Source organism: Streptomyces sp. NPDC001544 (genome assembly GCF_042894285.1).
Lineage (GTDB): Bacteria > Actinomycetota > Actinomycetes > Streptomycetales > Streptomycetaceae > Streptomyces.
This window is the reverse complement of record NZ_JBIAVN010000007.1, coordinates 169,762-226,546: the sequence shown is the minus strand read 5'-3', so window position 1 is coordinate 226,546 and position 56,785 is coordinate 169,762. Positions and strand designations below refer to the sequence as shown.

49 protein-coding genes and 6 pseudogenes (2 of these 55 running past the window's edge) are annotated in these 56,785 nt (G+C 70.3%); 16 read left to right on the top strand and 39 right to left on the bottom strand.

Annotated features, from left to right (window positions below):
• A pseudogene (locus ACFY0F_RS20400) lies at positions 1–120 on the top strand (sensor histidine kinase) (its annotated part extends 636 nt beyond the left edge of the window); the annotation flags it as partial.
• A 412-nt stretch (positions 121–532) separates the two neighbouring features.
• On the opposite strand, the pseudogene ACFY0F_RS20395 reads toward ACFY0F_RS20400, so the two are convergent.
• Both ACFY0F_RS20395 and ACFY0F_RS20390 read right to left on the bottom strand, forming a co-directional pair.
• Positions 533–631: pseudogene (locus ACFY0F_RS20395) on the bottom strand (3-oxoadipate enol-lactone hydrolase); the annotation flags it as partial.
• Positions 632–720: 89 nt separating this feature from the next.
• On the bottom strand, positions 721–852 hold the full coding sequence (locus tag ACFY0F_RS20390) for a hypothetical protein (protein ID WP_388796264.1): 132 nt from the start codon (positions 850–852) through the stop codon (positions 721–723).
• Between the two features lie 22 nt (positions 853–874).
• Between ACFY0F_RS20390 and ACFY0F_RS20385 the strand changes: the two are divergent.
• Positions 875–1,416 (top strand): annotated as a pseudogene (locus ACFY0F_RS20385) (NAD(P)/FAD-dependent oxidoreductase); the annotation flags it as partial.
• Positions 1,417–1,557: 141 nt separating this feature from the next.
• Here ACFY0F_RS20385 and ACFY0F_RS20380 read toward each other — a convergent pair.
• The 4 genes from ACFY0F_RS20380 to ACFY0F_RS20365 form a co-directional block, all read right to left on the bottom strand.
• Positions 1,558–2,052, bottom strand: a complete 495-nt coding sequence (locus ACFY0F_RS20380) for a TetR/AcrR family transcriptional regulator (protein WP_388795819.1) — start codon at positions 2,050–2,052, stop codon at positions 1,558–1,560.
• Between the two features lie 46 nt (positions 2,053–2,098).
• Positions 2,099–3,028: an NAD(P)H-binding protein gene (locus ACFY0F_RS20375; protein WP_388795816.1), complete on the bottom strand. Its 930-nt coding sequence runs from the start codon at positions 3,026–3,028 to the stop codon at positions 2,099–2,101.
• Positions 3,029–3,358: 330 nt separating this feature from the next.
• Entirely contained in the window at positions 3,359–4,189 is an 831-nt protein-coding gene (locus tag ACFY0F_RS20370; protein WP_388795813.1) for an alpha/beta fold hydrolase, read from the bottom strand.
• A gap of 425 nt (positions 4,190–4,614) precedes the next feature.
• Positions 4,615–5,550, bottom strand: coding sequence for a hypothetical protein (locus tag ACFY0F_RS20365; protein ID WP_388795811.1), 936 nt, complete (start codon positions 5,548–5,550; stop codon positions 4,615–4,617).
• A 179-nt stretch (positions 5,551–5,729) separates the two neighbouring features.
• Between ACFY0F_RS20365 and ACFY0F_RS20360 the strand changes: the two are divergent.
• A pseudogene (locus tag ACFY0F_RS20360) lies at positions 5,730–5,919 on the top strand (CoA-transferase); the annotation flags it as partial.
• A gap of 363 nt (positions 5,920–6,282) precedes the next feature.
• On the opposite strand, the gene ACFY0F_RS20355 reads toward ACFY0F_RS20360, so the two are convergent.
• Complete coding sequence (locus tag ACFY0F_RS20355; protein ID WP_388796248.1) at positions 6,283–6,591, bottom strand: hypothetical protein; 309 nt, start codon at positions 6,589–6,591, stop codon at positions 6,283–6,285.
• A 627-nt stretch (positions 6,592–7,218) separates the two neighbouring features.
• Here ACFY0F_RS20355 and ACFY0F_RS20350 point away from each other — a divergent pair.
• Both ACFY0F_RS20350 and ACFY0F_RS20345 read left to right on the top strand, forming a co-directional pair.
• Entirely contained in the window at positions 7,219–8,418 is a 1,200-nt protein-coding gene (locus tag ACFY0F_RS20350) for a hypothetical protein (protein ID WP_388795808.1), read from the top strand.
• Positions 8,419–8,429: 11 nt separating this feature from the next.
• Positions 8,430–9,020, top strand: a complete 591-nt coding sequence (locus ACFY0F_RS20345; protein WP_388795805.1) for a hemerythrin domain-containing protein — start codon at positions 8,430–8,432, stop codon at positions 9,018–9,020.
• A 53-nt stretch (positions 9,021–9,073) separates the two neighbouring features.
• Here the strand turns inward: ACFY0F_RS20345 and ACFY0F_RS20340 are convergent, their stop codons facing one another.
• Positions 9,074–9,229 carry a DUF6131 family protein gene (locus tag ACFY0F_RS20340; RefSeq protein WP_388795802.1) on the bottom strand — a complete coding sequence of 52 codons (156 nt, stop codon included), beginning with the start codon at positions 9,227–9,229 and terminating at the stop codon, positions 9,074–9,076.
• A gap of 104 nt (positions 9,230–9,333) precedes the next feature.
• Positions 9,334–9,687, bottom strand: a pseudogene (locus ACFY0F_RS20335) (hypothetical protein); the annotation flags it as partial.
• A gap of 195 nt (positions 9,688–9,882) precedes the next feature.
• On the opposite strand from ACFY0F_RS20335, the gene ACFY0F_RS20330 reads away from it, so the two are divergent.
• Positions 9,883–10,068, top strand: a complete 186-nt coding sequence (locus tag ACFY0F_RS20330) for a hypothetical protein (protein ID WP_388795799.1) — start codon at positions 9,883–9,885, stop codon at positions 10,066–10,068.
• Here ACFY0F_RS20330 and ACFY0F_RS20325 read toward each other — a convergent pair.
• A complete protein-coding gene (locus ACFY0F_RS20325) occupies positions 10,059–11,267 on the bottom strand; it encodes a PP2C family protein-serine/threonine phosphatase (RefSeq protein ID WP_388795796.1) in 1,209 nt (402 codons plus the stop codon). The two genes, ACFY0F_RS20330 and ACFY0F_RS20325, sit on opposite strands and share 10 nt — an antisense overlap.
• 343 nt (positions 11,268–11,610) lie before the next feature.
• On the opposite strand from ACFY0F_RS20325, the gene ACFY0F_RS20320 reads away from it, so the two are divergent.
• The 3 genes from ACFY0F_RS20320 to ACFY0F_RS20310 all read left to right on the top strand — a co-directional run bounded on the left by ACFY0F_RS20320 (position 11,611) and on the right by ACFY0F_RS20310 (position 13,700).
• The gene (locus ACFY0F_RS20320) at positions 11,611–11,895 is read left to right on the top strand and encodes a GlsB/YeaQ/YmgE family stress response membrane protein (RefSeq protein ID WP_388795793.1); all 285 of its coding nucleotides are present in this window, start codon (positions 11,611–11,613) and stop codon (positions 11,893–11,895) included.
• A 312-nt stretch (positions 11,896–12,207) separates the two neighbouring features.
• The gene (locus tag ACFY0F_RS20315) at positions 12,208–12,516 is read left to right on the top strand and encodes a hypothetical protein (RefSeq protein WP_388795790.1); all 309 of its coding nucleotides are present in this window, start codon (positions 12,208–12,210) and stop codon (positions 12,514–12,516) included.
• A complete protein-coding gene (locus ACFY0F_RS20310; RefSeq protein ID WP_388795787.1) occupies positions 12,513–13,700 on the top strand; it encodes a phosphatidylserine/phosphatidylglycerophosphate/cardiolipin synthase family protein in 1,188 nt (395 codons plus the stop codon). Before ACFY0F_RS20315 ends, ACFY0F_RS20310 begins: the two co-directional genes overlap by 4 nt.
• 575 nt (positions 13,701–14,275) lie before the next feature.
• Here the strand turns inward: ACFY0F_RS20310 and ACFY0F_RS20305 are convergent.
• Positions 14,276–15,184, bottom strand: coding sequence for a LysR family transcriptional regulator (locus ACFY0F_RS20305; RefSeq protein ID WP_388795784.1), 909 nt, complete (start codon positions 15,182–15,184; stop codon positions 14,276–14,278).
• A gap of 137 nt (positions 15,185–15,321) precedes the next feature.
• Here ACFY0F_RS20305 and ACFY0F_RS20300 point away from each other — a divergent pair, with 137 nt between their 5' ends.
• Positions 15,322–16,167 carry an inositol monophosphatase family protein gene (locus tag ACFY0F_RS20300; RefSeq protein WP_388795781.1) on the top strand — a complete coding sequence of 282 codons (846 nt, stop codon included), beginning with the start codon at positions 15,322–15,324 and terminating at the stop codon, positions 16,165–16,167.
• Between the two features lie 41 nt (positions 16,168–16,208).
• A complete protein-coding gene (locus ACFY0F_RS20295; RefSeq protein ID WP_388795778.1) occupies positions 16,209–16,805 on the top strand; it encodes an NADPH-dependent F420 reductase in 597 nt (198 codons plus the stop codon).
• Between the two features lie 786 nt (positions 16,806–17,591).
• On the opposite strand, the pseudogene ACFY0F_RS20290 reads toward ACFY0F_RS20295, so the two are convergent.
• Together ACFY0F_RS20290 and ACFY0F_RS20285 are read right to left on the bottom strand one after the other, a co-directional pair.
• Positions 17,592–17,669 (bottom strand): annotated as a pseudogene (locus tag ACFY0F_RS20290) (IS5/IS1182 family transposase); the annotation flags it as partial.
• A 58-nt stretch (positions 17,670–17,727) separates the two neighbouring features.
• The gene (locus ACFY0F_RS20285) at positions 17,728–19,164 is read right to left on the bottom strand and encodes an RICIN domain-containing protein (RefSeq protein ID WP_388795775.1); all 1,437 of its coding nucleotides are present in this window, start codon (positions 19,162–19,164) and stop codon (positions 17,728–17,730) included.
• 457 nt (positions 19,165–19,621) lie between these two features.
• Here ACFY0F_RS20285 and ACFY0F_RS20280 point away from each other — a divergent pair, with 457 nt between their 5' ends.
• Positions 19,622–21,970: an alpha-L-fucosidase gene (locus tag ACFY0F_RS20280; protein ID WP_388795772.1), complete on the top strand. Its 2,349-nt coding sequence runs from the start codon at positions 19,622–19,624 to the stop codon at positions 21,968–21,970.
• A gap of 95 nt (positions 21,971–22,065) precedes the next feature.
• The gene (locus tag ACFY0F_RS20275; RefSeq protein ID WP_388795769.1) at positions 22,066–23,529 is read left to right on the top strand and encodes an RICIN domain-containing protein; all 1,464 of its coding nucleotides are present in this window, start codon (positions 22,066–22,068) and stop codon (positions 23,527–23,529) included.
• Here the strand turns inward: ACFY0F_RS20275 and ACFY0F_RS20270 are convergent.
• The 13 genes from ACFY0F_RS20270 to ACFY0F_RS20210 form a co-directional block, all read right to left on the bottom strand.
• Positions 23,448–23,720, bottom strand: coding sequence for a hypothetical protein (locus ACFY0F_RS20270; RefSeq protein WP_388795767.1), 273 nt, complete (start codon positions 23,718–23,720; stop codon positions 23,448–23,450). The two genes, ACFY0F_RS20275 and ACFY0F_RS20270, sit on opposite strands and share 82 nt — an antisense overlap.
• 6 nt (positions 23,721–23,726) lie before the next feature.
• Positions 23,727–24,434, bottom strand: a complete 708-nt coding sequence (locus ACFY0F_RS20265; protein ID WP_388795764.1) for a FadR/GntR family transcriptional regulator — start codon at positions 24,432–24,434, stop codon at positions 23,727–23,729.
• Entirely contained in the window at positions 24,425–25,438 is a 1,014-nt protein-coding gene (locus tag ACFY0F_RS20260) for an aldo/keto reductase (protein WP_388795761.1), read from the bottom strand. Before ACFY0F_RS20260 ends, ACFY0F_RS20265 begins: the two co-directional genes overlap by 10 nt.
• 62 nt (positions 25,439–25,500) lie before the next feature.
• Positions 25,501–26,595, bottom strand: coding sequence for a PfkB family carbohydrate kinase (locus ACFY0F_RS20255; RefSeq protein ID WP_388795758.1), 1,095 nt, complete (start codon positions 26,593–26,595; stop codon positions 25,501–25,503).
• Positions 26,592–27,224, bottom strand: a complete 633-nt coding sequence (locus ACFY0F_RS20250; protein WP_388795755.1) for a bifunctional 4-hydroxy-2-oxoglutarate aldolase/2-dehydro-3-deoxy-phosphogluconate aldolase — start codon at positions 27,222–27,224, stop codon at positions 26,592–26,594. The genes ACFY0F_RS20255 and ACFY0F_RS20250 overlap by 4 nt, the downstream gene beginning before the upstream one ends.
• Positions 27,221–27,982, bottom strand: coding sequence for an SDR family oxidoreductase (locus ACFY0F_RS20245; protein ID WP_388795752.1), 762 nt, complete (start codon positions 27,980–27,982; stop codon positions 27,221–27,223). The genes ACFY0F_RS20250 and ACFY0F_RS20245 overlap by 4 nt, the downstream gene beginning before the upstream one ends.
• Positions 27,979–29,022, bottom strand: coding sequence for a zinc-binding dehydrogenase (locus ACFY0F_RS20240; RefSeq protein WP_388795749.1), 1,044 nt, complete (start codon positions 29,020–29,022; stop codon positions 27,979–27,981). Before ACFY0F_RS20240 ends, ACFY0F_RS20245 begins: the two co-directional genes overlap by 4 nt.
• Positions 29,019–29,456 (bottom strand): RbsD/FucU domain-containing protein, encoded by a 438-nt coding sequence (locus ACFY0F_RS20235; protein ID WP_388795746.1) that lies wholly within the window; start codon positions 29,454–29,456, stop codon positions 29,019–29,021. The genes ACFY0F_RS20240 and ACFY0F_RS20235 overlap by 4 nt, the downstream gene beginning before the upstream one ends.
• 12 nt (positions 29,457–29,468) lie before the next feature.
• A complete protein-coding gene (locus tag ACFY0F_RS20230; RefSeq protein ID WP_388795743.1) occupies positions 29,469–30,350 on the bottom strand; it encodes an amidohydrolase family protein in 882 nt (293 codons plus the stop codon).
• Complete coding sequence (locus ACFY0F_RS20225) at positions 30,343–31,668, bottom strand: L-fuconate dehydratase (RefSeq protein ID WP_388795740.1); 1,326 nt, start codon at positions 31,666–31,668, stop codon at positions 30,343–30,345. The genes ACFY0F_RS20230 and ACFY0F_RS20225 overlap by 8 nt, the downstream gene beginning before the upstream one ends.
• A 92-nt stretch (positions 31,669–31,760) precedes the next feature.
• Entirely contained in the window at positions 31,761–32,801 is a 1,041-nt protein-coding gene (locus ACFY0F_RS20220) for an ABC transporter permease (RefSeq protein WP_388795737.1), read from the bottom strand.
• Entirely contained in the window at positions 32,794–34,359 is a 1,566-nt protein-coding gene (locus tag ACFY0F_RS20215; protein WP_388795734.1) for a sugar ABC transporter ATP-binding protein, read from the bottom strand. The genes ACFY0F_RS20220 and ACFY0F_RS20215 overlap by 8 nt, the downstream gene beginning before the upstream one ends.
• A 47-nt stretch (positions 34,360–34,406) precedes the next feature.
• Entirely contained in the window at positions 34,407–35,471 is a 1,065-nt protein-coding gene (locus tag ACFY0F_RS20210) for a sugar ABC transporter substrate-binding protein (protein ID WP_388795731.1), read from the bottom strand.
• Positions 35,472–36,113: 642 nt separating this feature from the next.
• On the opposite strand from ACFY0F_RS20210, the gene ACFY0F_RS20205 reads away from it, so the two are divergent.
• Both ACFY0F_RS20205 and ACFY0F_RS20200 read left to right on the top strand, forming a co-directional pair.
• Entirely contained in the window at positions 36,114–38,057 is a 1,944-nt protein-coding gene (locus ACFY0F_RS20205; RefSeq protein WP_388795728.1) for an RICIN domain-containing protein, read from the top strand.
• 134 nt (positions 38,058–38,191) lie between these two features.
• Complete coding sequence (locus ACFY0F_RS20200) at positions 38,192–38,386, top strand: hypothetical protein (RefSeq protein WP_388795725.1); 195 nt, start codon at positions 38,192–38,194, stop codon at positions 38,384–38,386.
• 15 nt (positions 38,387–38,401) lie between these two features.
• On the opposite strand, the gene ACFY0F_RS20195 is transcribed toward ACFY0F_RS20200, so the two are convergent.
• The 10 genes from ACFY0F_RS20195 to ACFY0F_RS20150 form a co-directional block, all read right to left on the bottom strand.
• Entirely contained in the window at positions 38,402–38,926 is a 525-nt protein-coding gene (locus ACFY0F_RS20195) for a peptidylprolyl isomerase (protein ID WP_388795722.1), read from the bottom strand.
• Positions 38,927–39,312: 386 nt separating this feature from the next.
• The gene (locus tag ACFY0F_RS20190; RefSeq protein WP_388795719.1) at positions 39,313–39,801 is read right to left on the bottom strand and encodes a GNAT family N-acetyltransferase; all 489 of its coding nucleotides are present in this window, start codon (positions 39,799–39,801) and stop codon (positions 39,313–39,315) included.
• A gap of 195 nt (positions 39,802–39,996) precedes the next feature.
• A complete protein-coding gene (locus ACFY0F_RS20185) occupies positions 39,997–40,476 on the bottom strand; it encodes a hypothetical protein (RefSeq protein WP_388795716.1) in 480 nt (159 codons plus the stop codon).
• A gap of 108 nt (positions 40,477–40,584) precedes the next feature.
• Positions 40,585–42,012 (bottom strand): non-reducing end alpha-L-arabinofuranosidase family hydrolase, encoded by a 1,428-nt coding sequence (locus tag ACFY0F_RS20180; protein WP_388795714.1) that lies wholly within the window; start codon positions 42,010–42,012, stop codon positions 40,585–40,587.
• Between the two features lie 23 nt (positions 42,013–42,035).
• Positions 42,036–43,679: a glycoside hydrolase 43 family protein gene (locus ACFY0F_RS20175; RefSeq protein WP_388795711.1), complete on the bottom strand. Its 1,644-nt coding sequence runs from the start codon at positions 43,677–43,679 to the stop codon at positions 42,036–42,038.
• 372 nt (positions 43,680–44,051) lie between these two features.
• Positions 44,052–46,268, bottom strand: coding sequence for an SWIM zinc finger family protein (locus tag ACFY0F_RS20170; protein ID WP_388795709.1), 2,217 nt, complete (start codon positions 46,266–46,268; stop codon positions 44,052–44,054).
• On the bottom strand, positions 46,265–49,153 hold the full coding sequence (locus ACFY0F_RS20165) for an SNF2-related protein (RefSeq protein WP_388795706.1): 2,889 nt from the start codon (positions 49,151–49,153) through the stop codon (positions 46,265–46,267). Before ACFY0F_RS20165 ends, ACFY0F_RS20170 begins: the two co-directional genes overlap by 4 nt.
• Positions 49,154–49,250: 97 nt before the next feature.
• Positions 49,251–49,832: a sugar kinase gene (locus tag ACFY0F_RS20160; RefSeq protein ID WP_388795703.1), complete on the bottom strand. Its 582-nt coding sequence runs from the start codon at positions 49,830–49,832 to the stop codon at positions 49,251–49,253.
• Positions 49,829–50,974: an ROK family glucokinase gene (locus ACFY0F_RS20155; protein ID WP_388795700.1), complete on the bottom strand. Its 1,146-nt coding sequence runs from the start codon at positions 50,972–50,974 to the stop codon at positions 49,829–49,831. The genes ACFY0F_RS20160 and ACFY0F_RS20155 overlap by 4 nt, the downstream gene beginning before the upstream one ends.
• A gap of 213 nt (positions 50,975–51,187) precedes the next feature.
• Complete coding sequence (locus tag ACFY0F_RS20150; protein ID WP_388796245.1) at positions 51,188–51,925, bottom strand: GntR family transcriptional regulator; 738 nt, start codon at positions 51,923–51,925, stop codon at positions 51,188–51,190.
• A 129-nt stretch (positions 51,926–52,054) separates the two neighbouring features.
• Between ACFY0F_RS20150 and ACFY0F_RS20145 the strand changes: the two genes are divergently transcribed.
• The gene (locus ACFY0F_RS20145; RefSeq protein WP_388795697.1) at positions 52,055–53,077 is read left to right on the top strand and encodes a Gfo/Idh/MocA family oxidoreductase; all 1,023 of its coding nucleotides are present in this window, start codon (positions 52,055–52,057) and stop codon (positions 53,075–53,077) included.
• Between the two features lie 42 nt (positions 53,078–53,119).
• On the opposite strand, the gene ACFY0F_RS20140 is transcribed toward ACFY0F_RS20145, so the two are convergent.
• The 3 genes from ACFY0F_RS20140 to ACFY0F_RS20130 form a co-directional block, all read right to left on the bottom strand.
• Positions 53,120–55,219, bottom strand: a complete 2,100-nt coding sequence (locus tag ACFY0F_RS20140; RefSeq protein WP_388795694.1) for an alpha-galactosidase — start codon at positions 55,217–55,219, stop codon at positions 53,120–53,122.
• 85 nt (positions 55,220–55,304) lie between these two features.
• The gene (locus ACFY0F_RS20135) at positions 55,305–55,934 is read right to left on the bottom strand and encodes a dihydrofolate reductase family protein (protein WP_388795691.1); all 630 of its coding nucleotides are present in this window, start codon (positions 55,932–55,934) and stop codon (positions 55,305–55,307) included.
• A 122-nt stretch (positions 55,935–56,056) separates the two neighbouring features.
• On the bottom strand, positions 56,057–56,785 hold the 3' portion of the coding sequence (locus ACFY0F_RS20130; protein ID WP_388795688.1) for an AIM24 family protein. 87 nt of this gene lie beyond the right edge of the window; 729 of the gene's 816 nt are visible here — the last part of the coding sequence; the start codon falls outside the window, past its right edge — the gene reads right to left on this strand; its stop codon occupies positions 56,057–56,059.

Here is a 56,785-nt window from a genome sequence, read left to right as displayed (position 1 = left end):
CCGGGGGGCGAGGTGACCCACGACCCCGGACACACTCCCGGGGCACGGTTCGTGGTCGTGAAGCGCATAAAGCCGGAGGTAGCCAGGCTCGTCGCCTGCCGCGCGCTGCGACTGGAGTGAAGCCATCCCAGTTCAGCTGCCGGTGGCCAGCCAGCCGATCCGGCCTCCCGCACTCACTGACCCGGTCGCACCGGGAGGGGCCGCACCCCTCCTACGGACGGATGAGCGGGTGCGATCGCAAATCAGACACCCGAGAGAGTCACAGGCATGCGGATCGTACGAGCCACCGACCGCATCGCGCGCATCCAGCGCGTTCGATCTCGACACAGGAGCCGCACCGGAGTGCTCCGGTGCGGCTTCGCCGTCTCACGGATCCGCGCAGAGAACCCGCCACGACGGGCCTCGCCGTATCACTCTCGTGTCACACCGCAATCACCAACTGGGCAGACCGTCCCGGACCAAAACGCCCTGACCTGTAATTTCCTGCCCGCGCTGGACTGCCGTAGACACCCCTGGACGCTTTCTACAACCTGTGCCATGTGGTACCCAGTGAGGGACCGAGGATCAGGACGGGAGCCTCTTCCGGCCCGTCAAAGCGGTATTGCAGGGTGTTCGACGGTGTCTCACTCACGCCTCAGACCCTCTCACGTCTCACGACTGCCCCTATGACGAGGGTTGCGACTGCGCAGGTCTGACCAGGTGGTAGACCTCCCGGGCCGCCTAGCGCTTGAGGCTTCGGACTATCTCGCGCCGGGTTTTGCCCCTGGGGCGTTCGTAGTAGTCCTGGGTGCGCGGGTCGAGGCGCAGGCGGGTCTGCACGATCCGGTGCAGGGCCGCGTTCTCGCTCCGCATCTCTGGCCCGCGACCTCGAGTCCGCGACCGCGACATCGCCGTGGTCGTCGGCGGCGACACCGCCATGGAGGAAGCCACCTTCCTCACCCGCTTCGCCCGCTCCGTGACCGTCGTCCACCGCCGCTCCACCCTGCGCGCCTCTCAGGTCATGCAGAGCCGGGCATTCTCGGACGACAAGATCTCCTTCTCGTACGACACGGAGATCGCAGAGATCAAGGAAGTGAAGGGCATGCTGGCCGGCGTCGTGCTGCGTGAAGTCTTCACCGGCAAAACCCGCGCCCTGGACGTAACCGGCCTGTTCATCGCCATCGGCCACGACCCGCGCACGGAGCTGTTCAAGGGCCAGTTGGAGTTGCACGACGACGGCTACATCAAGGTCGCCTCGCCCTCCACGCACACCAACATCCCCGGCGTCTTCACCGCCGGCGATGTCGTCGACCACACCTACCGCCAGGCCATCACGGCCGCTGCAGTGGCTGCCAGGCCGCACTCGACGCAGAACGGTATCTCGCCGCGCTTGCCGACAACAGGACCGAGAAGGCGTTGACCGTCGCACCGCCCTGACGGACTCGGGCTCCCGGGGCGGCCTCCCGCTTTAGGAGTTCGATCCGAGCGCAGTCCGGCTGGTGCCGACGACTGCCATCCTGCGCGTCGGTCAGTTGGCGGGTCAGACCGCCTCGGGCGGCACCACCGACATCCTCACAGTCAGCCATGGATGTCGGACACGTGGTCTTGCGGGGTGGGTGACAGCGCGGCGCGGGCGGCGGAGAGCACCTGCCCGGACAGCGGGGAGTTCTTGGTGGCGCGGGCCAGGAGGAGGGCGCCGAGCATGGTGCACAGCCGGGCGATGCCGTCCTCGTCGTCGGTGGCGAGCCACTGGGTGAAGTCCTGTACCCCTTCGGCGTAGGCGCGGTGCGCTCCGTGGTCGCCGCTGTCCCGGGCCATGTCGGTGGCGAGCGCGGCGACGGGGCAGCCCGAGGCGGGGTTGTCCCGGTGCCGGACGGACAGGTACCCGTCGATCAGGGCCTGCTGGGCCTCGACACGGCGACCCTCGTGCTCTTCGAGTGTGGTGGCGTGGAACTCGGCCAGTTCGCCGAACGCGTGGGTGACCGCCTCGTCGATCAGGGCCTCCTTGGAGGCGCACGCGGGTTGCCACGTGACCCCACGGTCGGGGTGAAGGTCGTGCCACAGGCGTGGCACTACGGGCCCCCAGGGTCCTTCGCTTTTCTCAGGGCGGTTGTCGGCGTTAGCGAGTGAACAGCTCGGGGTTCTTGCGGACGAAGTCGGCTACTCCTCCGGCGGACCGCCCGGTGACCTCTGCCATGCCTTCTGCCTGGCGGTCATAGCGGCCGTCCAGGTGCAGGCGAGCCATGGTGGAGATGTGCTGACGTACATGGGCCGGCAGTTCCAGCGCTGCGAGATCGTTGTCCAGCCATTCCTGCAACGGGACGGCCGTGTAGCCGACCGTGTGGTGCAAAGCATCGGAGATCTCCGCGGCCAGGCCGGCGACGTCCTCTGATCGGGGGCCGGTCAGCTCGTAGGTCCGGCCGATGTGACCGGCTGGATCGGCCAAGATCTCCTCGACGACCGCGGCAACGTCATCGGCCGCGATCGGGGAGGTTCGCGCCTCGCCGAAGGGCCACCTGATCACGCCGTCCGCGGCGATCGAGGAAAACACGGCCTGGAAGAGCGGGTTCTCCATGAAGACGGTGGGCCTGACCTGGACCACGGGCAGGCCTGACCAGTCGAGAACCTGCTCGACCAGCCACTGCTGTCGATGCTGGTGCGACTCGGAGCCGCTGGTGGCGTCCATCTCGGAGACGGTCAGCTGCGACATGTTCACAAACGCCTCCAGCCTTCCGTAGGCGCGCGCGACCGCCGCCGTGGTCACGGCAGCCAGCAGGTACTGGTCCGACACGGCCATGCCGAAATACATCCGACCGCAGCCGTCGAGGGCGTCGGCGACATCACGAGCACACGTCAGATCTCCGACCACGACCTCGGCGCCCGTCGCGCGCAGCGCCTGGGCACGGTCGTCATCCCGGCGCACCAGAGCACGGACCTGGAGGCCCCGGCGCCGCAGCCCCTGGACCACCGTTCTGCCGACAGCTCCGACGCTGCCCGCAGCGCCGGTCACCAGAATGGGCCGCATGCCTGCTTCCGGGCTGTAGTCCATGTCGGCAGACTGCGGCCCGCATGGCCAGGACGCAACCGGGGCGCGTTCTCCCGACCTCCGGGGCCGGAACGGTGGCCGAAGTGACTACCGCCCGCGTGCGGAGCCGGCGCGGCAAGCTCTTGGCGGCCAAGGCCACAGCAGCTCTCGCACCGCGCTGATCCATCAGCAGAGCGCTCATTGCGAGGACCGGACCTGCCTGAACGTGTGGTGTCCGTCGCTGAATGAGACGGAAACGAGACGGCCGGACGTCCGCCGGACCAGGTGCGCTCCCCCATGCGAACTACGGGTACGCAAGGGAACGGGCCGGACGCTGAGGCCAGCCCGCCGGGGTCAGGAACGGATGAACGCGAGGATGTCCGGGTTGAGAACCTCCGGGTGCGTCGACAGCATCCCGTGCGGATAGCCCTCGTAGGACTTGAGGGTCCCGTTCTTCAGGAGCTTGACCGTCAGGGGTGCCGAGTCGTCGTACGGGACGACCTGGTCGTCGGTTCCGTGCGCGACGAGGACGGGCACCGTGATCTGCTGCAAGTCCTCGGTGAAGTCGGTCTCGGAGAACGCCGCAACGCACTCATAGTGCGCGTTCGCCGCGCCCATCATGCCCTGGCGCCACCAGTTGTCGATCAAACCCTGCGACACCTGCGCTCCGGGACGGTTGAAGCCGTAGAACGGCCCCGAGGGAATATCGATGAACGACTGAGCCCGGTTGCCGGCAACGCCCTCACGGAAGCCGTCGAAGACCTCCATCGGCAGGCCGCCCGGGTTGGCCTCCGTCTTCAGCATCAGCGGTGGCACCGCGCCCACCAGGACCGCCTTTGAGACACGGCCGGGCTTAGCGCGGGCGACGTAGCGGGCGACCTCGCCACCGCCGGTGGAGTGGCCGATGTGCACGGCGCCCCGCAGGTCGAGTGCGTCGGTCAGGGCGGTCACGTCCGCGGCGTAGGTGTCCATATCGTGGCCGGTCGCGGTCTGGGTGGAGCGCCCGTGGCCACGGCGGTCGTGGGCGATGACTCGGTAGCCCTGCGCCAGGAAGAACAACATCTGGTTGTCCCAGTCGTCGGCGCTCAGCGGCCACCCGTGGTGGAAGACGATCGGCTCCCCATCCCGAGGACCCCAGTCCTTGTAGAAGATCGTGGTGCCGTCGTCGGTCGTGACTGTACCCATCGCAGGTCCTCCGCTCGTCCAAGCGCACCCCCAGCTACAGAGCAATGGGTGCGGGGCACGCGGGACTTCACGCCCAGCGGGCGCGGTCCGGATATATGGCCCACGTTACGCCCTGCCCCTGCGGGCCACATCCGCAGCTTGTCGGCGTCCGCCAAGTCTCAGAGATGGCATCAAGCTCGCCCGCCCGTCGTGGTGGCTCGTGGCCCTGCTCCTGGGATCGGTCTCGAACTTGTTGATGGTCAGGCCACGAGCAGAAGCGCCGCTCCCGGCATCGGGGCCGGCCGTACCCTCGCCCACCGCGGGCACCTCCCGTCCTCAGCGGGCCAGGTCCGCGCGTTCTGACCCGGATCGGTGCAACTCGGGGTTTGTGAAGCTTGCGGTCGTCAGGGGGTGGCGACGGCTTTCAGGATGGTTCGGCTCCTTCATCAAGCGTGGCCGCTGGATTGGCGGAGGTCTCCGATCCATCTCAAGGCGGACAGGGAGGGCATGAAGAAGTATTCGCCGCCGCGCAGCACGTTGAATGTCTGGATGCCGTGGATGCGGCGCCGGACCGGATGTTGCGGGATGGTGAACGTCGCCCCGTCCTCCTGCAGCCCGACGTTCGGATCGCGTTCGTCGCCCAGGTCCATTAAGTTGCCGTTATTGATCCACTCCTGCTGCAGAAACTCCAACTTTTCGGGCCATTCCACGGTCAGGACGTTCACTGGCATCGCCGTGAGGTCCGTGCACAGCTGGACCTGAAGATCGAAATCGAATGGTCTCGCCTGTAGCTCGTCCGCCAGCGTCGGATAAAACACGTCCGGGCCAATCGTGAGGTCGAGATCACGATGGATCACGTGCGTGGCGCTCTCCGCGGCCGGCGCGACACGTATCTTGGCGATGTAGTCCCCATGACGTACCGCGCCCATGCTCCAGAACGTGGTGAGCAGCGGATTGCGCACATGCGTCTGCGTTGCCACTCTCACGATCGCGAATACCTCGTCCCATGCCCACTCTTGCTGCTGCAGCTGACCCTTGCCCGTGAGCACATCCGCCAGCAGCTCGTGAAGACCCGCCTTGCCGCGCGTCACATAATCCTGCGCGTTGTTCGCGATGTCCTCGATGAACAGGTAGTGTTTCGCCGTATTGCTGATGAAGATGGGATTATTTTTGAGGACGAGGTCGAAGGTGGTCGAGTCCGGCTCGTCTTCGACGAGTTTCGGTCCGTCGATATCGAATATTTTGATCGCGAAGCCAAGGCCGGGTCCGAGTTGTGCGTCCGTGCCCAGGTGGGTGGACGTGCTGGAGAAGCGAATCAGTGCGCCGTGGCGGCCCGGCTTGGCATAGATGCCCTGCGCATACGCCGCCGGCACATCAGCCAAGATCTCGACTTCTGCCTTGACCAGGCCGAATGACTTCGCGTGCGCGCCGCGGACGGCCCGCCCGGTGCCCTCGGTACGCGGCGATTCACGGCCCTTTTTCTCCCAGAAATCGATGATCTGCGCCAGCAGCTCGTCTAGATGGGGATCGAAGCTCTCGACCTCAGGGGTATAACGAACGAGACCGGCACGGCAATCTTGTCATTTGCAAGGCCGCCGCCAACTTCAACCCGCTGGCCGCCATGGCGGGCAGGGTGACCGTTGCCGAGGTCGAGGAACTGGTCGGGCTGGGGCGAACTCGCCCCCGGTGCCGTGCACCTGCCCGGCATCTGCGTGCAGCGGGTCGTGGCGCTGAACGCCGACGAGGCCGCCGGCAGCGGGGACGAACCGGAGCCGCGCGTACACGATCCGATGGAGCGCCGCGTTGGCCTGGCTGTCTCCCGCGCGGTGAGCCGCCAACATCGCTCCTGCCCTGATGAGTGCTCGATGGGGCTGGCCCCGGACAGCGCTGGGAACGATGCCTCGTTGTCGAGGCGTTCCGGGTTGTCCACGCGCGGGACGGTCTCCTCCTGCGGTCAACGGCAACGAGAAGGTCACTGGAACGGTGAGTGTGCTGGGCATGGGCATTACGACGGCGCGTGCGGGTGCGCTGACGAACGCGGCATCGGGCACTCATCCGGCATCGGAGATACCGACATCGGCCTTCCTGCGCCCACCCAGCAGCTGAGGCGGGGCTCATGGTCGGGGGTGGGCCCGATGCCATGGTGGGCGTGCGTCGCCTCCGCGGTGCCCGGCCACGGAGCCGCAGCGTCGGCACACCCGCTGCACACGGTCGGCCGCACCGCCGGATTCCGGGAAGGTGTCGGGCCAGCTGACATGTGGGAAGCGAACGAGTTGCGAACGGCTCAGAGACAGCCCGCACACGGTCTCGTTCCGGCCCGGCTCCCAGGCGTGGACCTCGCCGGCGGGCAGCCTGCGCCGACCGTCCTCCTCGTCGGTCCACTGCCCGGAGGCGGCAACGGCGTACCGCTTGCCGCGTTTCAGGGGACTGAGCATGCCGCGGGAGCTCTGTTCTCGGTCACCTCGGCACCGTCCTCCCCTCGGGTTCCGCCCCGATCTGGTCGGCCGCCGCGTGAGGTCGGGCGGCCCGCACCCGGCGAGTGCCACGGAAACCGCCGCCGCACACGCACGGGCGCGGACTGCGCCGACGGCGGGGGCCGGCCAGCCGTATGCAGGCCGGAGGCGGTGGGCGACCGCTTCCGAGTGGCGGGCTCGGTGTGGGTCCGGTGACCTGACTGGCCCCGCCCAGCCTCCTAACGGTCGACCGGACAGCGATGAGGCGAACGTGACGGAGCGGGTGTGAGGGCGTTCACCTGCGGCGAGTGACTCCGTGCGGCTGAGTCGGACCTTTGTCCACACGTATCGACTGGGGCGGCACGGGGACCTCTCAGCGGCAGTCGGCGTCGACTGTGCACCCGATTCCGGCCGTGCCATGGTTCACCGACGTTGTCATCTCACCTGACCCGGTAGAGGGAACCCCGCGCCGCTTGGGCGCAAGCGGTGGCTGAAAAGCAGCGATGACGGCGAGACTCGAAGGCGGACCTGTGCTCGTCGTCCGGGGCGGGGTACCCGCCGGCGCACGAGTCGCCCGCCCCCCCAGGAGGCACCCCCATGACCTTCAACCCACTCGAACAGCGGGGCATCCCGCTGGATCGGCAGCTGCGCAGCTGGCGGGAGCTGAACGTGCAGCCCATCGACCCCGACCGCTGCGATCCCTACACCCGGTGCCGGATCATCACGATGAACGGCATCGAGGTGGAGGCGATCCTCTTCAGTCACCAGCTCGCCCGGAACACGGCCGACCCGGAGGTCAAGCGGCAGCTGGCGCGGACCCGCTACATCGAGGCGCAGCAGCAGAAGGTCGTGAACTGGCTGCTGCCGGGCGTCTCGTCGGTGCTGGAGACCACGATCGCCTACGAGCAGGTCGCCGTGGACCTGACCGCGTGGGTGGCGCGGATGGAGCCGGACCCCTACCTGAAGCAGGCGTACCAGTTCGGTGTCCTGGAGGACTTCGACCACCTGTACCGGTACGCCAATCTGTACGAGATGATCGAGCACCGCAAGGCGGAGTCGATCGTCGACAACCTCACCGAGGTCATGCCGGGCCGGCCCACCCGGTACCACCACCGCGATCCGGTCGACAACGTCCGCGACCCCTACGACAAGGACGCCACCAACCCGCTGTCGAAGCTGCACGCGCTGACGATCATGTCGGCGGAGCAGCAGACGATGAACTTCTACATGAACACCGGTCCCACCTACATGGAGCCGATCGCCCGCCAGCTGTACCAGGAGATCGGGCTGATCGAGGAGGAGCACGTCACCCACTACGAGTCCCTGGTGGACCCGGGCGAGACGTGGTGGGAGCAGCTGGTGAACCACGAGTACAACGAGTGCTATCTGTACTACTCCTTCATGGAGCAGGAGAGCGACCCGAAGGTGAAGGCGATCTGGGAGCTGCACCTGAACATGGAGCTGGAGCACCTGCACACGGCCTGCGACCTGATGCGCCGCCACGACGGCCGTGAGCCGCAGGAGGTACTGGCGCCGGAGCTGCCGAACGTGCTCACCTTCGAGCCGAACAAGCAGTACCTGCGCGAGCTGCTGGACACCCAGATGGACCTCACGACCCTCGGCGCCGGTCACGTGCGCGAGGCGCACGAGCGGTTCGAGAGGATGCAGGAGCAGATCCACGGCGGCGAGGCCCCGCCGAGCGACCGGGTGATGGCCGAGCACGACGCGATGTTCGGCCGCGAGTACCGCGTGCAGACCGAGGGCGAGCACCCCGACCCCGCCCAGCGCGAGAAGTGAGGCCGCCGCACATGTCCGAACTGCAAACACCTCAGGCCGGCGACGACCGGGCACCCGACATCGACGTGGTGGGCCTGCTGATCCGTCAGCACGGCGACATCCGCAACCTGTTCGACGAGGTCGAGCAGAGCCAGGGTGAGGAACGCCGGGACGCCTTCCACCGCCTCGTACGGCTCCTGGCCGTGCACGAGACCGCCGAGGAGGAGGTCGTCCACCCCTTCGTCCGCCGGGCGGTCGAGGGCGGCGACCAAGTCGTCAAGGACCGTCTCGCCGAGGAGAAGTCGGCCAAGGAGACCCTCGCCGCCCTGGACGACATGGACACCGACGACCCCAAGTTCATGCCCCGGCTGATGCAGCTGCGCACCGAGGTGCAGGAGCACGCGAGGGCGGAGGAACGCTACGAGTTCGCCCACATCCGCCGCAGCACCGATGTCACGAACCTCGCGGCCATGGCCAAGGCCGTCAAGGCCGCCGAGGCGATGGCTCCCACCCGGCCCCACCCCGGTGTCGAGTCGGCCACTGCCAACGTGGCCCTCGGTCCGGTGGCCGCACTCATGGACCGCACGAAAGACGCCGTCCGCAAGGTCATGGGGCAGAGCTGACATACCGGAGCCGTGCAGTCGGCCGCCTCGAGCACGCCAAGGAGGCAGCGTCCTCACCAGTAGTGCCTGCGGCCGGCGACTGCGTGACCAAGCGAGCCCATGATCCACAGCACGGCACCGATGACGGCGAGGATGATGCCGATGGTCCACAGAATGGAGATGCCGGTGACGAAACCGACGACGAGCAAGATGATGCCGAGGAGGATCACGGCTGCCTCCCGTTGAGGTAGTACTTCCTTCACTGTGCGCCTTCAGGGGCGTTTTGTCGCACTGGTTCCCGGGCGGCAGCCGCCAGCGGGGAGAACCGGTCGCGTCAGTGCTGCATCCAGCGCCAGTCCGGCATCGGTGGCATGTGCGGCATGGAGGGCGTGTGGGGCGTTCTGCTCATGGCACGCTGCCACATGCCCCGGGCCTGCTCATCGGGCCGCTGCTGTTCTCCGTGCAGCGCGTTGAGGATGAGCAGGCCGCCTGTCAGCGCGGGGACCGTCCACTGCAGGAGGCCGAGCCGCCGCTGCGCCCTCTCGGTGTCGACCGGGTGCTCGCGGGCCTCTTCGGTGTCTTGCGGGTCGCTGGAGGACGCCAGCTCGATCTTCTTGCCCAGTACCCGGTTGTAGGCGGTGGCCGCCAGAGCGGCTCCGGTCAGAACTGTCTCGGCCACGGTGGAGGCGGGACACAGCGGCAGCGTGTGAGCTGCTGCTTCGGCCTGCCAGGCACCATCGCGCGAGCAGGATCGCTGCTACCGCCGACAATGCGCTGGCGGCGTAGACCTCATGACCGGCCACTGGTTCCTCCTGCCGGTTAGGGACCGCGCCGAATTCCGTTGCCCGGTTTGGGCCGAAATCAGTCTCGACTCCTGAGCACGGTGGCCGAGCTGACCACCAACAGCGTCGTCCTCGGCGCCGGCTCGGCCACGCTGCGGATCCGGGCCGAGAGCGACCGGATCGGCTGCGAGGTCCACGACGGCGGACTCGCGCCACATATCGCCGTTCTCCTCCCCTGCCACCCCACCGCCGAGCATGCCCCGGCCCCAGTAGGGGCTCAGGAGTAGGCCGTCGTTGCTGCGGGGTCGGGGCTCGGTCCGGCCGGACGGCTGCGATTGCTGTGCCAGTCCAGTATCAGGACCGTGGCGTCGTCCTTGAGGTTGCCGTGGCAGGCGTCGAGCACCGCGGCGGTCAGGGTCCGGACGGCTTCTCGCGGGTGCAGCGCGCGGGTGTCGTGGATGACCGAGGCCAGGTCGACGGCCGCGGCGCCGCGTTCCTGCATTCCGTCGGTGAGCAGGACCAGGCGGTCCCCGGGTCTCAGGAGGAGTTCCTGTAGGCGGTAGGTGGTGGGTGCCGCCACCCCGAAGGGCAGGTTGACGGCGAGTTCCACCTCTTCGACGACGTTGTCACGCAGCAGCAGGGGCCGGGGGTGGCCGGCGTTGACCAGTTCGCACAGGCCCGTTGCGAGGTGGACGCACAGCAGCTGTCCGGTGGCCAGACCGCGGCTGTGGCTCAGCAGGGCCCCGTGGGCGTGGCGGGCCTGCTTGAGGGCGTCACAGCCTTTGCGACGTGCCCGCCGCAGCGCGCCGACCAGCAAGCTGGCCAAGAGAGCGGAGTCCGTGTCGTGACCCATGGCATCGGTGATCGACAGGTGCAGAGCGTCGCGGTCCAGCGTGTAGTCGTAGGTGTCGCCACCGATGTCGTCGGCCGGGACCAGTCCGGCGGCCAGAGTGAACTGGGCCGCCTCGCAGCAGGAGGCCGAGGGAAGCAACTGGTGCTGGATCTCCGCCGCCAGGCTGGTCTCGGTGGTGCGCCGGCCCTGGTGGTACAGATCGGTGAAGCGGCGGTCCGTGACGATGATGTAGGCCAGCGCGTGGGCCGCGTGACGGACCTGGCGCAGCACGGTGTCGTCTGCGGACTGCAGGCTCATCTCCAGCACGCCGATGCAGTCGCCGCGGTTGGTGACGGGCGTGATGACGCGTTGCCCGCCTTGGCCGTCCGGTTCCACATTCTGGCGCTGACTTTGCAGAACGCGGTCGTAGACGCTGCCCTGCAGGTCGATCGGCTCGCCAGGGTCGGCGGCCTTGTCACCGGTCGCGGCGAGGCGTACCAGTCGCTGGCCGATGAGGTCGACGAACAGGAAGGACACGGCCTCGGCACCGAACCGCTTCTGCAGGTCGTGTGCCACCACCTCGACGGACTCACCGGGCGGGGCCGCTTCCGCAGCGGCCAGCAACTCGCCCAGTTCCAGATCTCCACCCTTCACAGCAACCTCCCGTCGGTTGCCGCACCTTCTTCCCCGAGTCTGTGCACCCTCACATACTTTGCCCATTTTGCCTGGTCAGAGCGGCATTCCAGATCGCTGCGAGCGCATCCCGCCTTCGTCAGGCGGCGTTCGTACGGGGGCCGCTCATCCAGAAGCCGGCACCCGCGTGTCCGACCGAAAGATCATTACGGCGCCGTTAGCCGCCTGACGTCGCGACCGCGTCGACGGCGGGAGATGGGGTCAGGAGCCGGCACGGCCGGGTTCGGGGAGGATGTTTGTTCGGGCGTGATCGGTGCAGACGATGAGCTGACACAGTCTTTATCTGACGAAGTGAAGAGGCATCATGGGCATCATCGCGTGGATCATCATCGGCCTGCTCGCCGGCGCCATCGCCAAGGCTTTGATGCCGGGCAAGGACCCGGGCGGCATCATCGTCACCATGCTCATCGGCATCGTCGGCGGTCTGCTCGGCGGCTGGCTCGGTAAGGTCATCTTCGGTGTCGACTCCATCGACGGGTTCTTCGATCTCTCCACCTGGATCGCCGCGATCGCCGGCTCCGTCATCCTGCTCGCCCTCTACCGCCTCGTCACCGGCAACGGGCATGCACACCGTCACGCGACCCGTTGAAGGCCCAACGTCTCCGGACACACCTGGACGGCTCCCTTCCTGTTCGCAGGGCGGGAGCCGTCCCCGTGTTTCCAGCCGGGCCACCGTGGCTCAGCCGCCGGTTGCCGGCATCCTGGGTCCACCGTCCCCCCCTCCGTCCGAACCGGCGTCTGGTTCTCTCGTCGTAGGCCGGGGGCTCCCTGTCCTGGCGCGTCCTCGGCCTCTGCTTCAATGCCCCTGGCGGGCGACAGCCGCACCGCCCGTACTCCGGCCGGCCGGTGTCCCGCGGGGACCTCGCCGACGGTCGGCGAGCCGAGGGAAGGGCCCCCAGACGTGGACGAATTGATCAGGGTGGCCGTCGGCCCGGTGGAGCGCGCCCCCGCCGTGAGCGCGGTCGGCGCCGGGACGAACCACTTCTCCGCGCCCGAGGTGAGGGTGGCCGCCGCGGACGCGGTCGGCGAAGGCGGCGCCCGCCCGGTGCTCCCGCCGACGCGAGTGATCGGCAAGGCCGGGGGCGTGCCGGTGCTCGCGCCGTCCGCTGCCCATGTCCTCGACGTGAGCGGGGCGGCCTCGCCGCGGCCGGTCCGGCCCACCGGGGAGCAAGCCCTCGCCACGCACCGAGGCCATGGGGATGCGGCATGACGGCCGCCGCCGAGCGCAGCGCGGTACTGCCCGAGAGCTCCCAGCGGCTCAGACGCCGCCTGGAGCGGCTGATCGGGGTGGCCGCGACCGAAGGAAACGAGCTCGTGCCGCTGCGCAACGGGGACCGGATATTCCCCGCCATGCTGGAGGCGATCAAGGGCGCCCGGTACACCATCGACATGATGACCTTCGTCTACTGGCGGGGCGAGATCGCGCACGAGTTCGCCGGCGCCCTCGCCGACCGGGCCCGCGCGGGCGTGCGGGTGCGACTGCTGCTGGACGGGTTCGGGGCCAAGGAGATCGAGCGGGAGCTGCTGGAGCGGATGGGCGCCGCCGGGGTGCAGGTGGCCTGGTTCCGCAGGCCACTGTGGCTGTCGCCGCTGAAGCAGAACCACCGCTGCCATCGCAAGGCGCTCGTCGTGGACGAGCACACTGCTTTCACCGGCGGCGTCGGCATCGCCGAGGAGTGGTGCGGCGACGCCCGCCATCCGGGTGAGTGGCGCGACACCCACGTCCGTCTGCGCGGTCCCGCCGTCGACGGCGTCGCCGCCGCCTTCGCGCAGAACTGGGCGGAGTGCTGCGACGACCTGTACGACGAGCGCGACCGCTTCGCCGAACACGAGCAGCACGGCACCAGCGTCGTCCAGGTCGTGCGCGGCTCCGCGAGCCTGGGCTGGCAGGACATGCAGACCCTGCTGCGCGTCGTGCTCACGTCCGCCGAGCGCCGCTTCCGCCTGGCCACCGCCTATTTCGCGCCCGACACCTACTTCGTCGGCCTGCTGTGCGCGACCGCCCGGCGCGGAGTGGACGTCGAGATCCTGCTTCCGGGCCCGCACACCGACCAACGGGCCTGCCGACTGGCCGGTCAGGGCCACTACGCCCGTCTCCTCGACGCCGGTGTGAGGATTTTCGAGTACCAGCCGACCATGATGCACGCCAAGATCGTTACGGTGGACGGGATCGCCTCGCTCATCGGCTCGACCAACTTCAACCGGCGTTCCATGGACCACGACGAGGAAGTCATGCTCGCCGTCCTCGACGAGGAGTTCACCGCCACCCTCGACCACGACTATGACGACGACCTGACTCGCGCCGCCCCGGTCGACCCGGGCCGCTGGCGTCGTCGCGCGGCCGTGCAACGGCTGCGCGAGACCGCCGTCGTGCCCGTACGCCGCTTCCTGTGACGGGTTGCGAGGTCCCTGGGCCAGCTTCGAGCCCTCGTGGCGGGTCAGGAACCCCGGGAGGATGCGCACTGCCGTGCCTGGCTTGTCGTCCCGACAAGCCGGGTCCTGCACCCGGGCGGCACACGCACCGAACGAGACGTTGTCGACGAACGCCCGCTCGCCTGCGTACCCCACCCAGATCCACGCACAACTCGACGCCGTCCGTGAGACCCTCCAGCGCGGCCGAAGGACCCTCACGGTCGGGCCGAGACCCATGGCGAAGTGGTTGCGGGTACCCACCGGAATGACCACGAAGGGCAGTGATCGAGTCCTACCGCTGTACCGGGATCGATGGGACGGTTGTTGACAAGGCGTTGACTCTCGTCCACTCCTGACTGGTATCGGCAGGGAGACGTCACGCTAACTCCCGCGCCGAACGGCGGCTCGACGTCCCGGAGTGACGCTGCTGGACGCCGCCCACCCCATGTCACCGTTCGCCGGGGAGGGCGCCTGACCTCGCCATGCTCGACGGCGCCTACGCGTTCCGGCCGCAGCGGCGGCCAGACCGACGCGGTGAAGCGGCCGGACGGCGCCGCCTACGACGACGCTCCGCCCATGGCCAGCGCGGTTCGCGCCAGCCCGCGCAACCAGGCGTGGGCGTGATCGGTGTCGTAGCGCTGATGCCACGACAGGTAGACGGGTGCGAGCGGTAGCTCGACGGGCAGGGGGAGCGCGACCAGGCCGAGGTGGGCGACCGCGGAGCGCGTGGTGGCTTCGGGGACGCTGATCAGGAGATCGGAGCCGCGCGCGAACTCCAGCGCGGCCGCTTCCGTGGGCGCGGTCGCCACCACGCGGCGGGTGAGGCCGAGCCGCGCGAGGGCGTCGTCGATGGCATTGCCGAGGTTCCCCCGCCGCGAGACGGTGACGTGCTCGGCGGCGGCGTACTGACCGGCGGTGACGGTCCCGCCGCGGGTGAGGGGATGCCCCTGCCTGACGACGATGACGAGGCTGGACTCGCCCACCTTCTCGGCGCGGACCTCCGGTGCGCTCGGGCGGTTGGCGTTCGCCTCCAGGTCCACCTCGCCACGCCGCAACTCCGGTGTGTCGATGCTCGATTCGGCGACGAAACGCAGGCGCACGCCCGGCGCCTCTTGACGCACGGCCGCGAGCAGCGCGGGGCCGCTCAAGGCGACCAGGGAATCGTGCCAGCGGAGGGTGAACGTGCGCTCCAGTGTCACCAGGTCGAGTTCACGGCTCGGTGCCAACACCCCTCGGACCTGGTGAAGCAGCTCGTGGACCTGTTCGCGGACGGCAATCGCGTACGGCGTCGGGGTCATCGTGCGGCCGGTGCGCACCAGGATCTGGTCCCCGGTCGTACGCCTGATCCGGCCCAGACTCCGGCTCATGGCTGGGGCGGTGACATGCAGGCGTGCAGCCGCCCCGGCCACGCTGCCCTCCTCCAGCAGTGCGTCGAGCGCGGCCAGCAGGTTCAAATCCAATTGCATGGGAGTAATCCTAGCCGTGCTTTACATGCATTTGAGGTTAATCGAGGTGCTGTATACCGTCGAGACCAGAGCGCCTCACAAAGCACTCAGCTCGGCCCGAACGGCCTCACCACCCCGCACTTACAAGGGAGTTCGCCATGCCCGCAACGCCGAAGACCACGGTCTCCGCCGCCAGCACCACCGCCAGGCACGCCGCCGCCTCGGACGCCGACCTGCTCGACCAGACAGCGGCCGCCGTACGTGCGGCCGGTTCCGCGCTGCGCGAGCGCTTCGGCGCGGTGGTCCGCTACCAGACCCGCGAAGAGCTGATGCGCGCGCTCGCCGCCAACGACGACACGGCACTGGACATCCTGCGCCCCCGCCTGACCCACCTGCGCCCGGACGCGGGGTGGGTGGAGGACGAGCTGGGCGGCGGGGCGCTGCCGCCCGGCGAGTGGTGGGTCGTGGATCCGGCCGAAGGCAACGTCAACCACCTGCACGGCCTGCCGGAGTGGGCGGTGACCGCCACCCTCGTACGGGACAACCAGCCGGTGCTCGCCGCGGTCCACCTGCCGTTGACCGGTGAGACCTACACCGCGCGCACCGGCGCGGGCGCCCACCTGGACGGTCGGCCGCTGCGCGTCTCGCAGACCGCGGACCTCGGCCTGGGCATCGTGGCCACCAGCCAGGCCCGGCCGGACGAGGACGACGACGTCGTGCGGCGCGTCGGCTCCTCCATCACCGCGATGCTCTTCGACGCACTCGTCGTCCGCACCGCCGTGCCCGCGACCCTGCACCTGCTGAACGTGGCCGCCGGCCGGATCGACGCCTTCTGGCAGTTCGCCGGCGCCCGCGCGGACCTGCTGCCCGGGGCACTGCTCGTCACCGAGGCCGGCGGACGGATCTCCGACGCCGAGGGCCACCCCTGGACCCCGCGGAGCGAGAGCTTCCTGGCCGCCGCGCCGGGCATCCATGACCAAGCCGTCGCCACCCTCTCCCGCTGACCGCGCACCACACCCCGCACGCACGGAGGAACCAGATCACCATGCCTGAGATCGCAGTTCTCGGAAACGGCCGCGTCGGCGGCAACCTCGCCACAGCCCTCACCCGGGCAGGACATGAGGTGACCGTGGCCGGCCGCGCGCCGGGCGCCGCCGCCGACGCGACCCGCACAGCCCGGATCGTCATCAACGCCACGCCGGGCGCCGGATCGCTGGATCGGCTCGCCGCCCTGCGCGAGGAGCTGCGCGACAAGATCCTCGTCGACGTCTCCAACGCCACCGTCGACGGACCGGACGGACTGCCCGCCGACCTGATCCACCCTGGCTCGAGCCTCGCCGAACAACTCCAGGAAGCGCTCCCCGAAACACGCGTCGTCAAAACCCTCAACACCATGCTCTTCCCGGTGATGACCGCACCGGACACACTCACCCAGGCACCGACCGCGTTCCTCTCCGGCGACGACCCGCAGGCCAAGCAAACCGTCCGCGAACTGCTCACCGACCTCGGCTGGCAAAAGGCGTGGATCACCGATCTCGGCGGAATCCAGAGCGCCCGCGCCACGGAGGCCGCAATACTGTTCGTACCGCACGTGATCCGTTCCACCGGATTTGCGCCCTTCGCGATCTCGATCGTCCGCTGATCCGCACACAGTGCACCGACGCAGGCGGGCTCACATTCAGAACCAGCGCAGCGAAGGCCGGCGATTCAGCACCGGACAGCGCCCCGTGGCCGCACTTACCCGGACCGTCGACTTCGCACCGAGGAATCGGCCCAGCCAACGGCGTACGCAGTTGCGGAACTGGTCGCGAATCCGCTCGCCGACACCGGCCTCACACTCGCCGATCCAAGTGCGCGTGCGCGCGTAGCGCGGGGTCGCACAGCGCCGGACGGCATCGCGCTGCCGCTGCTCTACTCCTGCGACGTGTAGCGCTTGGAGCAGTCGCTGACATGATCACCAGTGTGGACCTCGTCCAGAGTCGCCAGAGTGCGCGGCGCCCTCACTGCTCAGCCGATCTCACGACGAAGCCGCACCGGAGCGCTCCGGTGCGGCTTCGTCGTCTCGTGGCTCCGCGTAGCGGTCTCGTGGCGAGGCCGGCGGGACCTCGCCGTATCACCCGCCTCCCACACAGCGATCACCAACTGGGCGGCCCCTCAGACCCGCGTACGCTTGCCGCTCGCCGCCCCGGTTCATGCGACGCTACTGCCGACTGCCCGAGGAGCGCTCGACGGGGCTGACCCCGCACAGCGCCCCAAGGACGCCCCACTGCCCAGACGGGCAAGCCTTGCGCAGGTGCGGAAGAGCACTGCGTTGCCCAGCCCGGCCGGTTCCTCCCTCGGCTGCGGATCGGCACGGATGAGGACGGCCTTGAGCTGCGACTTGCCGCGCCGACGGCGGTCGGCCCGGTCGAACCGCGATGCGTGTGGCCGTGACGGTGAAGGCCAACGGCCGGCCCCGTCCGTCGCAGGCGAGGTGGATCTTGCTGATCAGCCCGCCGCGGGAACGTGTACGACACGAGCGACGAACGCGGTGAGGCATGTCCCTGACCACGGCGTGTGTCCGCTCAGGCGGTGCGCTCCAGGAACTGCTGATTGGTGCCGGTGCCGCAGGGCCACTGGATGAACCGGGCTCCGTTGGCCGCGGACGCGTCCTTCACGTCCAGGCACTTGCCGCTGTGCCGGGCGACGAGGTGGTAGTAGCCGTTGCCCTGATCCTGGAAGAGCCACTGCTGGTTGGTGCCGGTGGTGCACTTGTACTGGTTGACGTAGGCGCCGTCCGCGGTGGAGGCGTTCGAGACGTCCAGGCACTTGCCGCTGTGCTCGGCGACGACCTGGACGTAACCGCCGCCGGCGTCGGTGAGCCGCCACTGCTGGTTGAGGCCGCCGTTGCAGTCGTACTGCACGATGACCGCGCTGTCGGCGGCCGAGTTGTCCGAGACGTCGACGCACCTGCCGCTGTGCCGGGCGACGAGGGTGTAGTACGGGCCGCCGCCCACACCGGTGACGGTTCCGGCCGCCGTGTCGACGGCGATCTGCGGGTACCACGGCAGGTCCATGGTGGTGTTGGTGGGGAAGGTCAGCGGCAGCCAGACGTATGGGGAGTCCTCGACCGTGCCGCCCATGGAGTTGCCCCAGCGGTCACCCATGTACAGGTAGGAGGTGCCGGCGGTGCCCTGGACGGGGAGGACGAAGGCCGTCTGGGATCCGTAGGCGGTGTCGTTGCCGACGTCCGTCATGGCCGTCCACGGGCCGGCCAGGCTGGTGGCGGTGGCGTATCTCTGCTGGTTGGGCTTCCAGCCGCTGTTGCCCGAGGTGAGCATGAAGTAGACACCGCCCCGCTTGAACAGTGCCGGAGCCTCGCGGTAGGTGCCGGGCCACGGGTTGGCGACCAGGCTGGTGACCCCGGTGTAGTCGGCGGTGAGCTTGAAGATGTCGAGGTCGGCGTTCTCGTTGGCGGAGGAGACCAGGTAGGCCGAGCCGTCGGTGTCCTTGTACAGCGTCATGTCCCGCGAGGTGATGCCGAGCGGCCGGAAGCTGCCCAGGTAGGTGTAGGCGCCGTCGACCGTGTCCGACACCGCTACGGCGACGCGGGCCTGGGTGTAGTCGGTGGCCAGTTCCTTGTGCATCCACATGACGTACTTGCCGGTGGTGCTGTTGTAGATGACCTTGGGCCGCTCGATGTTGGCGGAGGTGAGTTCGGCGGCGCTGCTCTGCGTGAGGACGTTGTTGCGGAACTCCCAGGTCTTCAGGTCGGTCGACCGGTAGACCGAGACGGACTTGAAGGAGTTGTCGGAGTGGCGGTTCTCGCCGAACCAGTAGTAGTAGGAGCCGACCTTGATGACGCCACCGCCGTGGGCGTGGACCACGGCTCCGGTGGTGTCGGTGAACTGGGTCGCGTTGGTGACGGTGACCGAGGCGGCCAGTGCGGGTGCACCGGCGGCCACGAGTCCGAGCACGCCCATGAGGACGGCCGACAGAAGCAAGCAGATACGACGGACCATGGGGGTTCCTTCATGGGAAGCCGGCTGGAGGGCCGGGCCGGTGCCGGGTTCGGCTCCTCTCGGGTGGCGGCTCAGCCACCCGGGAACTTTGAGAAATGTCAGAAGGTGTGCGTTTCTGCTGGAGCACGGTAGGGCCCGACAGAGGCCTCGTCAACGCTTCGAGCGAAGCCGACCTCGATCCCCCACGCCTGAACCATGCCCGCGAATACGTCCTATGTTTAGCTCGATCACCGAGGCACCCGCAGGGCCCCCGCAAGTACTGCGCAGAAAACCTGCGGCACAACTCTAGACAGAAGCGCCAGGCGTATTCGTTAATCCATCCAATGTCTTCGGGCGGAGTCAGATGGAGAGCAGGACTCTCACGGCTCCCCGGACCCACCGGTCGAGCCGCGCCGCCGCCTACCCCAAGGCCGCTGCCCCCGGGCGCCATTCCGACGATCAAACAGGAGGAACCACGTTGCCGGAATCCATCTCGCGCAGATCGGTGCTCGCCGGCATGGCGGCCATGACGGTGGCCGCCGCAGTCGGCTCCGTCGCGCTGACGACGCCCGCGTACGCCGCGACGGTCACCGCCCCCCTGCCGCTCCCGCCCCTGCGCATCCCCACGACCGACATGGGCCTGGAGCAGCAGCCCGACTCCAAGATCCAGTGGCTGCAGGACGCCAAGCTGGGCATGTTCATCCACTGGGGTGTGTACTCGGGCCCGGCCAAGGGCGAGTGGTGGATGCACAACGCCCCCATCACGCCGTCCGACTACCAGAAGTACGTCACCGACGCCACCAGTGAGCAGTTCACCGCGGACGCCTACGACCCGACGGCCTGGGCGCAGTTGGCCAAGGACTTCGGGGCGAAGTACGTGACGCTCACGACGCGTCACCACGACGGCTTCGCACTGTGGCCGCTGAACCACCCGAACAGCTGGAACTCCGGACAGGCCCCACTGAACAGGGACTTCGTCAAGGACTACGTCGCGGCGGTGCGGGCGGCCGGACTGAAGGTGGGCCTGTACTACTCGCCGATCAACTGGCGCTACCCCGGCTACTACGACGTCACCGGCACCAACTGCGCCTCCAACCCGTGGAACTACACCACCGATCCCGCGCACAAGGAGAACGCGCGGATCATGAAGACCGAGGTGTACGAGTCGGTCAAGGAGCTGGTCACCCAGTACGGCGTGATCGACGACCTGTGGTGGGACGGCGGCTGGCTGGCGGAGAAGGGCAGCGACGCCGACGCGGCGTTCTTCTGGGAGCCCGGCCAGTACCGGGACACCGCCAACCAGTGGCCGGTGGACGCCGCCTACGGCGAGACCGACGCCAGTGGCAAGCCGCTGGGGCTGATGGGCATGGTACGCAAGCACCAGCCCGACATCGTCGCCAACCTGCGGTCCGGCTGGATGGGCGACTACATCAACGACGAGGGGTCCGGGGCACCCACCGGGGCGATACGCACCGGCAACCTCGTCGAGAAGGTCTTCACCGTCGGCAGCTCCTGGGGCTACAACTCCGACGGCAAGGTGATGAGCTACAGCACCGCGATGAACATCCTGGTCAACTGCTGGGTGCGCAACATGACCGCGATGGTCAACATAGGCCCGGACCGGCACGGCACCGTCTCCTCCGGGCAGGCGAACCTGCTGCGCCAGATCGGCACCTTCATGAGCGCCTGCGGCCAGTCCGTCTACGGGACCCGCGGCGGCCCGTGGAACCCGGTCGACGGCCAGTACGGCTTCACGTACAAGGACAACACCTTCTACGCCCACCTGCTCCCCGGCTACAGCGGCACCTCCTTCACCACCCCGTCGATCGGGGACGCTCAAGTCACCCGCGTCTTCGACGTACGCTCCGGCGCCACCCTCTCCTACACGGTCGGCGGTGACGGCCGGGTCGCCATCAGCGGCATCGACCGCACCACCCACCCCCAGGACAGCGTCGTCGGTGTCACGCTGGACCGGTCCGTGCAACCCGCCGACATCGCCGCCGGCAAGACCGCCACCGCCGACAGCGAGGAGACCTCCAAGGGCAACTACGCGGCCAAGGCCGTCGACGGATCCACCTCCACCCGCTGGTGCGCGAACAACGGCAACACCGGTCACTGGCTGAAGGTCGACCTCGGCTCGACGCGCTCCCTCACCGGCACCCGCATCGCCTGGGAGCTGGACAAGACCAACTACCGGTACCGGATCGAGGGCTCCACGGACAACACCACCTGGACCACCCTCGTCGACAACACGGCAACGACCAGCACCAGCCAGGTTCAGATCGCCGTCTTCCAGGCGCAGGCGCGGTACGTCCGGGTCACGGTCACCGGCCTGCCCTCCGGCGTGTGGGCCTCCGTCCGCAACCTGGAGGTCTACGACCGGCCCTTCGCCGCGGACCTGGGCACCTTCAAGCTGGTCAACCGCAACAGCGGCAAGGTGATGGACGTCAAGGACGCCTCGACCCTCGACGGCGCCGACATCATCCAGTACCCCTGGGGCGGCACCAGCAGCACCAACCAGCAGTGGAGGCTGGTGCCGAACACCGACGGCTCCTTCCGGCTGATCTGCGTCAAGAGCGGTAAGGCCCTGGAGAGCCCCAGCGGCTCCGCCCAGGGCGCCCTCCTCGACCAGGCGACCGACGCCTCGGCCGACAACCAGTCGTGGACGCTGGTCCCCTCCAAGACCAGCGGCTATCACCGGCTCGTCAACGTTCGTACCGGATGGTGCGTCGACGTCAAGGACGGCGCGACCGCCGACAGCGCCTATGTGATCCAGTGGCCCATGAACGACGGCGCCAACCAGGACTGGCAACTCGTCGCGCTCTGATACGGCGGACCGTGGTGCCGGGCCGCAGGGTGGCCCGGCACCACGCCCGCAACCCCATCGCTTCCCCCTCCGTCGACACGCAAAGGATCAGCGCCATGGGGCCTCACGACCTGCCGCTCGACCGCAGACGGTTCCTGACCGCAGCCGCCATGGCCGCAGGAGCCGTCGCGCTGCCCGGTCTCTGCGCCGGCAGGGCGGCCGCCGCCGTGCCGCCCCAGGTCACGCTCCCCGACCGGGGCATCCACGACACCGCCACCGCGTCGGCGTGGACCGACGGCTTCGTGACCGGCAACGGCGAGTACGGCGCCGTGTACTACGGTGCGCCGACACTCGAGAAGATGATCTTCAACCATCACCGGTTCGTGCTGCCCAACGGCACCCGCACCATGTCGCCACCGGTGATCGCGGACCGGCTGGCGTCCGTGCGGGACAAGGCGCTGGCCGGTGACTACTCCGGAGCGCAGACGACCTTCGCGTCCGGCTGGAGCCTGCGCTGGACGCAGACCTACCATCCCGGATACGAACTGCGGCTGGACACCCCGGGCATGACCACCGTCAACGACTTCGCCCGCGTCACCGACTTCCGCACCGGCGAGGTCACCCACACCTGGACCGACCAGTACGGCACCTGGAAGCGCCACGCCTTCGTCTCCCGCGCCGACCAGGTCATCGTCCACGAACTGCTGCCCGCCACCGGCCGCACCGTCGACACCACCCTCAGCGTGAACACCGCCCTCGACGGTGTGCCCTCCAGCGTCTCCTTCTCCACCACCGCGACGGTGAGCAACGGCGACGGCTACCTGAACCTGCGCGGCACCTACCCCGCCGGCGGCGCCTACGGCTACGAAGGCGTCACCCGCGTCGTCGTCAGCGGCACCGGCTCCTCCGTCACCGCCGGCGGATCCACCCTCGTGGTCGCCCGGGCCACCAAGGTGCTGCTGCTGACCAAGCTCGGCCGGTACGAGACCTCCACCGGCTGGAACAGCCAGCCCCTGCAGACCGCCCTGGCCGGGCTGACCGCCGACTACGCCACCCTGCTCGCCGGGCACGCCCCCCTGCACCAGGCGATGTACGACCGCTCCAGCATCGACCTGAACGTCTCCCCCACCGATCGACAGCTGTCCACGAGCGAGCTCATCGCACGGCAGAACGGCAACACCTCCACCATCGACCTCGCGCTCCTCGAGCGGAACGGCTCGACCGCCGACGGCGCCCCCGCCATCATCTGGACGTGGAACACCGGCACCAACCAGCAGTGGCGGTTTCTGCCCAACCACGACGGATCCTTCCGCCTGGCGTGTGCCAAGAGCGGCAAGCTCCTCGAGAGCCCCGATGGGTCGACCACGCAGGGCCAAACGCTCGACCAGTCGACGGACACCGCCGGAGCACACCAGTGGTGGAAGCTGGTCCCGGCCACGAGCGGCTACCACCGACTCGTCAACGTCAAGAGCGGGATGTGTGCAGACGCCCAGAACGGCTACACGGCCGACGGCACCCCGCTCATCCAGTGGCCGCCCAACACCGGCAGCAACCAGGAGTGGCAGATCGTCGCCGGGTGAGCCACCGCGGCGTTGCCCACGGCCGCCGGTGTCGCCCAGTGGTTGCCGCCCGCGCAGCGCGGCTTCCCGGCTGCGCTCCGTTCCCGCGCCACCAGCCGGCTTTGGGGCTCGGCGAGCTGGTACCGGCGCCGGGCCCGCTCGACGGCGTAGTCCGCCCGCTCCCGGCCGCCGCCGGCTCTGCTCGACGTCACCGGCGTCTACCGAAGGGAAGGGGCCTCGCCGGAGCGCAGGTGTTCCCTGAGCCACTGTTCGGTGTTGCTCACGTGCAACTGTGCGGCGGCCTGGCTCAGGGTGGCGTCGCGGGTGGTCAGGGCGTTGAAGATCGCCTCGTGTTCGGCGAGGGTGCGGTCCGAGGCCTGGGTGTCGACCAGGCCGCGCCAGATACGGGCGCGCAGGGTGCGGCCGGAGATGCCTTCCAGGAGGGTGAGGAGGGTTTCGTTGCCCGTGGCCGAGATGACCGCGCGGTGGAAGGCGGCATCATGGGAGTTGAGCCGTTCGACGTCGTCGCGTGCCTCGCGCATGGCGTCCAGGTGCCGCTTGATCTCGGCCAGTTGCTCGTCGGAGATGCGGGTGGCGGCCAGGGCGGTGGCGACCGGTTCGAGCAGCCGTCGTACCTCCATGAGGTCCTGCAGCGCGGCCGAGTCGCCCTGCAGCAGTTCCACCGCCCCTCCCAGGCCCTCCAGCAGCAGGCTCGGCTGCAGGCTGGTGACGTACGTGCCGTCGCCGCGGCGGACCTCCAGGACCCGCGCGACGGCCAGCGCCTTGACCGCTTCCCGGGCCAGGTTGCGCGACAGCCCCAGCTGGGCGGCCAGGTCCGGCTCCGGCGGCAGTTTAGAACCCGGGGGCAGCGCGCCCGTGCGGATCAGCTCACGGATCTGGTCTATGGCCTTGTCCGTCAAAGACACCGCGGACTCCTTCCGGGGCCGCTCGCCGCGAGCACGTCCGACCGGACCAGCCCCTGGGCGCGGAGATCGTCCCAGAGGCCGTCGGGAACGTGCCGGCGGTGGAGTTCCACGTTCCGTGCGACCTGGTCCGGATTCCGCATCCCGAGGGTGACGTTGATGACGGCGGGATGCGTGAGGGGGAAGGCGATCGCCGCGGCCGGCAGGCTCGTGCCGTGCGCGGCACAGACCTCGGTGATGGCCAGAGCGCGCGTGACCAGCTCGGCCGGGGCGTCCTGGTAGTCGTACTTCATGCCCGCCGCGGGGCGGTCGCGGGAGAGCAGTCCCGAGTTGAACACCCCCACGGCCACCACGCTCTTGCCGAGTTCCAGCGCGGCGGGCAGGACGTCGTCCAGGGCGGACTGGTCGAGGAGGGTGTAGCGCCCCGCGAGCATCACCACGTCGGCTGCGGTCTCGCGCAGGAAGCGGGCGAGCATCGCCGACTGGTTCATTCCGGCGCCGATCGCGCCGATCACCCCCTGGTCGCGCAGGTCCGCGAGCGCGGGCATGGCCTCCTCGGCGGCCTGCCTCCAGTGGTCGTCGGGATCGTGCAGGTAGACGACGTCCAGGCGGTCCAGGCCGGTGCGTTCCAAGGTCGCCTCGATGGAGCGGAGTACTCCGTCCCGGCTGAAGTCCCACTGCCTGCGCAGGTCGTCCCGCACCACGAAGCCTTCGCTGTCGACGCCCCGCGGCCGCTCGTTGGGGACGAGCAGTCGGCCGACCTTGGAGGAGACGACGTACGCGTCGCGTGGACGGTTCCGCAGAGCGGCCCCCAGGCGTCGCTCGGAGAGACCGAGCCCGTAGTGCGGTGCCGTGTCGAAGTACCGGATGCCGGCCTCCCAGGCCGCCTCGACCGCGGCCTGGGCGTCGTGCGGAGGGGTGACTCGGTAGAGGTTGCCGATCACGGAGGCCCCGAAGCCGAGTTCCGTGAGTTCGACGGACGTGTTCGTGATCTTCCTCTGTCCCATGGCCCGGTGTGTCAACTGTGCTCCTGTGGTGGTGCGGTTCGGTGCGGCCGGCTGCGGGCCGGTCATCTTCTGACGGCGGCCGTGCCACCGGCCATGAGCGCCTCGACCTCGGCGAGTGAGGCCATGGAGACGTCACCGGGCGTGGTCATGGCCAGTGCGCCGTGGACGGTGCCGTAGGCCAGAGCGCGTTGCAGGCGGGCGGCGTCGAGGTTCGCCGTGGGCCTGGCGCGAGCCGCCGAGCCGCCCTCCTCGCCGTCGAGCGTGAGCAGTCCGTAGATCAGCCCGGCCGCGAACGCGTCGCCCGAGCCGATGCGGTCCAGGACGTGCAGGCCGGACGTCTGCGGGCCACGGACGAACCCGGTCCGGGCCGACCAGGCGGCCGAGGACCAGTCGTTGACCCCGGCGCTGGGCACTTTCCGCACGGTCGTCGCGAGCACCTCCGCCTGCGGCAGGAGCCCGGCCACTGCAACGAGGGCGTCCTGCACCTCGTCCGCCTCGACCCGCAGCGCCCCTGGGCACGGTCCCGCCAGGCCCAGGGCGCCCACGACGATGTCGGCGTGGCGGGCGAGCCGCAGGTCGACCTCGCGTGCCCGGTCCGCGCCGCCCCGGCCGTCCCAGAGACTGGGGCGGTAGTTGGGGTCGTAGGACACCGTCACACCGTGCCGCCGGGCGGCCGTCATGGCCTCGTCCGCGACGTCCACGGTGGTGTCGGACAGGCCGGCGAAGATGCCGCCGGTGTGGAACCAGCGCGGGCCGGAGGAGAAGACCGCGTCCCAGTCGACGTCTTCTTTGCGCAGCTGCGAGACGGCCGTGCCCGCGCGGTCGCTGACGCCCAGCGCGCCCCGGATGCCGAAGCCGCGCTCGACGAAGTTCAGGCCGTTGCGCGCGCCGCGGCCGATGCCGTCCGCGGACACCCAGCGGATCATGGAGGTGTCGACTCCACCCTGGAGGATCAGGTCCTCGACCAGCCGCCCGACCTCGTTGTCGGCCAGGGCGGTCACAACGGCCGTGCGCAGGCCGAAGCAGCGCCGCAGTCCGCGTACGACGTTGTACTCGCCACCGCCTTCCCAGACCTGGAAGGTGCGGGCGGTGCGGATCCTGCCCTCGCCCGGATCGAAGCGGAGCATCACCTCGCCGAGGGCTACCACGTCGGTCACGGCGCGCTCCCGTGCACGGCCTCGGCGGTCAGCCGGCGGATCTCCCCGTACTCGCCCCGCTCAAGGTGGAAAGCGGTGGCCATCCAGCTGCCGCCGACGGCGAGGACCGCCGGGTGGGACAGATAGGCGGGCAGGCGCGGAGCGTCGATGCCGCCCGTCGGCACGAACCGTGCCTGGGGGAAGGGTGCCGCGAGGGCGCGCAGCATCGGGATGCCGCCGAGCGGTTCGGCGGGGAAGAGCTTGACGGTGTCGAGGCCGGCCCGCAGGGCGCGCATCAGTTCGGTGGCGGAGGCGATGCCGGGCACGACGGGCACCGCCAGCTCCCGGCACTTGGCGACGACGTCCTCGTCGAAGCCGGGAGAGACGACGAAACGGGCTCCGGCCGCCACAGCCCGCTCGGCCTGCTCGGGCGTGAGCACGGTGCCGGCGCCGACGACCAGGCCACCGTGGGCGGCCATCGTCTTGAGCGCCTGCTCGGCGTCGGGGGTGCGGAAGGTGACCTCGGCGCAGCGGGCGCCGCCCGCCGCGAGGGCGTCGGCCAGCGGACCGGCGCTCGCGGCGGAGGGCACCGTCAGTACCGGCATGAGACGGGCGCCGGCCAGCACGGAGGCCAGGTGGGTGCCGGTCATCTGCCGAGCCATCCGCCGTCGACGGGCAGGATCGTGCCGTGGATGTAGTCGGCGGCCGGGGAGGCGAGGAAGACGGCGGCTCCGGCGAGGTCGTCGGCTTTGCCCCAGCGTGCGGCCGGGATGCGGTCGAGGATGGCTCTGCTGCGGGCGGGGTCGTCCTGGAGGGCCTGGGTGTTGTCGGTGGCGATGTAGCCGGGGGCGATGGCGTTGACGTTGACGCCGTGCGGGGCCCACTCGTTGGCGAGTGCCTTGGTCAGTCCGGCGATGCCGTGTTTGGCGGCGGTGTAGCCGGGGACGGTGATGCCGCCCTGGAAGCTGAGCAGGGAGGCGGTGAAGATGACCTTGCCCTGGCCGCGGGCCACCATGGTGGCGCCGACGGCACGGGCGAGGGCGAACTGGGCGTTGAGGTTGACCTGGAGGACCAGCTCCCAGTCGGCGTCGCTGTGCTGGGCGGCCGGGGTGCGGCGGATCGTGCCGGCGTTGTTGACCAGGATGTCCACCGGCCGCCGGCGCCCGGCGAGGTTCTCGCCCAGAGCGCGGACGGCGTGGGGGTCGGCGAAGTCGGTGCGGATCGCCTCGAAGGTACGACCGGTGGCGGTGACGTCCTTCTCCACGTCGCTGCCGGTCTCCTCCAGCGACGCGCTGACGCCGATGACGTCGGCGCCGGCTTCGGCGAGCGCGCGGGCCATGGCGCGGCCGATGCCGCGGCGGGCCCCGGTGACGACGGCGAGCTTGCCGGTGAGGTCGAAGGCGGTCATGCGCTCGCTCCCGTCGAGTCGTCGGTGCAGTCCAGGAGGATCTTCATCACGTCGCCGCCGCTCTCCAGTGCGTCGAAGGCGGCCGGTGCCTCGGTCAGGGGCACGATCTTGGTGATCAGTCGGTCGGCGGGAATGGTGCCGTCGGCGACCAGGGTCACGGCCTTCTCGAAGTCGGAGCGGTCGTACAGGCGGGCGCCGACGAGGGTGAGTTCGCGCCAGAAGAAGCGGTGCAGGTTCACCTCGCGGGGCCGGGGGTGGATCGCCACCAGGCACAGCCGGCCGCGCACGCCGAGGACGTCGACGGCTGTGTCCACGCCTCCTGCCGCGCCGGAGACCTCGAAGGCGACGTCGGCGCCCGCGTCGGCGGTCCACTCTCCGACCAGGGCGGTCACGTCGACGGCGGCAGGGTCCCAGGTGCTCAGCCCCAACTCCTCGGCGAGCGACCTGCGGTGGGCGTTGAGTTCCACCACACGCACCTCGGCGCCGGCGGCCTGCGCGACCAGGGCGATGAGGATGCCGACCGGGCCGCCGCCGACCACGACGATCTTCTCGCCGTCGGCGACCTGGGCGCGGCCCGCGTCGTGCACCGCGACCGCGGTCGGCTCGACGAGCGCCGCCTGATCCAGGGGCAGGGAGTCGGGCAGCCGTATGAGAGTGGAGGCGGACACGGTCCAGCGCTGTTGCATGGCACCGGGTGAGTCGATGCCGATGAAGTCGAGGTGCTGGCAGATGTGCTGGTGGCCGCCCTGGCAGGCGGGGCAGGTGTCGTCCCAGCGCAGCGGCATCACGGTGACCGCGTCACCGGGCGTCCAGTCCTCGACGCCTTCGCCGACGCGGACGATCCGGCCGGACATCTCGTGCCCCAGGACGGCGGGCGCGGACACCCGGGCGTCCATGTCGCCGTGGAAGATGTGCAGATCGGTGCCGCAGATACCGACGTAGGCGGGCGCGATCTCCACCTCACCGGGGCCGGGCGGCGCGGTCTGGACGGATGCGGTGTCCAGGGTGCGGGCGGAGGCGTAACGGACGGCGAGAGTCATCGTGTGGTCAGGGTCCCTTCAGCGCGGACGCCGATGGTCAGCAGCAGGTTGGCGTAGGTACGGGTGTCGGCGGTGACGATGGCCAGTGCCAGGTCGGGCGACCGGGCGGCGTCGTAGAACTCGAAGCGCCCGAGCGTGTCGACCGGGACGGGCGCCAGCATGGAGCGGTACTCGGCGATGGCCGGCGGCTCCGGTTCGCCCTCGGGAGGCACCATCACCTGCGCCGACTCCACGGGCAGAGAGCGCAGCAGCACGTCCAGGACGGTGGTGACGTCCAGGATGCCCGGCGCGAGGTTGAGGTGGACGGTCCTGGCCCGTTCACCGGTTGCGGTGCTCGCGGGGTAGTGGCCGTCGGCGAGCAGCACGCGGGCACCGTGGCCGGCGCCGGCGAGCGCCTCGAGGATGCCGGGGTGCAGCAGTTCGGTCAGCAGCACGGAGTCCTCTCCTTACTTCTCGTTCTCGGACAGCCGGTAGAAGGCGGTCGACGTGTCGCAGAGCACCGCCTGTTTCTCCTGCGGGGAGCAGTCGTCCAGCAGTTGCTCGACGGTGACGGCCCAGCGGTTCCAGCCTCCGGCCAGGACGCAGACGGGCCAGTCGGAGCCGAACATCAGCCGGTCGGGGCCGAAGGCGGCCATCAGGGTCTCCCAGACGGGGCGGATGTCCTCGACGGTCCACTTGTGGTGGTCGGCCTCGGTGATCAGTCCGGAGACCTTGCACCGCACCTGGGGACGGCCCGCGAGCACACGGATCTCGCGGGCCCAGTCGGTGAGTGAGTGGCGGCCGATGGGCGGTTTGCCGGCGTGGTCCAGGACCAGCGGGAGGTCCGGGAAGCGCTGGGCGAGGCGGATCGCCTGGGGGAACTGATGGCTGCGGATGAGCACGTCGTAGCCGAGGCCGCGGTCCTGTACGGCGCGCAGGCCCCGTTCGACGGCCGGCTGCTGCAGCCACTCCGGGTCGGATTCGCCCTGCACGAGGTGGCGCAGGGCCCGCAGGTACCGGCCTCCCGGCCGGGAGCGCACTTCGTCGAGTACGTCCCCGATGGCGGGGGAGGTCAGGTCCGCCCAGCCGACGACCGCGCCGACCAGCGGTTCCTGGTCTGCGAGGTCCACCAGCTCCATCGTCTCCGCGACGGAGGCGACGCACTGGACGACCACCGTGCTCGTCAGCGACCGTCCGGCGATGATCCGGGTGGCGGCCGTGCGCAGGTCGTCGATGCCGTGGCTGCGGCGGATCGGTTCGTGACCGGGTTCGTCGAGCCAGGGCTGGGGCCGGCGGTCCAGGTCCCACACGTGGTGATGGGCGTCGACCAGGGGCAGCAGCTCAGACACGGGCGGACCAGACCGGGCCGTCGGGGTAGGCGTACTCCTTCAGGGAGTCGGGGTGCATCTGGGCGCCGAGGCCGGGGAGAGCGGGGGCGAGGTAGTGGCCGTCGGCGATGCGGACCGGGTCGACGAAGTGCTCGTGGAGGTGGTCGACGTATTCGATGACACGGTCCTCGGTGGTGGTGGAGACGGCGACGTAGTCGAACATCGACAGGTGCTGGACCATCTCGCACAGTCCGACGCCGCCGGCGTGCGGGCAGACCGGGACGCCGAACTTGGCGGCGAGCAGCAGGATGGCGATGTTCTCGTTGACGCCGCCGACCCGGGCGGAGTCGATCTGGACGATGTCGACCGCGCCGGCCTGCAGGAGTTGTTTGAAGACGACCCGGTTGGCGATGTGTTCGCCGGTGGCGACCTTGATGGGGGCGACGGCTCTGCGGACGGCGGCGTGGCCGAGGATGTCGTCGGGTGAGGTGGGCTCCTCGATCCAGTACGGGTCGTAGGGGGCCAGTTCGCGCATCCAGTCGATGGCGGGCTGGACGTCCCATCTCTGGTTGGCGTCGACGGCGATGCGGATGTCCGGACCGACGGTCTCGCGGGCCACGCGCAGGCGCCGTACGTCGTCCTCCAGGGACGCGCCGACCTTCAGCTTGATCTGGGTGAAGCCGTCGGCGACGGCCTCGCGGGCGAGGCGGGCGAGCTTCTCGTCGGAGTAGCCGAGCCAGCCGGGGGTGGTGGTGTAGGCGGGGTAGCCCCGGTCGAGCAGCTGGGCGATGCGCTCTTCGCGGCCCGGTTCGGCGCGGCGCAGGATCTCAAGCGCGTCCTCGGGGGTGAGGGCGTCGGACAGCCAGCGGAAGTCGACCTGGGCGACCAGCTCCTCGGGTGACATCTCGCCGAGGAAGCGCCACACGGGCTTGCCCGCGCGCTTGGCCGCGAGGTCCCAGGCGGCGTTGACGACGGCTCCGGTCGCCATGTGGATGGCGCCCTTCTCCGGTCCCAGCCAGCGCAGTTGGGGATCGTGGACCAGGGAGCGGGAGAAGGCGCCGAGGTCGGAGCAGACCTCCTCCACCGACAGGCCCACCACGTGCGGGGCGAGGGTGGCGATGGCGGCGGCCTGGGCGTCGTTGCCGCGGCCCGTGGTGAAGGCGAGGGCGTGGCCCTCCAGCCCGTCACCCGCATCGGTGCGCAGGATCACGTAGGCGGCGGAGTAGTCGGGCTCGGGGTTCATGGCGTCCGAGCCGTCGAGGTGTTCGGAGGTCGGGAACCGCACGTCCAGGACGTCCAGGGCGGTGATGCGGGCGGATGCGGGAACGGGGGAGGACATGGCGGCAACTCCTGTGAGGGGCAGGGGGATCGGTCCCCTTGCGACGAGACATGAACGCAGCGGAGGGCGGGCGGTCGGCGGGGCCGCCCGGGTCACTCCTGGACCTTGCCGCCCGTGATGCGGGAGATGGCGAGAGCGACCAGGATGATCAGGCCGTTGAGGGCGCCGATCCACTGGGCGGGGACGCCGGCCAGCGTGAGCACGTTCTGGATCATGAAGAGCAGCAGGATGCCGCAGAACGCGCCGAACATGGTGCCCTTGCCGCCGTTGAGACTGATCCCACCGATGACGGCGGCGGCGAAGACCGTGAAGATGTAGCCGTTGCCCTGAGCGGAGGCGACCGAGGCCAGCCGTCCGGAGAGCATCAGACCGGCGAGGGCGGCGAGCACGCTGCCGCTCACGATGACGATCCACAGCACCCGGTCGGTGCGGATGCCGGCCGCCTTAGCGGCGTCGACGTTACCGCCGATGGCGTACAGGGAACGGCCGAAGCTGGTCCAGCCGAGCACCACGATGGCAACGGCGAACAGGGCCAGGCAGATCCAGATGGAGGCGGGCATGCCGAACCATTCGGCGGTGCCGATGTAGAGCATCGACTGCGGCAGCTGGAAGAAGGTCTGACCGCCGGAGATGCCGGTGAGGATGCCGCGCAGGACGATGAGCATGCCGAGGGTGACGATGAAGCCGTTGAGGCCGAAGCGGATGATCAGCAGGGCGTTGATCACGCCGACGAGTACGCCCACGGCGAGGGTGACGGGGATCGACCAGGCGCCGGGGAGCAGTCCGAGTCCGTGTCCGGCGCCGGCGGGGACGACCAGCCAGGCCGCGACGCCGGGCGCGAGGCCCATGGTGGACTCCAGGGACAGGTCCATCTTCTTGACGATCAGGATCATCGTCTGGGCGAGGACCAGCAGGGCCATCTCGGACATGGTCTGCAGGACGTTGATGAGGTTGTCGGCCTGCAGGAAGACCGGGTTGACGATCTGGCCCACGACCGCGATGACGACGATCGCCGGGACGAGCGCCAGGTCACGCAGCCGGGCCAGCGGGATCCGGCCGCCGAACAGCACGATCCGCTTCTGCTTGAGGTCCACTGCCTTGGCGGCGGCGTCCGCGAGGACGGTTTCAGGCATCGAGGTCCACTCCTTCCATCGCGGCCACGAGATCGTGGTCGTGCCAGCCGCGGGCTATCTCTGTCGTCACTCGGCCCTGGAACATCACCAGGACCCGGTCACACATGCGCAGGTCGTCGAGTTCGTCGGAGGCGATCAGCACCCCGGTGCCGGACTCGGCGGTCTCCTCGACCTTGTCGAGGAGGAACTCCTTGGAGCGCACGTCCACGCCCGCGGTCGGGTTGATCAGCACCAGCAGTCGGGGGTCGTCCGCCAGGGCGCGGGCCATGACGACCTTCTGCTGGTTGCCACCCGAGAGCGCGGATACGGGGAGCTCGGGTCCGGGCGTCTTGATCGCCAGTTTCTCGATCATGTTGTCGGCGAGCCGGTCCCGGCGGCCTCGGCCGAGGAAGCCGTTCCTGCCGAGCCGCTTGGGCACGGACAGCGTGGCGTTGTCGGCGATCGACATGTCGGGCACGAAGCCCTGGTGGTGCCGGTCCTGCGGCACGAACCCGGCCCCGGCGGCGAGCGCCGCGGGCACACTGCCCGGCCGCGGCCGACGCCCGGCGATCTCCACCGCTCCGGTCGCCGCGGCCCGCAGTCCTACGACGGTCTCGGCGACCTCCGTGCGACCGCTGGCGGCGGCGCCCGCGAGGCCGACAATCTCCCCGGCGCCCACCCGGAAGGTGACGTCGGTGTAGGTGTCGCCACTGCCCAGCGCGCGCACCGACAGCGCGGGTGCGGCGCCGTGGTCCGCGCTGCTGCGGCGTTCCTGCCGCCGGTCGGCCGCCGCCTCGCCGGTCATGGCGGCGACCAGCTCGGTGCGCGGAAGCTCCGCGACCGGGGCGGTCACGATGTGCCGGGCGTCCCGGAACACCGTCACCATGTCGCAGATCTCGTAGACCTCCTGGAGATGGTGACTGATGAACAGGAAGGTCACGCCCTGGCTCTGCAGGTCGCGGATCCGGTCGAAGAGCCGGTTGATCGCCGCCGCGTCGAGCTGTGCGGTGGGCTCGTCGAGGACGATGAACCGGGCGCCGAAGGACAGCGCCCGGGCGATCTCCACGAACTGCCTCTGCTCTACGCTGAGTTCACCCGCAGGACTCTGCGGATCGACGTCCACCGACCAGGTCGACAGCAGTTCCTGGGCCCGGCGGCGTACGCCCGCCCAGCTGATCAGCCGGCTGGGGCCGTGGTCGTGCCGGTTCAGGAAGAGGTTCTCGGCGACGGTCAGCGTGGGGATGATCGTCGACTTCTGGTAGACGCAGGCCACGCGCTGTCGCCAGGCGTCACGGTCCGCGAGTCGCGGGGCGGGGCTGCCGCCGAAGGTGACCGTGCCTTCGTCCGGGGCGTGCAGGCCCGTGAGGACGGACACCAGGGTCGACTTGCCGGCCCCGTTGCGGCCGACGAGCGCGTGGGTCTCGCCGGGCCTGATGGTGATCCGGGCGCCGTTCAGGGCCACCGTCGGACCGAATCGTTTGACTATGCCCGCCGCCTCGACGACGGGCGGTACCGCGGGGGCCCGCCCGTCGTCCGCCGGAGCGGTCGCGGGGGTGACTGTTCGCTCCCCGTCGCTCATCTCAACCGCCTTGTTCTCGTTAGCCGCTGGGTGCTTGAGGGGACGGGTCAGCCGAGGTTGTTGCCCCACAGTGACGGGTCGTCGCTCTTCACGCTGGGCACGCCCCCGTAGGTGCCGCCGTCGGCGGTGACAAGGGGGGCGGAGAGCTGGTCCTCGAGCAGACCGTCGCGGACCTGGATGATGGTGCTGTTGTGGTCGGTCTTGCCGGGCTTGAACGTCTTCCCGTCGATCGCGGCCTTCAGGTAGTACAGGGCGTACTTGGCGTAGAGGTCGGCCGGCTGCGAGACCGTGGCGTCGATCTTCCCGGCGGCGATGGACTTGAGTTCCTCCGGGATGCCGTCGTTGGACACGACGAAGACGTGCTTCTTGTCCTTGGGACCGACCAGCAGCCCCTTCTGCTTGAGTACCTGGAGGGTGCCGGACAGGGCGAAGCTGGACTCCATGTAGATGCCCTTGATGTCCGGGTGGGCGGTCAGGTCGGTCTGCAGCTTCTGTGCGGCGACGGCTCCGTCCCAGTTGGTGGCCTCGCCGAACACCTTGATGCCGGGGTAGTTCTTCTTCATGCAGTCGTTGAACGCCTCGGTGCGGTCACGGCCGTTGATGGAGTCGAGTCCGCCCTCCAGCATCACGACCTGGCCCTTGCCGCTCAGCTTCGTGCCCAGGTACTGGCAGGCCTTCTCGCCGTACGCGCGGTTGTCGGCCCGCACCACCATGAACACCTTGCCGCTGTCCGGGCGGGTGTCCACGGTGACGACCGGGATTTTCTTCGCCTGCAACTGCGCCAGCGTCGGCGCGATGGCCGCGGTGTCCTGCGGGGCCATCGCGAGGCCCTTGACGCCCTGGCTGATGAACGTCTGCGCGTTGGCGGTGAGCTTGGCGACGTCGTTCTGCGAGTTCGTGGTCTTCAGGTCCAGGCCCAGCTTCTTGGCGAACTCGGGCGTGTACTTGATGTACGAGTTCCAGAAGTCGGTGTCGGAACGCGGGTAGTCGACGCCGACCAGCGGCGTGTCGCTCGACGCGGACGCACTGCCCGAGCCGCTGCTGCAGGCGCTGAGCAGCGCCAGGGCGGACAGGGCGGAGGCGGCGGAACAGAAGGCGGTTCTGAGTCTCATCGGTGTATTCCTCGCGCTGGTCCCGGAGCGGGAGACGTTTCGCCGGTGCAACTGCTGTGTGTCACTCCCAGAGAGATGGGATGTTTATAGACACCGATCAACGATGCTGTCTAGATGGCAACGGAAAGTTCGCTGAACAAGACAGACGCGAGTCGGCAGAAAGCCCGCCAGGTGACCTGTCGACGATCTATCCATCCCATGAATGATGCGCATCCGTGATGCACTGACCCTTGCGGTCATACTCTGTGAGTGCTCGTGCCGGAGCGGGCATCCCGAGCCGGCGGACTCCAGCAAGCCATGCCCGGTCGGCGTCGCAGCCAACCCCGGGGCCGGGGATCCCGCCGGCGCCTTCGGGTAGGGAGTGCCGCGCTCCACCCTTTGCGAAACATGGCATGTCTCCGGAAGAACGAATACCACTCAACCAGAGCAAATGGTCTCCTCTGCTCCGTTCCTGAGTACATTCATCCGCGCACCTGTTGACACCGGGCAGCCACGTCACCGAACTTCATGCGTAACATTCGGCACCCGCAGCCCACAGGGAAGGCCGCGCGTGCAGCGGTTGGGACCGCAGGCCCTCGGGCTGCCGCCCCAACCGCCTCATCCCGGCATCTCAGAGCCGCCGGACACCCCGGGAGTACGCCCATGCCGTCAGGAAGAAGACTGTCCCGTCGTACCCTGCTGAGCGCCGCGGGCGCCGCTGTGGCCGCGAGCACCCTGCCCGTGCTTCCCGGCTTCTCCCGCCTGCTCCCCCAGGCGGCCGCCGCGGACATGCAGACCAATCTCAGCAACCTGGTGGACATGCGCTTCGGCATGTTCAACCACTTCAACATGGGCACGTTCACCAACGAGGAGTGGGCCACCCCGAACCAGGACCCCACCCGCTTCGCGCCCACGGCGGTCGACTGCGCCCAGTGGGCGGCGGCCGCGGCGGCGGCGCAGATGAAGTACGGGGTGCTGACCACCAAGCACCATGACGGCTTCTGCCTGTGGCCCAGCGCCTACAACAAATACAACGTCGCCAACAGCTCCTACAAGCACGACATCGTCGCGCAGTACGTGACCGCCTTCCGGGCCCAGAACCTGAAGGTCGGCCTGTACTTCTCCATCTGGGACCGCACCTACGACGTGCAGGCCTACGACACCCGCCACAACGTCGCCTCCGACCAGGCCGTCCAGCCCGGCGACATCACCTACATCCTCAACCAGATCACCGAACTGCTCACCAACTACGGCACCATCGACATGTTCATCACGGACGGCTACGCCTGGCAGATGGGCCAGCAGGCCGTCCCCTACCAGCGCATCAGGGAACGTGTGAAGTCCCTGCAGCCCGACATCGTGATGATCGACCACGGCGGGCTGTCGGTCCCCTTCCTCGGCGATGCCATCTACTTCGAGGAGCCCCTCGGCATCACCTCACCGACCGGCAACACCTACGCCTCGCTGCAGGGTCAGACGATCAGCAACGGGTGGTTCTGGCACCCGACGACACCGACGGAGTCGCTGCTGAGCCAGCAGGACATCATCTCCCACCTGGGGGACCTGGAGCCCAAGTACACCTCGTTCATCCTCAACTGCCCGCCCAACCGCAACGGTGTGCTGGACGACAACATAGTCAAGCGGCTCTCCGACGTCGGCTCCGCCTGGGGCGGCCCCAGCACCACCCGGCCGCCCCTGCCCACCCAGATGCTGCGCGTCGAACACCCGGTCACCCCCGTGGCCGCCTACGCCACCGCCTACCACACCGGCGAAGGCCCCATGAACGCCATCGACGGCCTCAGCGACAAGAACTTCGAGACCTGCTGGTCCACCTGGAGCCTGCCGCTGCCGCAGAGCATCACCATCGACCTCGGCGGCGCATGGAGCAACATCTCCGGCCTGGAGTACCTGCCCAAGCAGTGGAACCGCAACAACAGCACCGACGGCGACATCACCGCCTGCACCATCTCCACGAGCACCGACGGTGTCACCTTCACCCAGGTCGCCACCGCCTCCTGGGCCGGCAATCGCACCACCAAGTTCATCGAATGGCCGGCTGTGAGCGCCGCCTTCGTCCGCATCCAGGTCACCGCCGCGACCGGTGGCTACGCCAACATCGGCAACCTGCGCATCGGCGGCCGCACCGCGACGCCCACCCAGGGAACCCCCCTCTTCCCCAGCAACGGCACCGTGTACCGCCTCGTCGCCCGCCACAGCGGCAAGGTCGCCGACGTCTCGAAAGCCGACACCACCAACAACACTCCCATCATCCAGTGGCCCTGGCAGAACCACTCCAACCAGAAGTGGACCATCGCCCCGGCGGACAACGGCTACTACAAGATCCGCAACGTCAACAGCGGCACACTCATGGAGATCGGCGGACTCTCCCGGGTGAACGGCGGCACCGCCGACATCTGGAGCGACGCCACCGCCCCCCAGCAGCACTGGGCCATCACCCCCACCGGCGACGGCTACTACCTCCTCACCAACCGGCTCAGCGGCCTGTCCCTCAACGTCGACAGCGGCTCCACCGCCGACGGAGCCGCCATCAACCAGTGGACTTACACCGCCCTCGCCCAGCAGCAGTGGCAGATCATCCCCTCCTGACGCAAAACCCGAACCGACGCGCATCCGGCGCGCACGCGCCGGATGCGGAATCGTCCGGCTGTGCGGTAAGGCGGTGATCCGTGGAGTTTGCGAAGCCAGGCTCATGCCCCTGGCCCGAAGGAGAACCACGAGCAGTGCCGGCACCACGCACATGCCCGGAGGAGTTCCGTGAGCGGGCCTTCCGCGAGGTCCGCACCACGGGCCGGCCGATCACGCACGTCGGCAAGGACCTGGGCATCTACGACCCCACGGGAGGGACACCGGAGCAGGGGCGGTATCTGGCCATGACGGACATCTTTCGACCAGGCGCGTGGCTGGACCCACGGTGACCGCAGTGCAGTTCATCAGGGGCGACAGGACGGCCGGACGCTGAGCAGTTCGGTCCTCAGTACGGGTGTGCCGTCGACAGGCGCCGGTTCCTGCGTGGTTGGCTCGATTCCGCCAGCAGCGATCTTGTCGAGCGTCTTCAGGCCGGCGGCACCGACCGTGCCGAACACCGTGTAGTTCGGTCGCAGCGCGGAGTCGCCGTAGACGACGAAGAACTGCGAACCGTTCGTGTTCGGCCCGGCGTTGGCCATCGCCAGCAGACCACGCCCGTAAAGGCGACGGGTGCCGGTCGGATCGCTCGGTGCCGGCGGCAGGTCCACCGGCAGCTCGTCCTTGTACGCGTACCCCGGCCCACCCTCGCCGGTGCCGGTCGGGTCGCCACACTGCAGGACCTTCAGCGTCGGATACGCCGTCAGCCGATGGCACACCGTGCGGTCGTAGAACCGGTGCCGCGCCAGGTGCACGAAGCTCTGCACCGTGCACGGCGCCTCCGCCCGGTCCAGACGCAGCGGGAGCGGGCCCTGGCTGGTGGGGACAGCCATGTCGACCGTGCCGTGACCGGGGGTGTGCCGTGGGTCGGGCGGCAGGGGAACCGGCCGCGCCGCCGGCTCGTCCGGTGTCTGGGTGTACTGACAAGGACCGTGCGTGGTTCGCGGCGGGGCATCGTACGCGGAGGCGGTGGTGCTGCCCCCGGACACGACCAACGCTGCTGCCGCCCATGCGGTCATGACAGCTCGGTTCATCCTGCACACCCTCCAAAAGATCGCCGGATTTCGAAGCGGTCGCAGCCTAAAGCGCGGCCCGGCAGGTGAGAACCCGCCCGCAAGCCACATCCGCCTCCGCTCCTGGCCGGCCGATATCGCCAGGAGCACACGCAATACCCCCATGCCGTCCGCCGGCCGGGTGGCCTGCGAACCGGCGCACCGCGTCAACCCGAAGAAAGGCGGAACTCGAATTCTGGACGGTTCCACGGCACGGCGGGTGGGTTCGCGGGCGCGGTCCCGATCCGCACCGCACCTGCGCGGTGGTAGAAGTCCTCGGCGGGAACATGCGACACGACCTTGACGCGGTCGATCCCGGCGGCACGGGCCTCCGACTGCATGTGCGTGACGAGCAGCCGTCCGATACCCCGTCCTTGCACGTCGTCGGCGACGAACAGCAGGTCGAGTTCCGGTGGCGCGAGGATGAGCGAGTAGAACCCGAGGACCCGGCCTCCATGCTCGTCGGCGCCGACGGCCACAAAGACGCGGTGGGCCTCGATGTAATCGGGACCGACCCGGTAGCCGGCGACCGCGGCCGCGTACTTACCCTCGTAGGCGCCCGAGCCACGCACGAGTCGCGTGAGCCGTTTGGCATCCCGTGCGACAGCCCTCCGTATCGTGATCGGCCGGCTGATCGGGAAGGTGCGTGAACTCATCGGAAGAGTATTTCGCAACGGGGAATGCCTTCGTGCGGTGGGTCGGCCGCTCGCGCAGCCGCTCCTGCACCGCTCCCGGGACCGAGGATCAGGACGGGGCCTCTTCCGGCCCGTCGAAGCGGTGTTGCAGGGTGTTCGACGGTGTCTCGCTCACGCCTCGGACCCACGTCCGGCGCAGCCGGAAAGCCTCGGGGATCAGTGATGGACGACGATGAGCGAGGCCAGGAGCAGCGCGGCCGCGGCGGACAGCCCCAGGATCCGGTAGGGCCGCCATGCCGTCAGCGCCACGGAGGCGGCCCATGACGCTCCCACTACGACGGCCGGCCACATGCCGACGGTGCTCAGCGCGGCGATGAGCGGGAGCGGTGCCAGCAGGAGCGTCGGCGGGATGACCGTCCGCCCGGGGCGGATACCCAGGAGCCTGTACGCCACGATCAGCCCGACGAGCGCGATGGCGAACGAGGCGGCGTACGACAGGACCGGCCACGGCGTCAGGCACACGCTGGTGTCATCGGCGCACACGCGGTCGTCGTAGGCGTACGCCTCCTGCACAAGATGGATCGACAGGTAGGTGAGAGCGGCACCGGTTGCGGCAGCGCCCGGGATGCGTACAGCCAGAGCCCCACCGGATGGCACAGCGGTTTGCTGGTGCCGCTGTACGGAAGTAGCGTCCATGACAAAAATTGTCTCCGGGCGTGACAGCCGGGGCCTGAGTACGCGTACTCAGGCCCCGGCTGGGTTGTCAGGCCCGGCCTTCCGTACCCGCGGTCACCGCGAGAGAGGTCAGCGCTGCAGGGTGAGGAGGCCCGGCCGCCACGGCAGTTGGTCGTAGGGGCCGTTCGCGGAGGGGGACTTCCCCTGGTAGAGGAACTGCAGGTTGCAGGGGTCGATGGTCATGGTCTGGTCGGGGTTGTTGCGGACCAGGTCACCGTGGCTGATGTCGTTGGTCCAGTTGGCACCGCTGTTGGCCTTGCCCGCGAAGGGGTTGCTCTCGCTGGCGGCCTGCGGGGTCCAGGAACCGCTCAGGCTGGAGGCCGTGAACGAGCGGAAGTAGCGCTGCTCGTTCGCACCCCGGGCCTCGACGATCATCAGGTACTGGTTCTGGCCCTGGACCTTGTAGACCTGCGGGGCCTCGAACAGGTTTTTCACCGAGTCGCTCATGACCGTCGTGTACGACGAGCCGAAGTTGCCCGGGAAGTTCCCGATCGGCATGCTCGCCCGGTAGATCTTGCCGTTGTCACCGGCGAAGAACAGGTACATGTTCTGGCCGTCGGCGATCAGGGTCTGGTCGATCGGGGCGGCGCCGGAGATGCTGCCGGTGAACAGCGGCTGTGGCGCGGACCAGCCGTTGGGGTTGGTGGGGTCGCTGGAGGTGCGGTAGATGAAGGGCCACGCACCCCACTGGTAGGCCAGCACCCAGATGTTCTTGGGTGCGAAGTAGAAGAGCGTGGGCGCCACGGCGGACTGGCTCATCCCGGTCTGGCCGGCCGACGCCATGTCCGACCAGTTCGTGAAGGGACTGAAACTCATCGAGCCGTAGGAGGATCCCGATACGTTCGACGCGTAGACCAGGTGCTTGCCGTTGTACACCACGTTGGTGAAGTCCTTCAGCGAGACCCACCCGTTCTTCGGCTGCGCCAACGCGCCCGTCGACGTCCACCGGTACGTCGACGGAAGAGAACACGTGCCGCCGCCCGGCGGGGTCGGCGTCCCCGACAGGCCGGTCCACTGCTGGTTGCCGCCGCCGTGGCACGTCCAGATCTCCACCGCCGTGCCGTTGGCCGTACCGGCACTCGTGACGTCCAGGCACAGCCCGGACTCCACTCCGACGATCGTGCCGTCGGAGTTCACCCGCCACTGCTGGTTCGCACCGCCGCTGCAGGTCCAGATCTGCACCCGGGTACCGGCAGTGGTGGCGTGGCCGGGGACATCCAGGCACTTGTTGCCGTACACGGTGAGCTGGTTGCTGTCCGTCAGCGTCCACTGCTGGTTGGTCCCACCGGAGCAGTCCCGGATCTGCAGGTACGTGCCGTCGGTCTGGTCGGCGTTCGGCACATCGAGACACCGGCCGGAACCGACGCCGCGCAACGCGCCGTTGGTGGCTGCCTGAGCCGGGTTGGCGACGAGCGTCGCCGCCAGCACGACCAGGGCCGCAACCGCGGTGGCGAGCACCACGGACACATGTCCGCGGCTGAGACTTCGTCCGCGCATGGGGTTCCTCGCAGTCCTTGGGGTCAGGGCGTGGAGAGTTCGAACCGCGTGACGCGGACCGAACCACCGAGCGCCTGGGTGGCGTGGTTGAAGAGGGCGAACCGGTAGCCCATGAAGAACCGCCAGTCGTTGCCCATGGAGAAGTCGGGTCCGAGGCGGGTGAAGGTGGTGCCGTCGGTGCTGTAGGAGAAGGTCCCCGGGCGTGCCGCACCGGGACGGATGTCCGCGCTCGCGCGCAGCCAGATACGGCTGCCCTGGATTGCCGCGCCCGCGAGCTCCCGACCGGTGCCGGTGGTGTTCCAGTTGCCGTCCATGGTCAGCCCGCCGACCATCACGACGCGCGTCGCCCCGCCATCGCGTTCGAGGCCGATCCAGGCGGAGGAGTCGCGCAGCAGTGCGAGTCCGGCCCGGTCGCCGTCACGCATCGCGGAGTGGTCGAGCTCGACCGTGGCGGTGGAGGTGGGGCCCTGGATGCGGTGGGTGAGGGTGTTGCGGGCCCAGTACAGGTCGTTGGTGACCGTCGCGGTCCGCAGGGTGAGACCGTTGTCGACCGACCACTTGCTGTTGTCCGGGTTGTGGTTCCACTCCCACCTCGGTTTGAGGGACGTGCCGTCGAAGGTGTCGACGCCGGTCATGGGGGTGACCTGGCGGGGCGGCGGCGGCACGGCCGGGCTGGGGTAGGAGGTGCCCCATGCGCCGTTCACCAGTTGGACGACGGGCCAGCCGTCCGGGGTCCAGGTGACCGGTGCGAGCGCGGGCATCCGGCCGCCGGGGTAGGCGTCGACGAATGCCAGGTAGTACCAGGCGCCGCTCTGCGTCTGGACCAGACCGCCCTGGTGCGGGACGCCACCGCCGGGGATCGGCCCGCGCAGGTCGAGGAGCACCTGCCGCATCGTGTACGGACCGAAGGGGCCGCCGGAGGATTTCAGGATGTACTGCCCGTTGGCGGGGCGGGTCACGAAGATGTAGTACTGCCCGTTGATCTTGTAGAAACGGGAGCCCTCCAGGGTGCCGACGCTCGACGGGGCCGTGAACACCTGCTGCGTGCGGACCTGGGTGCGGCCGTCGGGCGAGAGCTGGGCCACGTTGATCGTGGTGTTGCCGTACGCCACGTACAGGGTGTCGTCGCTGTCGACCAGGAGTCCCGCGTCGTAGTAGGGCGTGCCGATCGTCGTCAGCCGGTTCCACGGCCCCTCGACCGCCGTCGCGGTGTAGATGTACGTCCGGGCGAAGTCGATCTGGCCCAGCCAGTAGAACGTCCTGTTGCTCGGACGATAGGCCAGCGACGACGCCCAGATCCCCCTGACATAGCCACGGGCCCCGTTCAGATCGTACTTGGCGCCGAAGTCCAGGACCGGCACCGAGTGGCCGGCGATCTCCCAGTGCACCAGGTCGTAGGAGCGCAGGACGGGCGCGCCCGGCGAGTAGTGCATGGTCGAGGCCGAGGCGTAGTAGGTGTCCGCGACGCGGATGACGTCGATGTCCGCGAAGTCCTGCCAGATCACCGGGTTCGTGTACGCCCCGGCGGCGGGGGCCGGCCCTCGGGCGGGAGCGGCTGCGGCGCTGAAGGCGTCCGCCAGTGGGAGAACCGCGCCGGCCGCGAAGCCGGTGGCAGCAGCCAGCGCGCGACGACGCGAGAAAGAGTGATGGGGCCATGACATATGCATGTACGGCGTACTCCTTGCGGCTCGGGCCTTTGCGGGGGGGTGCGGTCCGGAGGTGCCCTGCGATACGAGTGGAGCGGCCTTGTGTGTTCGCAGTTACGAACAACAGTCGAGGTGTCGAGCATCCTGGATGATTGGGGAACCGGTGGACCGCGTCAATACCTCTCGCATGATTCGCGAGTGACCTCGAAACATTCGCCCGCCTGAGCAGCACTTTGGCGCGGGGGCGGGCTCGGTTTCGCGGACGGTGTTGACATGCTCGGGCGCGGCTCTAACATCTCTGCCACCCCGACTTTCCGAATGGTGTCCGAACTTTCGAACCCTCTTCAGGTGATCGCCCCGTGGCGGTTCCGGTGACAAGCAGCCGTCCACGACTCACATGCCGTGCGACGCACCGAGGCCGGTCAACGCGCCGACCGGATCGAGATCGGGAGTACCGCGCGGCCACCAGTCGTCCCGGCCCGGCTCGGATTCGTACGCGTACCACAACCCGTCCCGGCCGAAGCGGAGTTGGACGTCTCCCCGCGGATGGGTGAGGTGGTTGCGCCAGGGGCGGAAGGCCGGGAGGTCGGCGGCGAGCAGGAGCGGGCGGGCCCGGTCGAAGCGGCCCGCCGGTGGATCCCACGGCTCCTCGAGGGCGGTGAGCCCCGCCGGCCCGCCCTGCCGCCAGGCGGCGACCGCCCGTGCCAGCTCGGCCGGGGTGCGGCCGGTGGCGGCGGCCAGTGCCGAGTACAGCGCGCGGGTGGCGGCGGTCAGCCCGGAGCCGGGGCGGGCGGCCGCCTGGCGCACCGCGTCCTGCCAGAGGGTCAGTTCACCGACCGGGTCACGGCCGGTGGTCAGCAGGGCGTGGGCGCGGGCGGCGGCGTCGGTCGCCAGCTGGTCCAGCGCGAACGGGTCGGGGCCGCCCGGCGCCGCCGGGTACACCGGGGGCTGCTGCGGATGCGGCGGCGCGGGCAACGGCGGCGGCAGCGGGGGGAGTTCGCGCGGCGTGAGGACCTCGGTGGCGCGGACGCCGGGAAGGGACTCCGGCTGCCGTTCCCGGGCGGCGCGGGCCGCTCGGGTGGCGCTGCGGCGGGAGAGCGCGTCGAGCAGGTCGCGTTCGCCCCGGCCGCGCAGCAGGAGCAGCACGAAGGGGTCGGCGTCGAGCAGCCGGGCCGTCTGGTAGCACAGCGCCGCCGCGTGCTTGCAGGGGTGGCCGGAGTCGGGGCAGCTGCAGTGGGGGGCCAGGTCGCCGGGGCCGGGCAGCAGGGGGACGCCGCAGTCGGCGAGGGAGTGCGGCAGCTCCTTGTCGAGCAGGGCGGCGATGTGGCCCGGACGGTCGGCGGCCGCGTCCAGGAACCGCTCCCAGTCGGCCTCCTCCAGCGTGCGCAGCCGGACCTGCACGCGGTAGGGCCGCGGGCGGCTGCCGCGTACGTACCCCAGGACGAGGCCCGGCGTCACGGTGATCGCGTCCACGTGCCCCTGCTCGGCGTAACCGCGTCCCCGCGCCAGCCGCTTGATGTCGAGCGCGCCCTGTTCCAGCGCGTCGGCCCACGCGTTGCCCCACCAGGTCTCGGCGAACCGGCCGTCCTGCGGCGACCGGGGCGGGAAGGCGGGGAAGGTCCGGCGCAGGTCGTTGTCGCGGTGCGGGGTGGCCATGGTCTGGGGGACGGGCGGCGGGGGGCTCGGGGCGGAGACGGGGGCGGCAGAGGGCGCCGGTGTGTCCGGGACCGGGGTCGATGCGCGGTCCGGCAGGCCGGCCGGCGGGGCGGACGCGGTCGTCCAGGCCGCCGGATCGCCGGCGTCGGCGCTCTCGCCGGGTCCGCCCGGCGCGTCCGACATCGTCGGCATCCGGAAGGCGGTCGCGAGGAACTCCCGCATGTCACGGGCGCCCTCGCTGCGCTCGGCGGGCGGGAGCGCGGGCCGGCGGGCCGGGGCCGCCGCCGCTCGGGGCGAGCGGGTGGAGGAACGCTCGGGGCGGGTCGAGGCGGGCGACGGCTCCGGGGACGAGGGCCTCGCCTCGGGTGCCTCGGCGTCCGCCGCGGACTCCCGCGCGGCCCGGCGAGCGGCTCGCAAGGCGTCCCGGGCGACGTCCCCTGGGCGTCCGCCCTGTCCCGCCGGGCCGCGACCGCCCGGGGCGGTGAGAGGGGCGGGGCGCTCACCGGTCTCCGGCACCCCGTCCTCCGGCGAGCCGGGGAAGGCGCCGTGTGCCGTCGATCCGGCGCCCTCCGGTCCCGCGTCACGCCGGGCGGCGGCGGAGCGCAGCGCCGCCCGTGCGGCGTCTGCGGGCCTCGGCGTCAGCCGCTCGTCCACGGTTTCCGCGGAGCAGGTCATGCCTTCGGGCGCCTGCGGGTCCTCCGGTGCGGGGACCTCGGGCACCTGCCCGGCCGCCCGGTCCTCGCGCCGGGACCGCTCGGCTTCCGGCCGGACCCCCGCCTCCGGCCGGACCGCGCCCCCGGGCGCCCCGGACACGGCCAGGGCCCCGGCCGGGCTGTCGGGTGTCTCCGGCTGCGCGGTGGGGGCACATCCGGGCGCGGCCGCGCTGCGCCGCTCCCGTGCCTCCCGCAGGGCGCGGCGTGCGGCGTCGGCCGGGCGGGCCGTCCCGCCCGTCATGACGGCCTCCTCAGCGACACCAGGTCGGACAGTTCACGGTCGGTCAGTTCGGTCAGGGCCGCCTCCCCGGAGCCCAGGATCGCGTCGGCCAGGGCGCGCTTGGCCTGCAGCATCTCGGCGACGCGGTCCTCGACCGTGCCCTCGGTGACCAGGCGGTGGACCTGGACGGGCTGGGTCTGGCCGATGCGGTAGGCGCGGTCGGTGGCCTGTTCCTCGACGGCCGGGTTCCACCAGCGGTCGAAGTGGATGACGTGGCCCGCGCGGGTGAGGTTCAGGCCGGTCCCCGCGGCCTTGAGGGAGAGGACGAGGATCGGCGTCTCACCGCTCTGGAAGCGGTCCACCATGCGTTCCCGCTCGGGGACCGGTGTGCCGCCGTGCAGGAGGTCGACCGGGACCGCGCGGGCGGCGAGGTGGGCGGTGATCAGACGGGCCATACCCACGTACTGCGTGAAGACCAGCGCCGAGCCGTCCTCGGCGAGCAGGGTGTCCAGCAGCTCGTCCAGCAGCGCCAGCTTTCCGGAACGCCTGGACAGCCCCTCGGGGTGTGCCTCCTCCTTCAGGTAGAGCGCGGGGTGGTCGCAGATCTGCTTCAGGGCGCCCAGCAGTTTCAGCACCAGGCCCCGGCGCGCGATCCCGCCCGCGGTCTCGATGGCCAGCATCGACTCCCGCACCACCGCCTCGTACAGCGCGGCCTGTTCGCGGGTGAGCGGGACCGGGTGGTCCGTCTCCGTCTTGGGAGGCAGCTCCGGGACGATCCCCGGGTCGGACTTCTTGCGGCGCAGCAGGAAGGGACGGACGAGCCGGGCGAGACGGGCGACGGCCTCCTCGTCCTCGCCGTTCTCCACCGCGCGTGCGTGCCGGGCCCGGAAGGCCTTCAGGGGGCCGAGGAGGCCGGGGGTGGTCCAGTCGAGCAGGGCCCACAGTTCGGAGAGGTTGTTCTCCACGGGGGTGCCGGTCAGTGCCACGCGCGCGGGAGACGGGATGGTGCGCAGCGCCTTGGCGGTCGCCGAGTACGGGTTCTTGACGTGCTGGGCCTCGTCCGCGACGACCATGCCCCACCTCTGTTCGGCCAGGCTCGGTGCCGTGGAGCGCATGGTGCCGTACGTGGTGAGGACGAACCCCCCGTCGAGGGCGTCGAGGCCGTCCAGGGTGCGGTCCGGGCCGTGGAAGCGGCGGACGGGGACGCCGGGCGCGAACCGGGCGATCTCGCGCTGCCAGTTGCCCAGCAGGGAGGCGGGGCAGATCACGAGGGTGGGTTCGGTGCGGGCCCGTTTCAGATGGAGGGCGATCACCGTGATGGTCTTGCCCAGGCCCATGTCGTCGGCGAGGCAGCCGCCGAGTCCGAGGGAGGTCATCAGCTCCAGCCAGGCGAGGCCGCGGAGCTGGTAGTCGCGGAGCGTGGCGTCGAGGCCCGCGGGCGGCGCGGCGGGCCGGATCCCGGCCGTGAGGCGGTCGCGCAGGGCGGCGAGCGCGCCGACGGGCACGGCCTCGACGATCTCGCCGTCGACCTCGGCGCTGCCGGTGAGCGCCACCGACAGGGCGTCGACCGGGTCGAGCAGACCCAGTTCGCGCTTGCGGGCGCGGCGGACCAGGGCGGGGTCGACGAGCACCCAGCGGTCGCGCAGCCGGATGACCGGGCGGTGTGCCTCCGCGAGGGCGTCCATCTCGCCCTCGGTCAGCGGGTCGCCGCCGAGCGCCAGCTGCCAGCGGAACTGCAGCAGTTCCTCGCTCTCGAAGAATCCGGTGCCGTCGGTCGCCGAGCCCGGCGCGGGCCGGACCACGGCGGCGGCGCTCAGGTCCTGCGCGAGGTCCCTGGGCCAGTGCACGGCGACCCCGGCCGCGGCGAGCCTGGTCGCCGCCACGCCGAGCAGTTCGCCGAGCTCGTCCTCGGACAGGGCGAGCACGTCGGGCACCTCCCGCTCGGCGAGCCGGTCCAGCGGCGGCCAGACCCGGGCGGCGCGGCGGACCGCGAGAGCCGCGTCCACGCGCGCGCGTGGCCCGAACGCGCTGTCTGCCTCCCCCGCCCACAGGGCCGTCGCGTCGGCCACCAGCGTGGGGTCGGCGAGGCTGTGCACCTGGACGATCGCCGCGCCCGCGCCCCGCGCGCCCGCGTTGTCGGCGTCGCCGTCGCCGTCGAAGAGGTCGTACGCCGACAGGTCCAGGCGCAGTGAGATCCGCACGCCCGCGTCCATGCCGGCGGCGACCTCGGCGGCCCAGTCGTGGGCGCCGGGCAGCGACTGGGGTTCGCGGGCCGCGAAGGGTCTGCCGGACGTGTGGGGCGCGGCCGGGGTGCGGGGCAGGGTGTCCGCGACCGCGTCCAGGAAGGAGCGCATCAGCGCCTCCGGCTCGGGCAGCCGCAGCGGGCCCGGACCGGGCAGTGGCACGGCGTGGCCCTCGGCGGGCAGGGCGGCGGCCACGGCGCGCAGGTGGGCGATGTCGCCGGGTTCCAGGGGGCCGGCGCGCCAGGCGTCGTGCCCGGCGGGGGTCAGCCCGGGCAGCAGACGGCCGCGGGCGGCCAGCCCGAGGGCGTGCAGGGCCGCGGCTCCCCAGCAGGCGGTGGCCGGGTGGGCGGCCGGGTCGTGGCGGGCCCGCACCAGCAGCGGGAGGGCCTTGTCGAGCGGCAGGGACAGGGCGGGCACCTGCCTGCGGCGCACGGCCGAGCCGTGCCGTCGCACGACCGTCAGCTCCTCGCGTCGCGCGTCCGCCGTCTCCCCCGACTCCGTGGGCTCCGAGGACTCCGTGACCGGGGGCCGGTCGTCGTCCGGGTCCCAGAAGGCGATCCGGCCCTCGCGCGGAAGGGGCGCGGGCAGATAGACGGCCGCGAGCCGCAGCGGGACGCACTCCCCGGTCCCGGCGCGCCCGGCCACCGCCGCCGTGCCGCTCATGCGTTCTGCCACCTCCCGCCCCTGTGTCGGATCATTCGTCTTCGACTGTACGGGCGGGGTCTGACAACCGGCCCCGGCGGCGGGTCGGTCCCTCTCGTCAGGGGACGGTGCGGGAGACGACGTACACCATCGGGAAGTTCGGATCGGACAGGTTCACGACCACGTCCTGGGTGGGTGCCGGGTTCTTCTGCTTGTGGGTGAGGCCCCACCAGGGGCCGGGGCCGGTGAAGGTCCAGCCGGTGATCTTCCGGTCGCGGGCGCCGATGCTGATGTCGCCCTTCTTCAGGGCGTCCCGGCCGACCTGAATGCCCTCCAGGAAGCTGTCCAGGCCGGCGCTGTTGGTGCGGAACTGCACGTAGAGACGGCTGGTCTTCCAGTTGTTCGTCTCGTAGTAGGCGATCCGGTCGGCCGGGTGCGGGACGGGCACCCGGTAGAGGCGGCGCTGCACCTTCGACGGCCAGCCCGCGGTGAGGCCGGTCGCCGAGTACTTCTTCTCCTTGTCCTTGCCGCTGTCCCGGCTCTGGTTGGCGGAGATGACCAGGTAACCGGCCGGGACGCCGATGAGCAGGACGATGATCAGCAGGGTGAGTGCCCTGCGCCTGACCCGGTGGCGCGGGTCCTCGGGCGGGCGGTGCGGCTCGTCCGGGGGCGCGGCCTGGTGGGGCAGCGACGCGGTCATGCGGTGTCCCGGGTGCGGCGGGCCTCGGCGTACCGCTCGTAGCGTTCGTACCGCTCCACCCTGCGCCGCTTGGCGCGCCGGAAGCGTCGGGCGACCAGGCGGGCCAGGTCGGCGGCGCCCACCATGCCGGCCTCCGGGCCGAGCTGGGCCCGGGTGATGCGGGCCTCGGGCCGGTAGCCGCGGCCGGTGAGGTGGCGCTTGAAGGCGTCCCGGGCCGGGCCGATCAGCAGGTCGTCGGCGGCGCTGACACCGCCGCCGATCACGAAGCAGGAGGGGTCGAGGGCGGCGGCCAGGTTGGCGATGCCCACGCCGAGCCACTGTCCGATGTCCTGCAGCAGCTCGATGCACATCGCGTCGCCCTCACGGGCCAGCTCGGTGATCATCGGGCCGGTGATGTCGCCGATGTTCCCCTTGACGTGCTCGATGATCCCGTACGCCACCGGGGAGTCGGCGGCGGCCAGCTCGCGCGCCTCGCGGACCAGCGCGTTGCCGGAGCTGTACTGCTCCCAGCAGCCGCGGTTGCCGCACGGGCAGCGGTGGCCGGAGGGCACGACCTGCATGTGACCGAACTCACCGGCGACGCCGTACTTGCCGCGCTTGACCTGACCGTCCTCCAGGATGGCGCCGCCGATGCCGGTGCCCAGCGTGATCATGACCAGGTGGTCCTCACCGCGGCCGGCGCCGAAGCGCCACTCGGCCCAGGCGGCGGTGTTGGCGTCGTTGTCCACGAGGACCGGCACCGAGAGCCGTCCCGACAGGCGGTCGCGCAGGGGCTCGTTCCGCCACGACAGGTGGGGGGCGAACAGGACGCGGTTGCGGTCGGCGTCCACCCAGCCGGCGGCGCCGATGCCGACCGCGTGCACGTCGTGCCGGTCGGACAGGTCCAGGACCAGCTCGGCGATGGTGTCCTCGACGACCTTCGGGCTCTTGGACTTGTCCGGGGTCTCCGTGCGGACCTTCTCCAGGATGTTGCCGTCGGCGTCCACGACGCCCGCCATGACCTTGGTGCCGCCGATGTCGATGCCGACCGTCGGCACTCGGGGCGCGGTCAGGAGGGACCGGCGTTCCCGCGTACCGGCCGTGCGCAGGACGGTGGCTCGGCGGGAGCCGATGGGGGCGGTGAGGTCGCGGTAGGTGCTCATCGCCGCCGATTCTGCCTCACGCGCGCGTGCCGTGCCGTACTGGGGAGCGATGGAGCGGCCCGGCCGTTTCCGGCGCACGGGTGCCGGCGGCCGGCCGGGCCGGCCGCCGGAGCGGCGCTCGCCCCGAGCCGGCCGTCCGAGCCGTGAGCGCCACCGACCCGCGGGGGCCGTGGTCACATTGTCCGGACATCGGGCGGTGCGGCCGCCGGTACGTCAAGGGCGTACGAGCAGCTGGAACTCGAAGGAGTAACGCGTGGGACGGTAGGTGTGGTCGCCGAACTCGACCGCGCGGCCGGTGTCGTCGAAGGTGGTGCGCTGCATGGTGAGCAGCGGGGCGCCCTCCGTCTCGGCCAGCCGCTCGGCCTCCTCGGCCGTGGCGCCCCGGGCGCCGATGGACTGCCGGGCGCTGTGCAGGGTGATCCCGGCGGACCGCATCAGGCGGTACAGGCCGGTCGCCTCCAGTTGTGCGGTGTCCAGGTCGAGCAGGCCGGGCGGCAGGTGGTTGATCAGGTACGCCATCGGCTCCCCGTGTGCCAGCCTCAGCCGCTCGACGCGGTGCACCTCACTGCCCTCGACGACCCCGAGCGCCGCCGCGACCTCGGCGGACGCCGGGACGACGGTGTTGACCAGCACCTTGGTGGCGGGGCGCTGTCCGGCCGCCTCCAGGTCGTCGTAGAGGCTGCTGAGCTCGAGCGGGCGCTTGACCTGGCTGTGCACGACCTGTGTGCCGACGCCGCGGCGGCGGACGAGCAGGCCCTTGTCGACGAGGGACTGGATGGCCTGGCGGACGGTGGGCCGGGACAGGCCGAGCCGTGCGGCGAGCTCGATCTCGTTGCCGAGCAGGCTGCCCGGGGTGAGCGCTCCGTGCTCGATCGCGGCCTCCAGCTGCTGGGACAGCTGGAAGTACAAGGGCACCGGCGAACTCCGGTCCACACTGAGGTCGAGCGACACGGTGGGGTCCACATCTGGTTTCGGCACGGGCAGAGCGTAGCCCCGTGGATGGTTGACGGGAAGTTGTGTAGTCCGGTTGTCCGGACATACGCATTGACAGCGTACGGTGTCGCCCCTCACTTTGTTTTTATGCGCATCGGGGTCATCGGTACGGGCCGCATAGGCACCATCCACGCGAAGACGCTCAGCCGCCATCGCGAGGTCGGCTCCCTGATCCTCACGGACGCGGAGCCGGCACGGGCCCAGGAGCTCGCGCACCGCCTCGGCGAGACGGCCGCGCCCGGGATGGACGAGATCTTCAGGTGGGGCGTGGACGCCGTGGTGATCACGACGGCGACCTCGGCGCACGCCGAACTGATCGGTCGGGCAGCACGGTCGGGACTGCCGGTCTTCTGCGAGAAGCCGATCGCGCTCGACCTGCCGGGCACTCTGCAGGCGCTGGCCGAGGTCGAGGCGGCCGGCACGGTGCTGCAGATGGGGTTCCAGCGGCGGTTCGACTCGGGCTACGCCGGTGCCCGCGAGGCGGTCCGCTCGGGGCGGCTCGGGCGGCTGCACACCCTACGGGCGCTGACCTCCGACCAGTCCCCGCCCCCTGCCGACTGGCTGCCGCTGTCCGGCGGGCTGTACCGGGACACGCTGATCCACGACTTCGACGCGCTGCGCTGGGTGACCGGGCGGGAGGTCGTCGACGTGTACGCGACCGGGTCCGACCGCGGTCCCGCGATGTTCCGGGAGGCCGGGGACGTCGACACGGGGGCCGCCGTCCTCACGCTCGACGACGGCACGCTCGCCACGGTGACGGCGACGCGGCTGAACGGCGCCGGCTACGACGTCCGCATGGAGCTGGCCGGGGAGCTCGACCAGATCGTCGTCGGCCTGGACGACCGTACGCCGATCGCCTCCACCGAGCCGACCGGGCCGCCGGCCGCGGACAAGCCGTGGACCGGCTTCCTGGAGCGCTTCGGTCCCGCGTACGAGGCCGAGCTGTGCGCGTTCGTCGACGTGGTCCGCGGCGAGCGAGCCAACCCCTGCGACGGCCGGGAGGCCCTGCAGGCGTTGCGGGTGGCCGAGGCGTGCGAACTGTCCCGCCGGGAGCACCGGCCGGTGCGGCTGGCGGAGATACCGGGCGTGCGGGAGCCGGTGACGTGGTGACACGTCGGTGCGGCTCCGCTGCCGGCGAGGTGGTGGGGACGGTCACGTGTGCGGGGCCAGCCGGAGGAGCACGGCCGTGTCGGGGCGCGGAAGGCTGACGGTGAGTTCTCCCGCGGCCTCGTTCCACTCCGTTTCCGCGTCGGCTGTCCCCGGATGGAGCACGATCGGGCGCAGGGGAACGCCGCGCAGGTGGGGGATGGTGAGCGTGCGGTGTCCGGGGCCGGGCCCCCTTCGCCACACCGTGAGGAGGGTGGACTCGCGGCCCCGCAGTCCGTGCGCGATCCAGGCGTCCTCCCAGGCCGGCAGGCCGAGCGGCCAGATGGGACGGGCGCGGGGGATGTCCGGCCGGATGTCCTTGTACACGCGGACCGCCGCGCGTACGAGGTCCAGCTGGGCGTCGTCCATGCGGTCGAGGAAGCCGGAGAGATGGATCCGGCCCAGCAGGGCCCCGGTGAGGGTGAAGGCGATCCGGTCGGGGGTGTCGCCGGGCTGGGGGTAGGCCCACACGGCCGCCTGCTCGGGCGTGACGGCGGTGGCGGCCGCGGCGGCGATGGGCGGGTAGCGCAGGGGGTCCTGCTGGTCGCTGGTGGACTGGAGCTGGGCTACGGCCAGTTGCGCGTAGTCCATGCGCAGGCCGCCGGAGCCGCAGTTCTCCAGGACCAGGCCGGGGTGCCGGTCCAGCAGGGCGGACATCCAGTCGAGATGGGCACGATGGTGTCCGAGCAGTCCGGCGCCGGGGCTTTCGAGGCCGCTCTGCGTACCGGGGCCTGTGTTGATGTTGTAGTCGAGTTTGAGGTAGCCGACGCCCCATTCGCCCACCAGCCGGTCCACGACCGCGTCGAGGTGCGCGCGGGCCGCGGGGTGGCGCAGGTCCAGGTGGTGCCGGCCGTGTTCGGTGACGCGGATGCCGCCGCGCCGGAAGAACGCCTCGGGCGGCAGGGTGCGGGCCAGCGGGCTGCGTACGCCGACGACTTCGGGTTCGAGCCACAGTCCGGGGGTCATGCCGTGCCGCCCGATGGCGTCCAGGACCTCCTGGATGCCGCCGGGGAAACGGCCGGGGGCGGGCTCCCAGGCGCCGACGGCGTCCCACCAGCCCTGGGCGTCGTCGTCGTACCAGCCCGCGTCGACGACGAAGACCTCGGCGCCGGCCGCTGCCGCCGCCTCGATGAGCGGCATCAGCTTCTCGGTGGTCGGGTCACCCATGAGGGTGTTCATGTAGTCGTTGTAGATCACCGGGAGCGTCCTGTGGTCGGGGTGCTCGCGGCGGATCCGCCTGCGGTAGCCGGTGAGTTCACCGAAGGCGGCGTCGAGGCCGCCCCGCCCGGTCCGGACGAGGACCGCGGGGACCGTGTGGAACTCCTCGCCGGGTGCGAGGGTGTGGTGCCACTGGTGGTGGGCGTCGTCGGGACCGGACAGGGCGACGTAGGCCGCGCCTTCACGTTCGCCGGTCTCGAACCGCCATCCCGCGCTGGACTCGATCTGCCAGAGCCAGGCGCCGCCGTCCCGGTCGGTCAGCGCGCCGACGGGCAGGTGGCGGCCGGTCGACCAGCTGCCCTGCGAGGAGCGCTCGAAGCAGCCGCGCCCCTCGTGCCCGTGGGCGGACCTGTTCAGCGGGACGACCTGGTCGCGGAAGGCGGTCCGGCGCCAGCGGCATTCGGCGAGCCAGTCGTTGTCCGCCCAGTGGAGCATCAGGCCGTCGAGGCCGCCGTCCTCGTCGGTGATGCCGCCGAGGGTCAGGGTGGTCACGCTCTCCAGCCGCAGCGGTGTGCCGCCCTCGTTGGCGAGGCGCACCCGGGAGCGCAGGAAGCCGGCCCCGGGGCGGACCTCGAACACGACGTCGGCGGCCAGACCGGTCAGGGCGTCCGCCAGCCGGATCGTCGTCCGCTCCATGCCCCCGTCCTGGACGGTCGCATGGTCCTGGTAGGTGAGGCGGTCGCCGATCGCGGTCTCGATGAAGCGCTCCCCCGACCACAGGCGGCCGTGGCCGGTGGCGGTCGCTTCGACGAGGGGGACCAGGCGCGCCCAGTCCTGGTCGGGCCGGCCGAGCCTGACCGAGCCGGTCGCGTCCACGACGGCGTGCAGCCCGAGCTCCGGATGCGACCAGAGGCGGGATCTCTCGACTGTTCCGACGGCAGCGGTCAAGGCTTTCGCCCCTTCTGGGATGGTTCGGTTCGTGGCGGTGCCACCGGTGCGCCGCCGGGTCTCCAGGTGTACTGTCCCGGCACACCTAGGGGTGCTCGGGGAGTTCGTAGGAGCCGTACTCGGGACGTCCGGCGAAGTCGTACGACTGGATGCAGACGCCCGCGGCCGTCGCGCGCCCGCCTGTGTGCCGGAAGGCGGTGGGGACGGCGCCCTCGGGGAAGAGGCGGCGGCCGGCGCCCAGGACGACGGGGAAGGTGAGCAGATGGATGGTGTCGGCCAGGTCGAGGGCGAGCAGGGACTGCACGAGGGCGCCGCTGCCGTGGACCTGCAGTTCGCCCTCGGTGCTCTCCTTGAGGGCGGTGACCTCTTCGGTGAGGTCGCCGGTGAGCGTGGTGGTGCGGGACCAGCCGGAGGTGTCGAGGTCCGTGGCGGAGACGACGTACTTCGGCAGGCCGTTCAGCCGGCCCGCGATCGGGTCGTGCGGGTCGGTCACCTTGGGCCAGTAGGAGGCGAAGATGTCGTAGGTGCGGCGGCCGAGGAGGAACGCGCCCGCCCGGCCGAAGACCTCGGTCATGAACCGGCCGAAGTCCTCGTCCCCGTACGGAACGCTCCAGCCGCCCTGCTCGAAGCCGCCGCTGGGGTCCTCCTGGGGGCCGCCGGGCGCCTGGTAGACGCCGTCGAGGGTGACGAACGTGGTGACGACGAGCTTGCCCATGTCGGGTGCCTTCTTCCTGGGGTCGGGTCAGCTGTCATCACTGCAGACCGCACCGGGGCCCGCAACTCGTCACTGCGCCGTCCGGGTCTCACCCGGCGTTTCGTCGGGACGCCGTCCGGCTCTCACCCGGCGTGCGTCGAGAACAGTCCGCCGGTCGGGCCCTGCTTGTCGCCGCCCTGGGCCTTCTTCAGCGCGTTGGCGAGGCCCTCGATGGTCAGGGACTGCAGGATGACCCGGCCGCTGCCCTCCAGGGTGGCCAGGGACAGGCCCTCGCCGCCGAAGACGGCGTTCATGATCCCCTGGCGGTTCAGGCCGCCGACCCGCTGGACGCCGTACCGGATGCCCTCCTCGAAGGCGACGACACAGCCGGTGTCGACCTCGATGCGGCCGCCGAAGTCGGCCGGGTCGAGGTCGATGAAGTTGCCCGCGCCGGCGATGATCACCGTTCCGTACCCGGTGAACTTCTCCAGGACGAAGCCCTCGCCGCCGCTCGTCCCGGTCCGTCCGCCCTGGAAGGCGATACCGAAGTCGACGGTGGACTCCGCGGCGACGAAGGCGTCCTTCTCCGCGAACCACGCGCGCGTCCCGTCGAGTTCCAGGGCACGCATCTCACCGGGCAGCACGCCCGCGAAGCCGACGGTGCCCTGTCCGCCCTGAGCGGTGAAGTACTGGAACGCCGCCGACTCGCCGGCCAGCATGCGCTGGCCGACCTGCATCGCGGTGCCCATGGCCTGGCGCAGCACGCCGCCCATGCCGCCGCTCCCGCCGCCCTGGGCCCGGCCACCGTTCTCCGACGGTCCGCTCAGGCGGGTCTCCATGGTCACGTTGGCCGTCTTGAACAGGAACTTCCC

Bases quoted from the DNA above. Each gene is read 5' to 3' on its own strand.
- ACFY0F_RS20390 (WP_388796264.1), bottom strand. From the start codon at position 852: ATGCGGAGCGAGAACGCGGCCCTGCACCGGATCGTGCAGACCCGCCTG.
- ACFY0F_RS20375 (WP_388795816.1), bottom strand. From the start codon at position 3,028: ATGGACTACAGCCCGGAAGCAGGCATGCGGCCCATTCTGGTGACCGGC.
- ACFY0F_RS20370 (WP_388795813.1), bottom strand. From the start codon at position 4,189: ATGGGTACAGTCACGACCGACGACGGCACCACGATCTTCTACAAGGAC.
- ACFY0F_RS20350 (WP_388795808.1), top strand. From the start codon at position 7,219: ATGACCTTCAACCCACTCGAACAGCGGGGCATCCCGCTGGATCGGCAG.
- ACFY0F_RS20345 (WP_388795805.1), top strand. From the start codon at position 8,430: ATGTCCGAACTGCAAACACCTCAGGCCGGCGACGACCGGGCACCCGAC.
- ACFY0F_RS20320 (WP_388795793.1), top strand. From the start codon at position 11,611: ATGGGCATCATCGCGTGGATCATCATCGGCCTGCTCGCCGGCGCCATC.
- ACFY0F_RS20310 (WP_388795787.1), top strand. From the start codon at position 12,513: ATGACGGCCGCCGCCGAGCGCAGCGCGGTACTGCCCGAGAGCTCCCAG.
- ACFY0F_RS20305 (WP_388795784.1), bottom strand. From the start codon at position 15,184: ATGCAATTGGATTTGAACCTGCTGGCCGCGCTCGACGCACTGCTGGAG.
- ACFY0F_RS20300 (WP_388795781.1), top strand. From the start codon at position 15,322: ATGCCCGCAACGCCGAAGACCACGGTCTCCGCCGCCAGCACCACCGCC.
- ACFY0F_RS20295 (WP_388795778.1), top strand. From the start codon at position 16,209: ATGCCTGAGATCGCAGTTCTCGGAAACGGCCGCGTCGGCGGCAACCTC.
- ACFY0F_RS20285 (WP_388795775.1), bottom strand. From the start codon at position 19,164: ATGGTCCGTCGTATCTGCTTGCTTCTGTCGGCCGTCCTCATGGGCGTG.
- ACFY0F_RS20275 (WP_388795769.1), top strand. From the start codon at position 22,066: ATGGGGCCTCACGACCTGCCGCTCGACCGCAGACGGTTCCTGACCGCA.
- ACFY0F_RS20260 (WP_388795761.1), bottom strand. From the start codon at position 25,438: ATGGGACAGAGGAAGATCACGAACACGTCCGTCGAACTCACGGAACTC.
- ACFY0F_RS20250 (WP_388795755.1), bottom strand. From the start codon at position 27,224: ATGACCGGCACCCACCTGGCCTCCGTGCTGGCCGGCGCCCGTCTCATG.
- ACFY0F_RS20245 (WP_388795752.1), bottom strand. From the start codon at position 27,982: ATGACCGCCTTCGACCTCACCGGCAAGCTCGCCGTCGTCACCGGGGCC.
- ACFY0F_RS20240 (WP_388795749.1), bottom strand. From the start codon at position 29,022: ATGACTCTCGCCGTCCGTTACGCCTCCGCCCGCACCCTGGACACCGCA.
- ACFY0F_RS20225 (WP_388795740.1), bottom strand. From the start codon at position 31,668: ATGTCCTCCCCCGTTCCCGCATCCGCCCGCATCACCGCCCTGGACGTC.
- ACFY0F_RS20220 (WP_388795737.1), bottom strand. From the start codon at position 32,801: ATGCCTGAAACCGTCCTCGCGGACGCCGCCGCCAAGGCAGTGGACCTC.
- ACFY0F_RS20215 (WP_388795734.1), bottom strand. From the start codon at position 34,359: ATGAGCGACGGGGAGCGAACAGTCACCCCCGCGACCGCTCCGGCGGAC.
- ACFY0F_RS20210 (WP_388795731.1), bottom strand. From the start codon at position 35,471: ATGAGACTCAGAACCGCCTTCTGTTCCGCCGCCTCCGCCCTGTCCGCC.
- ACFY0F_RS20205 (WP_388795728.1), top strand. From the start codon at position 36,114: ATGCCGTCAGGAAGAAGACTGTCCCGTCGTACCCTGCTGAGCGCCGCG.
- ACFY0F_RS20195 (WP_388795722.1), bottom strand. From the start codon at position 38,926: ATGGCTGTCCCCACCAGCCAGGGCCCGCTCCCGCTGCGTCTGGACCGG.
- ACFY0F_RS20190 (WP_388795719.1), bottom strand. From the start codon at position 39,801: ATGAGTTCACGCACCTTCCCGATCAGCCGGCCGATCACGATACGGAGG.
- ACFY0F_RS20185 (WP_388795716.1), bottom strand. From the start codon at position 40,476: ATGGACGCTACTTCCGTACAGCGGCACCAGCAAACCGCTGTGCCATCC.
- ACFY0F_RS20180 (WP_388795714.1), bottom strand. From the start codon at position 42,012: ATGCGCGGACGAAGTCTCAGCCGCGGACATGTGTCCGTGGTGCTCGCC.
- ACFY0F_RS20175 (WP_388795711.1), bottom strand. From the start codon at position 43,679: ATGCATATGTCATGGCCCCATCACTCTTTCTCGCGTCGTCGCGCGCTG.
- ACFY0F_RS20170 (WP_388795709.1), bottom strand. From the start codon at position 46,268: ATGACGGGCGGGACGGCCCGCCCGGCCGACGCCGCACGCCGCGCCCTG.
- ACFY0F_RS20165 (WP_388795706.1), bottom strand. From the start codon at position 49,153: ATGAGCGGCACGGCGGCGGTGGCCGGGCGCGCCGGGACCGGGGAGTGC.
- ACFY0F_RS20160 (WP_388795703.1), bottom strand. From the start codon at position 49,832: ATGACCGCGTCGCTGCCCCACCAGGCCGCGCCCCCGGACGAGCCGCAC.
- ACFY0F_RS20155 (WP_388795700.1), bottom strand. From the start codon at position 50,974: ATGAGCACCTACCGCGACCTCACCGCCCCCATCGGCTCCCGCCGAGCC.
- ACFY0F_RS20145 (WP_388795697.1), top strand. From the start codon at position 52,055: ATGCGCATCGGGGTCATCGGTACGGGCCGCATAGGCACCATCCACGCG.
- ACFY0F_RS20135 (WP_388795691.1), bottom strand. From the start codon at position 55,934: ATGGGCAAGCTCGTCGTCACCACGTTCGTCACCCTCGACGGCGTCTAC.